We start from the raw sequence: 57,671 nt of genomic DNA, 5'->3' as shown, positions 1-57,671 counted from the left end.
CCGTGTTCACGGTATTTTGGGAAGAGGAGATCATGCAGAAATTTCTACTTATATAGAAAAAGCAATTGATAACGATTTCTCTGGAAATGTAATTGATGTTTGCCCTGTAGGTGCTTTAACAGATAAAACTTTCCGTTTTAAAAACAGAGTTTGGTTTACAAAGCCTGTAGAAGCGCATAGAGATTGCCCAACTTGTTCTGGTAAAACCACTTTATGGTACAAAGGAGAAGAGGTTTTACGTGTAACAGCCAGAAAAGATGAGTTTGGTGAAGTGGAAGAATTTATTTGTAATACCTGCCGCTTTGATAAAAAAGAAACTAAAGATTGGGTAATTGAAGGTCCAAAAAAGGTTTCTCGTCAATCTGTTATCAATTCTAATCATTATGATCAATTGCAACCAGCCCAAGTGGTGAAGAAAAATTTGGAGTTAATGGAAGCAAATAAAGAACAATTCGAAAGAGCAACTAAATTTTAATGGAAGTAGCATTTTTAATAGAAAAGCTTGTTTTAGTTACGGTACTGTTTACATTAACGCTAACTATAGCCGCTTACTCCACCTGGGCAGAACGTAAAGTTGCGGCTTGGTTACAAGATAGAGTAGGACCAAACAGAGCTGGAATTTTTGGTTTATTGCAACCGTTGGCAGATGGTGGAAAGATGTTCTTTAAAGAAGAAATTATTCCTAGTGGTGCCAATAAATGGTTATTTATAGCAGGGCCTTCTTTGGCTTTATTAACTTCTTTTTTAGGAGTAGCGGTCATTCCGTTTGGCCAAGATGTGGAGTTATTTGGAAGAATAGTTCCCATGCAAATTGCCGATATTAACGTAGGGATTCTTTACATTTTTGGAGTAGTTTCTTTAGGTGTATATGGCATTATGATTGGTGGTTGGGCATCTAATAATAAGTATTCTTTAATGGGAGCCATTCGTGGAGCTTCTCAAAACATTAGCTATGAAATAGCAATGGGACTTTCTATTATCGCTTTGCTTTTAGTAACCAATTCATTAAGTTTTAAAGTTATTGCAGAGCAACAACATGGTTTAAACTGGAATATTATTTATCAGCCTTTGGGCTTTTTAATATTTTTGGTTTGTGCTTTTGCCGAAACTAATCGTGTTCCTTTTGATTTACCGGAATGTGAAACCGAATTAATTGGTGGTTATAATACCGAGTATTCTGCTTTTAAAATGGGAGCTTACATGTTTGCAGAATATATCAACATGTTTGTTTCATCAGCAGTAATGGCAACGTTATATTTTGGAGGATACAATTATCCGGGAATGGATTTTGTGAACGAAACATTAGGCGCTACTTGGGGCCCTTTGGTTGGAGTAGCAGTTTTGTTCTTCAAAATTATTGCATTCATATTCTTTTTTATGTGGGTGAGATGGACTGTTCCCCGTTTCCGTTATGATCAGTTGATGGATTTAGGTTGGAAAGTATTAATTCCTTTGGCAATTGCCAACATCGTAATTACGGCAATTGTAATTACCGTAGTTGATAAATTATAAATATTAGATTTTACCTTCCCCTCCTTTTGGAGGGGAGTGAGGGGAGGCATTATGGAATCATTAAGTGGTAGAAAAAAAGTACTAGAACAAAAACCAATGAATTTTATGGAGCGGATTTATCTGCCCGCAATTTTCAAAGGAATGGCTATTACTTTTATGCACATGTTTAAAAAGAAAGAGACTATTCATTATCCAGAGCAAGAAAGAGAATTTTCTGAAAATTGGAGAGGAATGCATTCTTTAAAAAGAGATGAGCAAGGAAAAGAGCGTTGTACCGCTTGTGGACTTTGTGCTTTGTCTTGCCCTGCCGAAGCTATTACCATGATTTCTGCAGAAAGAGAAAAAGGAGAAGAGCATTTATACAGAGAAGAGAAATACGCCGCAGTATATGAAATTAATATGCTGAGATGTATTTTTTGCGGTTTGTGTGAAGAAGCTTGCCCAAAAGAAGCAATTTATTTAGACGGTCCAATTGTACCGGCTGATTTTTTACGTAAAGATTTTATTTACGGGAAAGATAAACTAGTGGAAATGCCAATTAATGAGTTGGAAGCTTTAAAAGCAGTTACTCATTAGATATTAGTTAATAAATAGCATAAGTTAAATCAAAAATTTTACCTTTGCCGTTCAAAAAAACGGTAATAGTTTTTCAAATAGATGAGTTTATTTTACTTAGTCGCATTTTTATCCATACTATTTTCACTCTTGGTAATTTTTGTCAAGAATCCGGTTTATAGTGTTTTAGCTTTAATTGCTACCTTTTTTACTTTCACTATTCATTATATTTTACTGAATGCTCAGTTTTTAGCAGTCGTAAACTTTATTGTTTATATGGGAGCAATTATGGTGCTTTTCCTTTTTGTTTTGATGTTAATGAATCTGAACAAAGATACAGAGCCTGTAAAATCTAACCTCCTTAAAATTATAGGAGTTGTTGCTGGAGGAAGTTTATTGGTAACCTTAATAGGCGCCATTAATGCAATCCAAACTTCAGAAGTGAGTAAACTGCCTAATTCTGATATTGGTTTAGTAGAAAACTTAGGGAAAGTACTTTTTAGTGAATTCCTTTTACCATTCGAATTAACATCCATCTTATTGTTTACCGCATTAGTTGGAGCCGTATTATTAGCTAAAAAAGACAAAAGAACTCAAAATGGATAACATTACTTCAACCATTCAAGTAGTTCCACTTAATCATTACATTTTATTAAGTGCAATCATATTTAGTATTGGTGTAATTGGTGTTTTAATTAGAAGAAACGCCATCATTATTTTTATGTGTGTAGAGTTAATGCTAAATGCAGTAAACTTGTTATTGGTTGCTTTTTCTGCCTACAGCGGAGATGCTTCAGGTCAGGTTTTTGTGTTTTTCGTTATGGCCCTTGCTGCTGCGGAGGTTGCCGTAGGTTTGGCCATTATTGTAATGGTTTATAGAAATACAAGTTCTATAGATATCAATGTTTTGAACAGGTTAAAGTGGTAATTTTTTATACAGCTAGATGATAGACTTAGTTTGGTTAATTCCTTTATTTCCTTTTATAGGTTTCTTAATTAATGGTTTGGGGAGAAATTTTCTTCCTAAAGTTGTGATTGGGTCTATAGCAAGTTTAGCCGTTTTGGCTTCATTTGGGGTGAGTTTGGGAATATTTTTTGAATTTAATGCCACAGAACCAGTAATCATTAATTTATTTGATTGGATTAAAGTTGGAGGAATTGATATTCCATTTTCATTCCAGATAGATCAGTTGAGTATTTTAATGCTACTTATTATTACAGGAATAGGATCTTTAATTCATATTTATTCTGTGGGTTACATGAGCCACGATGCAGGTTTTGGAAAGTTTTTCGCTTACCTTAATCTCTTTGTATTCTTTATGTTGCTATTGGTTTTAGGATCCAATTATGTCATCATGTTTATTGGTTGGGAAGGCGTAGGATTATGCTCTTATCTATTAATAGGATTTTGGTACACCAATGCTAATTACGCCGATGCTGCTAAAAAAGCCTTCATCATGAATAGAATTGGTGATTTAGGCTTTCTCTTAGGTGTGTTTTTAATTATAAGCACTTTTGGAAGCGTTTCTTTTGCAGAGATCTTTCCAAAAGCAGCAGGAATGATTTCTGGAGATGCTACCCTTACTTTAATTACCATATTATTATTTATAGGTGCTATTGGTAAATCTGCACAATTGCCTTTGTTTACTTGGTTGCCAGATGCAATGGCTGGTCCAACACCAGTTTCAGCTTTAATACATGCTGCAACTATGGTAACAGCAGGTATTTATATGATAGCAAGATCTAATATCCTGTTTACGTTATCTCCAGTAACCATGAGCATTATTGCTGTAATTGGTTTAGCTACAGCTATTATTGCCGCTATTATTGCGTTAACCCAAACAGATATTAAAAAAGTATTGGCTTATTCAACAGTTTCTCAATTAGGATACATGTTTTTAGGCTTGGGAGTTGGCGCATATACAGGTGCATTTTTTCATGTATTAACACATGCTTTCTTTAAAGCTTTATTGTTTTTAGGAGCAGGTTCTGTAATTCATGCTATGAGTGATGAGCAGGATATGAGAAAAATGGGTGGATTGAAAAGCAAATTACCAATTACCTTCTTTACTATGTTAATGGGAACTTTAGCCATCTCAGGTTTACCTCCATTCGCAGGTTTCTTTTCTAAAGATGAAATATTGGCTCATGTTTATGAACATAACAAACTTCTTTGGATTATAGGGTTATTGGGCGCATTATTAACTGCTTTTTATATGTTTAGAATGATGTTTTTAACTTTCTGGGGATCTTTTAGAGGGACTGAAGAACAAAAGCATCATTTACATGAATCTCCAATATCTATGACTTTACCCTTAATTATACTAGCAGTACTTTCTGTAGTAGGTGGTTTTATTGGAGTTCCAGAGGTTTTAGGCGGTGGGCATTGGTTAAGTCATTACTTAGCGCCAGTTTTTGAAAGTTCAACCTCAAAAATGGGAGAGTTAGCTTTAGATCATACCACCGAATATATGTTAATGGGTATTTCAGTTGGTGGAGTAGTTTTAGCTATACTATATGCTTACATTAAATACATTAAAAATAATCACGTTCCTGTTTTAGATTCCGAGCCACGTTCGGCTTTAGCTAAAATATCTTATAGCAAATTTTACTTTGATGAGTTTTACAATGCCATTATTCAAAAGCCTTTAGATGCCCTTTCTGGATTTTTCTATAAAGTGATAGATAAATCTGGAATTGATGCTTTAGTAAATGGTTTAGGTAAAGGATCAATAGAAGCAAGTAAAACATTAAGGTTATTACAAACCGGAAATGTTGGCTTTTATATTTTTGCCATGGTGATAGGCGTGATAGCGCTATTGTTATATAGTTTTTTTAAATTTTAGGATTCCGAATTAAAGAAATAGATGAATTTATTAATCTTATTGTTTTTTCCTTTAGTTGGTTCATTAGCTTGTCTTCTGAATAAAAATTACGCTAAGCAAACTGCTTTAATTAGCGCTTTAATTACGCTAGGTTTAGCAATTGTGCTACTTTCTGATTTCAATGCAGATGCCAGCAGACAGTTTGTGGTAGATTTTGCTTGGATTCCTCAACTCGGCATTAATTTTAAAGCAGGTATAGATGGAATAAGCATGATCATGGTTTTATTAACCACAGGCTTAGTTCCCTTAATTATCCTTTCTGGCTTTAATAGAACATTCAAAAATCCTTCTGCCTTATTTGCTTTGATATTATTTATGCAATCGGGTTTATTGATTGTATTTACTGCTTTAGATGCTTTCTTGTTTTATGTAGGATGGGAAGCCGCTTTAATTCCAATTTATTTTATTTGTGCCATTTGGGGCGGTGCAGATCGTATCCGTGTAAATATGAAATTCTTTATTTACACTTTTTCAGGATCACTTTTTATGCTTTTAGGGATCATTTTCCTGCATTTACAAACTCCAGCAAATAACTACGATATTGATGCTTTTTATGCACTAAACCTAGATGCTAATACGCAAGGTTGGCTATTTTGGTGTTTCTTTATTGCTTTCGCGATAAAAATGCCAATTTTTCCTTTCCATACCTGGCAGCCAGATACTTATACGGAAGCACCTACTATGGGTACAATGCTTTTAGCAGGTATCATGTTAAAAATGGGTATTTACGGAGTGATTAGATGGTTAATTCCTGTTGTTCCATTAGGTTTTATAGAGTGGAAACAAGTCGCAATTATTTTATCAATTATCGGAATTGTATACGCTTCAATTATTGCGTTCACCCAAAAAGACATCAAAAAATTGATAGCTTATTCTTCCATTGCTCACGTAGGATTAATATCTGCTGGTATTTTTGCTTGGAATGTAGAAGGTGTACAAGGCGCCATGATTCAGATGTTAAATCATGGAATTAACGTAATTGGTTTGTTTTTTATCATTGATATCATCATCAACAGATTAAATACCAGAGAAATTTCTGCAATGGGTGGGATAGCCAAAGTGGCTCCTCAATTTGCAATCGCCTTTTTAATTATTTTATTAGGAACAGTAGCTTTACCATTAACCAATGGTTTTATTGGCGAGTTTTTATTGCTAAATGCAGTATATCAATATCAAATATGGGCCGCTGCAATTGCAGGTTTAACCATCATTTTTGGGGCGGTTTACATGTTAAGAATGTATAAAAATGTAATGCAAGGTCAATTAAATGAATTGACTGCTTCATTTAAAGATATAAAGGGAACAGAGATATTGGTGTTGAGCATCATTTGTGCCTTAGTCATTGTCATCGGAGTTTACCCAAAACCAATTCTTCATATTTCAGAAGCGGCAGTAAATGGGTTAATCAATCAGGTAAATAATAAATTAGCATTTTAATTAAAAGAATGAATTCTTTAATAGTTATATCAATTTTAGCCATTGTAGTTCTTTATTTAGGATTATATAAAGCAAAAAATGCATTGTTGCCAGTTACCATTATTGGTTTAATTGGAGCGCTTGTTTTAGCTATTATGGAATGGAATAGTGGTGCAACGGCTATTTTTAGCGGCATGATGCTGTTTGATAACTTTGCAGTTGCCTTCTCAGGTTTAACCATAGTTTCTACCATTCTTATTTTATTATTATCTAAGACTTATTTTGATAAAATCAGCTCTAACGTGGCTGAGTATTATACCATTATCCTTTTTGCTTTAACAGGAATTATTGTAATGGTTTCTTACCATAATCTAACCATGCTTTTTGTAGGGTTAGAGATCATGTCAGTAAGTTTATATATTTTAGCAGGGATAAAGAAAAGAGATTTTGCATCTAATGAAGCAGCCTTAAAGTACTTTTTAATGGGTGCTTTTTCTACCGGCTTTTTACTTTTTGGTATTGCATTAATTTATGGCTCATCTCATTCATTTGATCTTTCAGTGATCGCACAATATGTAATTGACAGACCAACCGGAATTGACCCTATGTTTTATGTAGGTATCGCCTTAATGATGGTTGGAATGTGTTTTAAGATTGGTGCCGCCCCATTCCATTTTTGGACTCCAGATGTTTATGAAGGTTCTCCAACATTAATTACCGCTTTTATGTCTACTGTGGTTAAAACTGCTGGCTTTGCAGCTTTCTTACGTTTGTTTGCTATTTGTTTTGCTCCTTTAGCAGAGTTTTGGATGCCAGCTTTATTAATCATTACAGTAATCACTTTGTTTGTTGGAAACATTACCGCCTTATATCAAACAAACTTTAAAAGGATGTTGGCTTTCTCTAGCATATCTCATGCTGGGTATATGCTTTTTGCTATTGTGGCCTTAGGCACTACTTCAGTAAATGCAGTTTTTGTTTACGCTTCAGCTTATTCTTTAGCCTCTATTATTGCGTTTGCAGTACTTATTATGGTGAAAGAGCAAACAGGAGGAGAGAATTTTGATAATTTTAATGGCTTAGGGAAAAGAAATCCATTTTTAGCTTTTGTTTTAACCGTAGCCATGCTTTCTTTAGCTGGTATCCCTTTAACTGCTGGTTTTGTAGGGAAGTTTTTTATGTTTTCTACAGCTTTGCAGCAATACCATATTTGGTTAATTATATTAGCTATTGTTAATGCAATAATTGGAATTTTCTATTACTTTAAGGTTATTGTTGCTATGTATTTTAAAGATGCAGAAAGAAAAGAATTAAGCACTTCAGGCTATTATACTTTTGTACTTGGAGTTTCAGCTGTTTTTAGCATTCTACTTGGAGTTTATCCATCTATTATTACTGATTTATTTTAACAACCCTCTGATTATGAAATTGCAATAATATTTGTAGTTTTATAATGAAACTATGCATGAATTCTGGGAGTACATCACCAAGCTGACCGATGCGCAGCAAATTATTCACAAAGGTGGGTTTTATCTCATTCTTTTTGTTGTATTTGCAGAGACTGGATTGTTTTTTGGGTTTTTCTTACCTGGAGATTATTTGCTGTTTTTGGCCGGAATGTTTGTAGCAACCGGAAAGTTAGATGTTGGCATCTTAGGCATGATTGTTGGCTTGATTCTGGTCGCAGTAGCGGGAAATTTTGTTGGATATTGGTTTGGTTATAAAACAGGACCAATGTTGTACAACAGAAAGGATTCTTTCTTTTTTAAGAAAAAATACTTAAAAGCAGCCGAACATTACTATAATAAACAAGGTGCTTTTGCTTTAATTATGGGCAGATTTGTGCCAATTGTACGCACATTTGCACCTATTTTTGCTGGGGTTGTAAAATTAGACATAAAACGATTTGCTTTTTATAACTTTGTAGGAGCAATTTTATGGATAACATCACTCACATTACTGGGTTATTTTTTAGGTAAAAGATTTGAAACAGAAATTAATGAATACCTTTTATACATTATTTTAGGTTTCATTTTAATTACTACCATCCCATTAATTACTGCATTTTTTAAAAGGAATTCGAATAACAAAGTTGATATAGAAAAAGTAGAAGATACAGAAAATGAATAACTTCCACCCATGGCACTCCATCTCACCAGGAGAAAACTCACCAGAGAGCGTTACTGCAATTATTGAAATCCCAAAAGGATCCAAAGCTAAATATGAAATAGATAAAGAAACTGGCTTATTAAGGCTAGATAGAATGCTTTTCTCCTCAGTAATGTACCCAGCTAATTACGGTTTTATTCCGCAAACTTATTGTGATGATCATGATCCTTTAGATATTTTAGTGTTATGTTCTGCAGATGTTTATCCAATGTCTATGATAGAGGCTAAAGTAATTGGTGTAATGCACATGGTTGATAATGGAGAGCAAGATGATAAGATTATAGCGGTAGCAAAAAACGATATGTCTGTAAATTATATTGAAGATTTAGCCGAATTGCCACCACATACCATGAAAGAAATTGTACGTTTCTTTCAAGATTATAAAGCTTTAGAAGAAAAAAATGTGACTATCGAGCATCTTTTAGGTAAACGATATGCATACAAAGTAATAGAAGAAAGTATAGAATTGTATAATTCTACTTTTCCAAAGTAATAATATAAAAAATGGACCCCCTTCCCCCAGTCAGTAGTTTTAATATTTTTTTAACCATATTCCTTGTTTTTCTAAACGGATTTTTTGTTGCAGCTGAGTTTGCAATAGTAAAAGTTAGAGGCTCTCAAATAGAAATAAAAGCAAAAACAGGGAGTAAAGTTGCTGGTGTTGCAAAGCACATGATAGCCCATTTAGATGGATATTTAGCCGCCACGCAGCTAGGGATTACCTTAGCATCACTTGGTTTGGGTTGGGTTGGTGAAGAGGTAATGTCTAATTTGGTTTTAAATATATTTAGTTTACTTTCTCTGCCAATTTCAGCAAGTTTAGCGGTAAGCTTAGGTCATATTTTAGCCTTCACTATTATTACTGTTTTACATATAGTTTTTGGTGAATTAGCTCCTAAAACATTAGCTATTCAAAAGCCAGTAGCTACCACCATGGCTATTGCTTTTCCCTTACAGTTTTTCTATATCGTATTTCGTCCGTTTATTTATGTGTTAAATGGTTTTGCAAATGTGATTTTAAAGTTATTAGGGGTAAATGCCGCCAACGCACACGAATCTATACACTCATCTGAAGAGCTGCAATACCTATTAGATCAAGGAAAAGAATCAGGTGCTTTAGACAAAGCGGAACATGAACTCATTAAAAATGTATTTGATTTTAATGAACGAGTGGTTAAAAATATTATGGTTCCCCGCACTAAAATTTCTGCCGTAGAACTGGGCTGTAAACAAGAAGAGTTATTAGATACCATAATTTCCGAAGGCTATTCAAGAGTTCCGGTTTATGATGAAACTATTGATAGAATAGTTGGAATTGTACATGCAAAAGATATTCTTTCACTTATTGTACGACATGAGAAATTTAATCTTAAAGACATCATTAGGAAACCCATGTTTGTTCCCGAATCTAAAAAGATTAATGATTTAATGGCCGAACTTAAGCTAAAGCGAATCCAAATTGCTATTGTTTTAGATGAATTTGGTGGAACTGCCGGTATGGTTACTTTAGAAGATATTGTAGAAGAATTGGTTGGTGAAATTCAGGATGAGTACGATGAAGAAAAAGCCATTGTAGAGAAAATTTCTGATAACGAATTTATAGTAACCGCATCAGCAACGGTTTATGATGTAAATGAATTTTTACCACATGATTTACCCGAAGATGAAGACTATGATACCGTTGTAGGGTTGTTGAGTGAAATTTTTGGTAAAATTCCTGAAGTTGGCGAAACTAAAGAATTTAATGGCTATACTTTTACCATCCTTAAAAAGATTGATCAAAATATAGAATCTGTTAAATTACAGTTACTATTACCAGATGAAGATATGGTAGATATCCACTAAAAATTGATATGCATTTATTCTACACTCCACATATTATAGGAGAAGCTTATCAGCTTGATGAAGAAGAAAGCAAACATTGCACTCGTGTTTTAAGACTAAAAATAGGAGATCAAGTTCATTTAATTGATGGAAAAGGCGGTTTTTTTTTAGCCGAGATCATAAGTGATCACCCCAAAAAGACCACGCTTAGAGTCATTTCTGTAGAAAGAGAATATTCAAAGCGAAACCATTATTTACATATCGCGGTAGCGCCAACAAAAAACATTGATAGGTTTGAGTGGTTTTTAGAGAAAGCTACAGAAATAGGGATTGATGAAATTACCCCAATCATTTGTGAACGATCAGAGCGAAAAGAAATCAAGACAGATCGATCTAATAAAATTATCACCTCTGCAGTTAAGCAATCTTTAAAAGCATATCATCCAAAATTAAATCATCAAATTACGTTTAAAGAGTTTGTTAAACAGGCTTTCGCCGATGTAAAATATATCGCTCATTGTGATGAAATGGATAAGCAATCCATTTCATCAGGCTTTATTCCACATCAAAATTATTTAATTTTGATAGGTCCCGAAGGTGATTTTTCTCCATCAGAAATAGAATATGCTTTGCAAAATGGATTTGTTCCCATAACTTTAGGCAGCAGCAGATTAAGAACAGAAACTGCGGCACTACAAGCATGCTTCGAAATCAATTATTTAAACCGATAGAAGATTTGAAAGGTGAGCGTTTTAAGTTAAAAGTTAAAAGTAGAAATTGGAAAGTTAAAGAGACTAGCTTTTTAATTGTCTTCTTTTGTCTTTGTTCCTTATTCTTTGTTCTGTCCTTCAAATCAGTTGAGACTTATAAAATTGCTAAATTAAAATATAATGGAGGTGGAGATTGGTACGCTAACAGAACAGCTTTGCCAAATCTCATCGATTTTTGTAATCAAAATTTAGGGACTCGTATAGCTAAAGAAGAAACTGTAGTTGAAGTAGGAAGTGCTGATTTGTTCAACTATCCCTTTGTTTATTTAACCGGCCACGGAAATGTGGTTTTCTCAGATCAAGAAGCTAAAAACTTGCGCCAATATTTAATAGGAGGAGGTTTTTTGCATATAGATGATAATTATGGTTTAGATAAATTTATCAGACCGCAAATGAAAAAAGTTTTTCCTGAGTTAGATTTTATTGAATTATCCCCACAGCATGCCATATTTAATCAGAAATTTAAATTCCCGGCGGGCTTACCAAAAATTCATGAACATGACGGAAAAAGACCACAAGCTTTTGCGTTAACCTATAAAGGTAAAGTAGTGTGCTTTTATACTTTCGAATGTGATTTAGGTAACGGATGGGAAGATTTTGGGACCTATCCAGAAGATACGCCTCAATCAAGAGAGAAAGCTTTGAAAATGGGCGCCAACTTATTGCAATTTGCATTAACTCAATAAAAAGATGTATAAAGTAAACATTAATGACTCTATAAATTTAGAAACCGAATATAAAGACGGCTTAGTCTTAATAAATGGAGATGCTGTAGAAATTGATATGGCAAGTATAACTCCAAGTAGGTTTCATATTATACATCAGCAAAAATCTTATTTGGCAGAATTAGTAGAAGTAGATTTTTCTCAAAAGAAAATGACCATTAAGGTGAATTCTAATAGATATGAGTTAGCCATTAAAGATCAATATGATGAATTATTAAAGAATTTGGGCTTAGATAATTTAAATACTACTAAAATTAAAGAGATTAAAGCTCCAATGCCTGGTTTGGTCCTTAAATTATTAGTAAAGGAGGGAGATGATATAAAAAAAGGAGACAATCTTTTTGTTTTAGAGGCCATGAAGATGGAAAACATGATAAAATCTCCTTCAGATGCAATTATTAAGAAGATTTTTATCAATCCTGGAGATAAAGTAGAAAAAAATCAGGTGATGATAGGTCTAGGTTAAATATTTTCACTATTTGGTCTGTTTTTATGAAAAAAGGACAAAAATATTGTTGTTTTTTTGCATCTATATAAATTATTATTACCTTCATTTTTTAAACAAAACAATTTTTTATGAAAAAATTATTACTAAGCTATGTAATTATGTGCTTTTTGATGGTTTCGGTGGCGTTTGCACAAAACGTTAACGTAACAGGAAAAGTTACATCAGCGGCAGACGGTTTGCCGCTACCAGGAGTTAGTGTTTCTGTAAAAGGTAACACCTCAGTTGGAACACAAACAGATGCTAATGGAAATTACAAATTATCAGTACCAGCTACTGCTAAAACTTTGGTTTTCCGTTACATTGGGTTTCTTCCTAAAGAAGCTTCTGTTGGAACAACAGTTAATATGCAATTATCAGAAGATCAAAAACTTTTATCTGAGGTAGTCGTAACTGGTTACGGTACTCAAAACAAAAGATCTATTGCAGGGTCTGTCTCAACCATTAAAGCAGAGGAATTTGCTCAGGTGCCAATTGCATCTTTTGACCAAGCTTTGCAAGGTAAAGCTCCTGGAATTTTAGTTCAATCTAATTCAGGTCAGCCAGGTGCAGCAGCTTCTATTCTTATCAGAGGTTCTGGTTCTATACAAGGAGGCAACACTCCATTGTATATTGTAGATGGTATTGAAATTACTGCAAATGATTTTTCAACATTAAACTCAGGTGATTTTGAAAGTATTGCAGTTTTAAAAGATGCAATTTCTACTTCTCAGTATGGTTCTAGAGGTTCTAATGGAGTAATTGTAATTACAACAAAAAAAGGTAAATCAGGAGCTACAAAATTAACATATGACGTTCAATACGGAGAATCAAATCTTCCGGCTAGTAAGTTGATTTTAATGAACACTCAGCAAAAATTAGATTACGAAATTGCAAATGGAAATCCTTACGGATGGTCAGCTGCAGATTTAGCTGCTCTAAGATTAATTGATACTGATTGGGAAGATGTTTTATACAGAACAGGTAAAACAGCTAATCATACAGTGAGTGCGTCAGGTGGAAATGAAAAAACTACTTTTTTCCTGTCAGGATCTTACTTTGATCAAACAGGTACTTTAGAAGCTACAGCTTTAGAACGTACTACAGGAAGAGCAAATATTGATAGCAAATCTGGTGATTTTAATTTCGGATTAACCTCTTCTTTTGGTTATTCTTTATTCACAAATACAGATGAGAACAACACAGGTATTGCCTCTCCATTAAATGCAGCTCGTTGGGCTAATCCTTACGAATCTCCTTTTGATGCTAACGGTAACTATACTGAAATTTATTCTGGTCAACCAAATGGCTTACAAGAATTGTTAGAAAACAGTCGTAATAGAAAACAATTTAAAGGTATTGGTAGTGTTTATTTATCTTACAATGCACCATTTTTAAAAGGATTAACTTTAAAAACTAACCTAGGAGGTGACTTTAGAAATAACGAAAATTCTCAGTTTACAGATCCAACAACAGCTACAGGTAGAGCACAAACGGGTGGCAAAGGAAGCTACAGCAGAAGTGGCGATCGTTACTTCAGATATACTGCTACTTCTTCAGTAAACTACAGTACAACCTTCAAAAAAGATCATACTTTTTCTGTTGGACTTTTTAATGAGATTGTAAAAAATAAAATTGCCAATTTTGGCTTCACTGGTTATGGTTTGGGTGGTGCATTTGAAAATGAAGCCGGTATAACCCCAGGTAATGCAACCAATGGATTTATTCCTGCAGTTACAGGAAATGGAAGTATAAATGCCCTATTATCTTATTTTGTAGATGCTAAATATTCTTTTAAAGACAGATATTTTTTACAAGGATCATTCCGTAGAGACGGTTCTTCAAGATTTGGAGCCAACAAGAAATTTGCAAACTTTGGATCTATCGGTGCAAGTTGGATAGTTTCAGACGAGGATTTTATGTCATCTCTTAAAAACAGTTTCCTTGATGAATTAAAATTCAAAGTAAGTTATGGTTCTGCAGGTAATCAATCTGGATTACTTAACTTTCAATCAAGAGAATTATATGGCAGATCTGTTTATAACGGAATAAGCGGGTTATTACAAACTCAATTAGCTAATCCAGAATTACAATGGGAAAGAAAAGCAACTTTCAATGCTGGCTTTGAGTTTTCTACCTTTAAAGGTCGTTTTAGTGGAGCTTTAGAATACTACAGCTCATTAACTAGTGATTTATTTCTTGATAGACAATTATCTAGAACAACAGGTTATCCTTCTTTAACTTCAAATATTGGAGAGTTACAAAATAATGGAGTTGAAGCTTCATTAAATGTAGATGTTCTTAGATCACAAAATTTTAACTGGTCTGTAAATGCTAGTTTAACTTACAACCAAAATAAGATTAAAAAATTAGTTGGTGATCAAACTGAAATTATTGGTGGGGGAGTTACTATTAATAGAATTGGTGAATCTATCAATTCATTGTTTCTTGTGCCAACAGCAGGTGTAAATCCCGCAAATGGAGCTCAACAATACCGTAAGATAGATGGAAGTATTACTGAAGAGTATGATGCAGATGACAGAGTAATTGTTGGAAGCACTCAAGTTCCTTACTTTGGTGGCTTTGGAACAACTTTATCCTATAAAGGATTATCATTGAATACATTTTTCAGTTTTGTAAGAGGTAATAAAATCTTCAATAATGATAAAAGTAACGTTCTTAATCCAGGATACTATTATGATAATTTAGCGGTAGAAAATTTAAGAGAGTGGCGTAACCCAGGAGATATTACAGATGTACCCGCATTTGATGATGTTTATGAAGATGGAACAACTCGTTTTGTAGAATCTGGAAATTTCTTAAGATTAAGAAATGCAACCCTTTCATATTCACTTCCTAAATCATTTTTACAAAAAGCTAAAATTGATAATGTGAAATTATTTATTCAAGGACAAAATATTTATACATGGCATAAGTTTCAAGGATATGATCCTGAAATATCTACCGGTATAAATAACGGAGCTCAATATCCTGCATTGAGAACCTTTACCCTAGGTTTAAACTTTGGACTATAATTTAAATTATTGAATTATTAATATTAATATAAACAAAATGAGATTTAATAAGATAATTACAGTTAGCGCACTCACCTTATCGATGATGTTCGCGGCATGTAGCGATGTCATAGACGTTGAGCCAGAGTTTCAGAAAGATGGCTCCCAAATTTTTACAAATTTAAATGATTACGATTTTGCCTTAACAGGTGCCTACGCATTGTTTAGACAAGTTGGTTACTTTGGTAGTGGAGGCCAAACAACAAGTACTTGGGCTAACCTTCCTGATATGATGGGAGATAATTTAGTACAAACAGGTGAAGATTTAGCCAATTGGCAACCACAAACTAATTGGGTTTTTAGTACAGCTGAATCTGATGTTATCATAGCTTGGACCGCTGCCTATTCAGTTATTGCCCAAGCTAACCTAACTTTAAGAGGTTTAGATGCCTTTTCTTCTGAAGATGCTGCTAGAACTAATAGAATTAGGGGACAAGCATTAGCAATTAGAGCAATGGCTCATTTTGATTTACTTCGTTTTTGGGCTGAAGAATACGATAGAAATTCTACAAAATTAGGTATTCCTTATATTGAAACTGTAGATATAGAATTGAAACCAGCCAGATTAACTGTTAAAGGAAGTTGGGATAAAATATTTGCAGATATGCTTGCCGCAGAAACAGCTCTTGCAGCAGTTACTGGAATTAATACCGCAACTAACAAGTCAAACCTTGACGTGAATGCAATAAGAGGTTTATTGGCAAGAATGTATTTATATTCTAAAGAATATGCAACCGCAGAAAGTTATGCAACTACAGTTATTACTGCAGTTCCTTTAGCGTCTAAAGCTAATTTCCCTGGTATTTGGAAAGATGCTTCTGTAGCTGAAGTTTTATGGTCAGTTTCTTTTAACGCTGGTGAAGGATCTCCAGCAGCAGGCGTTCATTTAGCGTCCTCAAACCGTAATAGATTTCGTCCTGCAGCGGCATTAGAGGCAACTTATGATCAAACTAATGATGTAAGATTTGCTCCTTATTTTGCAACTAGAAATTCTGCTGGAGGAACTCCAAGAAGAATTATCAATAAATTTTATGGTCGTCTTACTGCTAATGATAACCTTGTAAATTGGAAAGCTTTAAGAACAGGAGAACTCTATTTAATTAGAGCAGAAGCCAGAGCAAGACAAGGCGGCGCTAAAGAAGTTTTAGGATTAGCTGATTTAAATGCTTTAAGAGATGCTAGAATTACAGGTTATACCCCAGCTTTATTAGTTGGAACAGCCTTGTTAGATGCTATTGAATTAGAAAGAAGAAAAGAGTTAGTAGGTGAAGGTCATAGATGGTTTGATTTAAAGAGAACATCTAAAACCATTGCAAGAACTGAAAGAGCTTTAACTTCTACAGCTTTAAATTTAGCTTCTACCTCAAAATACTGGACTTGGCCAATACCACAATTAGAAATTGATGCTAATCCAGCAATTAGCACTCAACAATCAACAGGTTGGTAATATTTAAGTAATTTAATTTTTAATAAGGGCTGCAAAGTAAATTTGTAGCCCTTATTTTTTGCTTTAATTGCAACAGCCCGAGTAAAATAAACTTGATGGCAGCGGCAGCTCCCCAATTTTTATTTGGGGACTATAGTGTACAGCAAGACTATCTTTTTTTAGCAACCATAACAGTACCTTTTCTAGAATTATTTATTTTTTCTTTGCAGAAAGGCTTTTTGTTTTAGCAATAAATTATACTTTGCCCTCCATTTTATTTTCTGCAATTTTGTCTTCCCGCAATGATTAAGAAAGAAACCATAGATCGTATTTTAGAAACTGCCCGAGTAGAAGAGGTGGTGGGTGATTTTGTGCATCTAAAAAAGCGGGGAACAAGCATGATTGGTTTATGTCCTTTTCATGGAGAAAAGTCGCCTTCATTTCATGTGTCTCCTTCAAAAGGGATTTTTAAATGCTTTGGTTGTGGCAAAGGCGGAGACTCGGTTAGGTTTATTATGGAACACGAAAAATACTCGTATCCAGAAGCTTTAAAGTACGTTGCCAGAAAATATAATATTGAGGTTGAAGAAACAGAAGTTACGCCAGAGTATCAGGCAGAGGTAGATAGGAGAGAGAGTTTATACATTGTTTCTAATTATGCGGCCAAATTTTTTGCCAATAAAATGTGGAATAGTGAAGCGGGCAAAACTATCGGACTAAGCTATTTTAAGGAGCGTGGTTTTAGAGAAGACATTATAAAGAAATTTGAATTAGGCTTTTCGCCCGATGATTGGAATGCTTTACTAGATGCTGCTGTTGCCGATGGATTTAAACAAGAATTTTTAGAGGAAACTGGCTTAGTCATCAAAAATGATTTAGGCCGAATATACGATAGATTTAGAGGGCGGGTGATGTTTCCCATCCATAATTTTACAGGTAGGATTATTGGTTTTGGAGGCCGGACTTTAAAAACAGATAAAGCAGTTCCTAAATATGTAAACTCTCCAGAAAGTGATATTTACCATAAATCTAGTGTGCTTTACGGGCTTTTTCAGGCAAAGAAAGCCATAAGAGATTTTGACAATTGTTACTTGGTAGAAGGTTATGCCGATGTTTTATCTGTGCAGCAAGCCGGCGTAGAAAACGTAGTGGCTTCATCTGGGACTTCTTTAACGGTTGAACAAATAAGATTAATTGGTCGTTTCACCAAAAGTGTAACCATTTTATATGATGGTGATGCTGCCGGAATTAAAGCTTCTTTAAGAGGTTTAGATATGATTTTGGAGGAAGGATTGGATGTGAAAATAGTCCTTTTCCCTGATGGCCATGATCCGGATTCATATATCCAACAATTAGGAGCTGATACTTTTAAAACCCATGTAGAAAAAAACAAGAAGGATTTTATCTTCTTTAAAACCGAGATTCTTTTAAAAGACGCAGGAAAAGATCCTATAAAAAGAGCTGGCGTGATAAGGGAAGTGGTAGAAAGTATTGCTAAAATTCCCGATGCCATTAAAGCTTCTGTTTTTTTAAGAGAGTGTAGCAACTTGCTGCAAATGGAAGAGCGAATTCTGATTTCTGAGCTCAATAAAATGAAGCTTGGAAAAGCTAAAAAGGACAGCCAAAATCAGCAAGCCAAGTTTCAACCGCAACCCCAACAGCAAAGTCATGATGATTATCCAATTGAAGCTTTTGTTGATGCATTTGTGGAGGAGCAGGTTATACCAGCTGATGAATTTCAAGAGCGAGACATGATTAGGGTTTTATTAACCTACGGAGATAAAATGGTGAATTGGGATGAAATGACCGATACTTATATTGGGCCATATATTATTACCAATTTAAGTGATGTAAGCTTTAGCAATGTTCTTTATGCTAAAGTCATTCAACATTATCATGATGAGTTAGAGAACGGAAAATTACCGACTGAAAAAGATTTTATTCAACATCCCGATGCGGAGATTGCAAATATGGCGGTTTCTATGATTTCATCTCCTTATCATTTAAGTGAGAATTGGTATCTGATGCACAACATTACCGTACCAGATGAAACCGAAAGATTAAAAGGAACCGTAATGGGCGCTATTTTTCATTTGAAAAAGAAAAAAATTGCCAGCATGATTACCACCAAACAAAAAGCCATTCAGGAAGAAGCAGATGTGGATAATGTTACCATTTTGATGAAAGAATATTTGCAGCTAAAAGAGGTAGAAAAATATATTTCTAACTATTTAGGCTCAGTAATTATCAAATAAATGGCAACGCATAACGATGATGGTAAAAAAGGAGAAGCCATTGCAAAAGCTTTTTTAGAGGCCAAAGGCTTTGAGATTTTAGATGAAAACTGGACGTTTGGCAAAGCCGAAGTTGATATTATTGCCTACCACAATAAAACCATCATTTTTGTAGAAGTTAAAGCCCGTTCGGGAAATTATTTTGGTGACCCAGAAGAATTTGTAGATCAAAAAAAGCAGCAACTATTAACAGATGCCGCCGAAGAATATGTTTATTTAGTAGATCATAAAGGCGAAATGAGGTTCGATATCATATCCATTTTATTTAAAAAAGGATTTGAAACCTATCAAATTAACCACATTGAAGACGCCTTTTGGAATTATTAATTTCTTTAAACCACTGTTGCCGTAATGGTGTTCCCCGAAATTGTTGTGGTATAAATTTTTAACGTTCTAGTACTCCCTTGTGAATTTTGTGGACCTTGAGTAACTGTTCCACTACTGGTATATTCAGCTTGGTGAAGTTGGCATTGAATCTTACTTTGGTTGTTTAACCAACGTAATTGCCCACTTTGATGAGGGCACAAAGCTTCTGTAGCTACAAAAGAAGCACTAGTGTTTCCTGCTGATAATCTAAAGAAAAGCACTCCATTCATGGTAGTTTGGTCGCCTATATTAGCCAGCTTACTTGGGATATCTATACTTACCGTATTACCAGTGCCTGGATTTGGAGATGGTGTTGGCGTAGTATTATTTGGTGTAGAAGTATCATCGCCACCACAAGCACTTAAACAAGCGCCACCGCAAACCATTGCAACTCCCAAACCTAAAGATTTTAAAAATTCATGACGTTCCATTTTTATTGATTTTATGGTAAAAAGAAATAGTATTAATTAGGTTAATTCATATTAAATAACGCAAATACAACAGGTATGGTTTTTTTTAAATCTTTTAAAAATTAAGTTCTTAAGTATTTTAAAATTAGGGGCCTGTTTTTTCTGCAAAACGTTTTAATCATCTGTTTCACAATCTTATTTACTAATTTAATGAATAGGAATGGTTTTTAAAATTCGTATTAATACTGTCTTTCTTTTACTTTAGCCAATAAGCTTTTAAATTAGAAGATTATTATCTATAAGATCAAAAAATGACAACTAAAAACACATATAGAATTGTAGCCATTTGCTTTCTCTCTTTATTTATTGCTTGCAAGCAAAAGAGTAACTCCAATTCTACAAGTTCTTTTATCAGCCCAGAAAGTGGAGAAATAGTAAAATCAGGGCAACCTATTTCACTTCGACTTTCCTTTACAGACGGATTGGTAGATTCTATCCAATATTTTGTAGATACTTCAAAAGTTGAAACCATTTTAGATACTACTGCTTTTCAACTGAAAACAGAAAACTATTCGTTGGGTAGCAGGTTAATTACTGCAAAAATATTTAGAAAAGGAATATCAGAAGAAGTCACAGCCAACATTATAATAGTGAGTTCTAAAAAGCCAGATCAATATGGTTATCAAATCATCAAAACTTTTCCTCATTCCGTTACATCATATACCCAAGGATTAGAATATCACGATGGTGTTTTTTACGAAAGCGACGGCGAAGCTAATTACTCAAGTTTAAGAAAAGTAGCTTTAGATGGTACAGTATTAAAGCAGCAAGACATTGATCAATATTTTGCGGAGGGAATGACTGTTATTGCTAATAAAATTATTCAGTTAACCTATACAGAAAAAGTGATTTTTGAATATGATAGAGCTACTTTTAAATTATTAAAAACTATTCCTTATAACCATGCCGAAGAAGGCTGGGGATTAGCTTTTGACGGAGAAACCGTTTACAATACAGATGGAACTAATCGTATTTTTTTATTAGATAAAAACACGTATTTACCTACCGGGATGATAGAGGTTTATGATGATAAAGGACCGGTTAGTCAGCTTAATGAATTAGAGTGGGTAGAGGGTAAATTATATGCTAATATTTATCAATCAGAGTTGGTGGCTATCATCAATCCTAAAACAGGCGAAGTAGAAGCCTATATTAATTTGATAGGCTTGCCAAAAGGCCCGGTTGATGATGAAGGCAATAATGTTTTAAACGGCATTGCCTATGATAAAGCGGGTAAAAGATTATTTGTAACGGGTAAAAAGTGGGATAAACTTTTCCAAATAGAATTGGTAAAGCAATAAGTTCAATTACCACTTTCTAAAAATTCCAAAATTATAATTGAGCGCACTCAATACATTTTTGCCAAATAGGGCAGAAGCAACGGCTCCGCTTAAGCCAATTTTCTTATTTAATAAATAGTTCAACTCTAAAGCTGGGGATAAAAATTCGACATTGTTTGCAAACAGATTGCCTTGATTGCTTAAAGTAGAACCATTTTTTAATGATTTTATTCCGCTTAGTTTAAAAACAGGAGTAAAACTTTTAAATGGAAAGCCAATTTCAAAACCATACCTCAACTCGTCTGAAAAATCTTTTGTTCTATTATTAAAGCCAGAATATGCAGAAACGTAAATAGGTTTAGGATAAAAAGAATGACTAGCGTCTACTCTTATCATTTGGTTAAACTCGCCATCTCCAGTTTGCAAAATGCCTGTTTCTCCGCCATTGGTTTTGCCAAAAGGTAATCCTAAAATCAGGCTGGTACTCCATACAATTGATTTTTTTTGAGCAAAACCAAATTTTAAGCCAATATCTGTGTCTCCAATGGCATTCAGCTCATCACCCGGAATTGTTTTGCCACTTTGTTTGTATTGAATGGCATTTAAGCTCTGATTTACAAAAACAGGAAAATTAATTAAGCCAGTAAGGTTTTTGTTGATACCAAATTCACCATAAAAACCGGTTGCATATTGGTTAATAGTAGTAATACTTACTTTGCTTCCATTTGGCGCATAATATTTAGAAGAACTCACTATGTTTTGGTTGATTTTTAAATAGCCATTACCTTTGCCTTGTGACCAACCTTGAGCAAATAAATTAAAAGGAAGTAAAAGTAGCGCTCCAAATTTTAAAGTAGTTTTCATCTTATTTCAATTCAGCAAATCCAAAACTCACACTTGCAGGTTTGCAAAGTATCACCACATATTTGTAATCTGTTAAAGTCACATTAGCTTTTGCCATGCTAACATTAAAGCTTTTAGCGCCGTTAGCTCTAATTTCTCCTAAATCTAAACCTGTTGATCTTACCACAGAGCCATTAGTAGAGTTGGCTAAATAAACAAAAGTTCCTAAGGCAAAACTGGTTTCAAAATCGCTTCCTAATTCTAAAATAACCTCGTTGTTTATATTTTTAAGTATTACAGTACCAACCGCTTTATACCCACCTGCTGATACAAAAGTTCCATTTAGAGAATTACTTCCAACTGTAAAATCTATGCTGTTACTTTTTACACCGTCAATTTTAGCATGTATACCAGCAATCCCATTTGCTAAAGCGGTTACTTCTCCGTTGGCATTTACTTTTAAAATAGATGCGTTTTCAGAAAACCACTCTGTCTTTATCCCGGTAACAGTTTGTCCATTAATGTTTTGAGCGGTTATGGTAAGATTAATTTGCTCATTTAGGTTTAGGTTAGATTTAGATGAACTGATAATGACTTTGGCAATTGCGTTGTCTGTGGCTACAACATTTACATCTACAGCAGGACCAATAAAGTTTTGATATTGTGGGAAAACCTGAGCGCTACCCGCTTTTAAGGCAGTTATTTTTCCATCCTGATTTACAGTTACATTTTGTGGTTGAGTAGATGCCCAGATGAAAGGAACAGTTTTTTCTACACCATATTCGTCAAAATATTTTGCTTTAACGGTTGTTTCTTCGTTTACTCTTAAAATAGCTTGGTTTTTATCGAGCTGTATTTTTGGCGCTACAATCGGATCATCCAAAACATCTGTTCCTTGGCAAGCGGTTAAAGCCAAAGTGATAAATATTAAAACGATTTGAAGTAGTTGAATTTTTCGCATAACATTCGGTTTTTGAATGCTTTGTCGTAGCGAAAAAAAAAGCCTTACAAATTTTGCAAGGCTTTTTGCTTCAAAGAGTGAAGCTGCATTTTTCATCGGGACTAAAATGCCCACTCCACTTTCAACTCATCCCTATCTCCACTCTTTATACAAATTAATTAATCCGTTGGTAGAGCTGTCATGAGCGGTAATTTGATCATCAGCGGTTAGTTCTGGTAAAATTTTTCCGGCCAATTGCTTGCCTAATTCAACACCCCATTGGTCAAAACTGTAAATATTCCAAATTACGCCTTGTACAAAAATCTTGTGCTCATACATGGCAATTAAAGAACCTAAAACTTTTGGAGTGATTTTTTTAACCATAATAGAATTGGTTGGTCTGTTTCCTTCAAAAACCTTAAACGGAGCAATTTTACTGATCTCTTCTGGTGTTTTTCCTTTTAATTCGGCAACCACTTCCTCTTCTGTTTTGCCATTCATTAAGGCTTCTGTTTGGGCGAAAAAGTTAGACAATAACATTTTATGATGTTCGCCTAGCGGGTTGTGAGATTGAGCAGGAGCAATAAAATCACAAGGAATTAATTTTGTTCCTTGGTGAATTAATTGGTAAAAAGCATGTTGCCCATTGGTTCCAGGTTCGCCCCAAATTACAGGTCCGGTTTGGTAAAGTACAGTTTCTCCGTTTCTATCCACATGTTTACCGTTACTTTCCATATCTCCTTGTTGAAAATAGGCTGCAAAACGATGCATGTATTGGTCGTATGGTAAAATAGCTTCTGTTTCAGCTTCAAAAAAATTGTTGTACCAAATGCCTAAAAGGGCAAGAATTACAGGTATGTTATGTTCAAACTCGGTATCCTTAAAATGATTGTCCATTTCATGTGCACCGGTCAATAATTCTTCAAAATTTTCAAACCCTATAGAAAGAGCAATAGGCAATCCTATGGCACTCCATAAAGAGTATCTTCCGCCAACCCAATCCCAAAAGCCAAACATATTGTTGGTGTCAATTCCAAACTTGCTCACCCCTTCTGCATTGGTAGATAAGGCAGCAAAATGCTTAGCTACATCTGCATCTTTTGCGCCACTTTTCAAAAACCAATCTCTCGCAGAAAGCGCATTAGTCATGGTTTCTTGAGTTGTAAAAGTTTTAGAGGCAATTAAAAATAAAGTAGTTTCGGGATCAACCTTTTTTAAAGTTTCGGCAATGTGAGTGCCATCAACGTTAGAAACAAAATGTAAGGTCAAATGATTTTTGTAGGCTTTTAAAGCTTCGGTTACCATTACCGGGCCCAAATCCGAACCACCAATTCCCACATTTACCACTGTGGTGATACTTTTGCCGGTGTATCCTTTCCATGAACCAGAAATAATAGCTTCAGAAAATTTCTTCATCTTATCTAAAACTTCATTCACATCAGGCATTACATCTTTTCCTTCAAAAAGAACAGGAGCATTGCTTCTATTTCTTAATGCGGTGTGTAAAACGGCTCGGTCTTCGGTTTCGTTAATTTTTTCGCCATTAAACATGGCATTAATCGCGTTTCCTAAATCACATTCTTTAGCTAATTGCATCAACAAAGCCATGGTTTGATCGTCAATTCTGTTTTTAGAATAATCAAGAAAAATATCGTTAAACAAAACAGAGAATTTTTTAAAACGATCTTCATCTTTTTTGAAAAGCTCTTTTAAATCTATCTCGGTCATCTCTACAAAATGATCAATTAGATATTCGTAAGCCTGTGTTTGCGTAAAGTTTATTTTAGATAACATAATAGCCTGTTTTTTTGGTAAAGATAAAATTTTACCTCTTTAGCAGGCAGTTGATTGCAAAAATGTTGACATAATTTATTTCTTATTAGTTATTATGAGCATCAAGCTTTAAATTGCATTTGCAAAAATCAAAATTATGATCAAAAGAATAGCAGTAGCTTTATTATTAGTGGCAGGCACTCAGCTTTATGCCCAAAATAAGGTGGATGATGTAAAAACTTTTACCCTAAAAAATGGGATGAAGTTTTTGGTTTTAGAGGATAATTCTATCCCTAATGCAAATATGTATTTGTTTTACAGCGTAGGTTCTAGAAATGAACATCCCGGTATTACCGGTTTGTCTCACTTTTTTGAGCACATGATGTTTAACGGAGCAAAAAAATACGGCCCCAAGCAATTTGATAGAACCATGGAATTTAACGGAGGTGCAAATAATGCCTACACCACAGAAAATGTGACCGTTTATACTGATTGGTTTCCAGCAAATGCGATGGAAACCATGTTTGATTTAGAATCTGATAGGATTGCTAATTTAGCCATTGATCCAAAATATGTTGATTCTGAAAGAGAAGTGGTGCTTTCTGAAAGAAGCACTGGTTTAGAAAACTCTCCATGGAGAACATTAGGCGAAATGGTTAGCGCCACAGCTTATGTAGAACATCCTTACGGTTGGAGCGTAATTGGATATGAAGAAGATATTAAAAACTGGACTAAACAAGATTTAGAATATTATTTTAAAACTTATTATGCGCCAAATAACTGTACCGTTGTAGTTTCTGGCAATGTTAAATTAGCTGAAGTAAAGCGCTTAGCCGAAAAATATATGGAGCCAATTCCGGCACAAGCTCCTGCTCCTAAAGTGCATTTAGTAGAGCCTCCACAAACTGGCGAAAGAAGAATAACCGTACAAAAGCAAGTGAATGCACCTTACATGATGATTGCTTATCATGTGCCCGAATCAAAATCTAAAGATTATTATGCTTTAGATATTTTAAGCTCGGTTTTAACCAGTGGAAATTCTTCTAGATTATACACTTCTTTGGTAGATGAAAAGCAACTGGCAACGTCTATTTTTTCTCGTTATGGAGAAAGTTTTGATCCTACTTTATTTCAGTTTTATATTTCCTCAAACAAAGGGAAATCTTTAGATGAGGTTGAAAAAACCGTTTATGCAGAATTAGAAAAGATTGCTAAAGAAGGAATTACGCAAAATGAATTGCAAAAAATTAAGAACCAGAAGTTAATGGAGTTTTACAGTTCTATAGAAACTATTGATGGTAAATCTAATAGTTTAGGTACTTACGAGTTGTTTTTTGGCGATTATAAAAAAATGTTTAGCGCCCCAGATGAATATGCTAAAGTAAGTTTGGATGATGTGAAAAGAGTAGCCAATACTTATTTCAAAAAATCTAATAGAACGGTAGGGGTTTTAAAAGCAAACGTAGAAGAGTAAGGTTTAAGGTAAAAGGATTAGGGTTTAAGCCCAATTAATTATAAAAAGATGAAAAAAATAGTATCAATCATGATGTTGCCTTTCTTACTTCTGGCAGTATCCATTAATATAACAAATGCTCAGGAGGCTTTTAAAGTGCCGGCCTATCAAAAATTTATTTTAAAGAATGGATTAACCATTTATTTAATGGAGCAGCATGAAGTGCCCACCATAAGTTTAGCGGCAGTTATCCCAGCTGGAGCCATTTACGATGGGCAAAAAAATGGTCTAGCAGCTTTAACTGCTGATGGTTTGCAGTACGGAACTAAAAGCTACACCAAATCAGAAATTGAAAAGCAACTTGATTTTTTAGGGGCATCATTAAATACATCAGCAAGTAAAGAGTCGGCCAATTTAAGTGCTAAGTTTGCCAAAGTAGATCAAGACAAGGTTTTACCTATTATTAAAGAAGTGTTGCTTCATCCGGTTTTTAACCAACAAGAATTTGATAAAGAAAAAGCCAGAGGTTTACAGGAATTAGAAAGAGCTAAAGAAAGCCCGCGTAATGTAATGGGCAATTATTGGGATAAATTTATTTACGGAGAGCACCCTTATGCGAACCCAACTTCTGGAAAACCAAGTACCATCACTAATATTAATACTTCAGATCTAAAAGCTTTTTACCAAAGTAATTATCATCCAAATGGTTCAGCAATTACCCTCGTTGGAGATTTTAACGCTAAGTTGATGAAAGAGAAAATCACTAAATTATTTGGCGAATGGAAAAAAGGAAGTGAAAACAGCATGAAAATTACTATGCCAGAAGCTTTGCCAACAAAATCAAGAGTTTTATTGGTAAATAAGGAAGATGCCAGAGAAACCACCATGTATATAGGAGGGAAAGGCATTAGTAGAAACAATCCAGATTATGTGGCTATTGAAGTAGTGAATACCGTTTTGGGTGGAAGATTTACCTCTTGGTTAAATGACGAGTTACGGGTAAACTCGGGCTTAACTTATGGTGCCAACAGTCGCTTTGCGGCTTTAAAAAATGCTGGAACTTTTTATGTTTCTACTTTTACCGCTACTAAAACCACGGAACCAACTGTAGATAAAGCCTTAGAGGTTTTGAAAAAATTGAGAGAAAAAGGGATGGATGAAGAGACTTTAACATCAGCAAAAAATTATGTGAAAGGGCAATTTCCCCCAGATTATGAAACATCTAGTCAGTTAGCTTCTTTGCTTACGCAGATGTTTTGGTACGGATTTGATGAATCTTATATTAATAATTTTCAGGTTAATGTAGATGGTTTAACATCGGCGAAAGCCAAAGAAATTGTGGCTAAATATTTCCCTGCAGATAATTTGCAGTTCTTATTTATTGGGAAATCTGCAGATATTAAAAGTATTGTAGAGAAATACGGACCCGTAACCGAGAAACAAATTAAAACTGACGGGTATTAAGAACCAAAATAATTTAATAAAATTGAGGCCTCAAGTAAAAATTGAGGCTTTTGTTTTTTAAACTTTTTAATGATAAAACAGTCAATTGGTGATGAGGTATACAATATTTATTTTGTTGCAATTGCTAGTTGCACCAACTTTTTCACAAAGTTTGGATAAAAAGCAGTTAGATCAATTTTTAAGAAACAACCAAGAAGAGTTGGTGGGCTTTAAAAAGGGTTTAAATGTGAAAGTAGTGTCTAAAAATGAAGTGTTGTACCAGTATCAATTTGGGGTAATTAATGATGATACCGCAATCCCAATTGCATCGGCCAGTAAATGGTTAAGTGGGGCATTAATCATGAAATTGGTTGACGAAAAATTGATTACATTAAATGATCCACTAAAGAAATTTTTCCCGACTGTTCCTCAAGATAAAGCCAATATTACCATTCAGCAATTGTTCTCGCATACATCTGGAATGTCTGGAAAAGGAACTTTAAAGCTTATAAGAATGAATAAAAATGAAATGGCCGAGCAATGCGAAACCATTTTTAAAGAGAAACTGATTGGAAAACCAGGGGAATATTTTAGCTATGGAGGCCATTCTATGCAAGTTGCTGGAAGAATAGCTGAATTGGTAGGTAAAAAAGATTTTGAAACGCTTTTTCAAGAAAAAATTGCCAAGCCCTTGGAAATGAAAAACACCACGTTTACTAAAAATGAGAAAACACCACAAGTTGGTGGAGGAGCGCATTCTTCAGTTAATGATTATCTCAATTTATTAAGCATGATGATGAATAAAGGAATTTTTAAAGGGAAAAGAATTCTTTCTGAAACAGCTATTAATCAACTTTTAGCAAATCAAATTGGCGAAGCAAAAGTAGAATACAGTCCGTTTACTAAGTATGAAAAATTATTTACGCCACCAATAGTTATGAAGTATGGAATTGGAAATTGGCGAGAGCAAGATCCAAAAACTGGGAGGCTTAAAATTTCATCATCACCGGGTGCATTTGGTTTTACACCTTGGATAGATTTTGAGCATCAGTATTACGGTGTTTTAGCAACAGTAAAAAGCATGAAAGAAGTTTTTCCTATTTATATTGATTTTAGGAATCAGCTAAATGCACAATTAAAATAGCAATTATTAAGAGTTTAGGTAGGTGAAAAATTCTTCTCTGCTAATCATCTCGGCACCTAATTTTTCTAAATGTTCTGAATGGATTTGGCAGTCTATGATTTCGAAATTGCCATTTTGGCAAAGCCATATTAAAGCACATTTTGAAGCATTACTTTTTTTAGAAAACATAGATTCGCCACAAAACACTTTACCTACAGCTACACCATATAAACCGCCAACTAATTCGTTGTTTTCCCAAACTTCTATAGAATGAACCATGCCTTCATGGTGAAGTTTGCCATAAGCTTCCTGCATTTCATTGGTAATCCAAGTGCCGTCCTGATCTGCTCTTTTTGCATCGGCGCAAGCCTTAATCACTTTTTCAAATGCGGTATTAAAAGTAATTTCAAATTTTTTAGACCTTAACACCTGCTGCATACTTTTACTGATTTTTACTTGATCAGGAAATAGCACAAAACGTTCATGTGGGCTATACCATAAAATGGGGCTATCATCACCAAACCAAGGAAATATGCCGTTTTGATAAGCTAAAAGCAGTCGCTGTGTAGACAGGTCTCCTTCTATGGCTAGTAATCCATCTTCGTCTGCTAAAGCAGGATTTGGGAAAATAAGCTCATCGGTTAACCTAAAAATCATTGTTTTTTTGAGTTGCTTTAAACCTTTAGTAGTGAGTTTAGTCTCAGGTTTTTATCTATTTGCATAAAAGGTAGAAAATAGAAAGGTTTATATTTTAGTTTTTGGTTTTAAAACCGTTCTGTGGTGGGAACGGTTTTTTTGTTTATCATCAATTTAACCTCCGCATCAATTGTGCTTCTACTTTATTAAAAAGCTCTACAGGCTTTAACTGACGCCAATTCATTTCGTCTAAAGCGCCGCCAAAATTGATGTAATAATCTATATTATTGGTTTTAAACTCATCAATTACATGTTCTCTAAAGTTGATTCCTGCTATCCAACCATCTTCAACATCTTGAAACCATTCTTCGTAATAACAATCATCAGAAGAATGAAAGTTAAGCACATTCTCCCCTATTAAAATAAATTTATTAATACCTTCACTAATAATAGACTCTAAAATTTCTCTCTTCAGCAGCATAATGTCGTTATCTATGGCGTCATTCCACTCGCCAATAAATTCTATAATGGCATAAGACAAGTCATAATCAACAAAAATTACTTTTAAATAAAGAGTGTTAGAGCCAAAGAAATCCCATTGAGGGTGAATAAGGTAATTGTAAATCTGTTTATCGTAATGAAACTCATTGTATTGGGTTTCAAAAAATGGGGAGCGGTTATCTTCTGAGGCGATATAATCATCTCTCCATTTGTAATAAGGTTCTATTTCATGCATGTTACTGTAATGTGGCAAGATAAGCTTCTACCGCTTTTCTTACACTTCCGTTTTCTTCTAATAATTTTGAAGCCGTTTGTACATCTAAATCGGTTTCATTCATAATCATTTGAATACCGCGATTAACCAGCTTATTATTGGTTAACTGCATATCTACCATTTTATTTCCTTTAACCCTACCTAATTTTATCATTACGGTAGTACTAATCATATTAAGGACTAGTTTTTGGGCAGTGCCGGCTTTCATTCTGGTAGAACCTGTTACAAACTCAGGGCCTGCAACAACTTCTACTGGGTATTTGGCAATTTCAGCAATAGGGCTTTCGCTGTTATTTACAATGCAGCCAGTAATGATTCCTAATTCGTTAGCTTTATTTAGTCCGCCAATAACGTACGGTGTAGAGCCAGATGCTGCAATTCCTACTAAAACATCATTAGTGTTGATGTTAAAAGCTTGCAAATCAATCCAAGCTTGTTCGGTGTCGTCTTCTGCAAATTCTACCGCTTTTCTAATGGCGTGGTCGCCACCTGCAATAATTCCAACTACCCAATCAAATGGGACTCCAAATGTTGGAGGACACTCAGAAGCATCAACAACCCCTAAACGCCCGCTGGTGCCAGCTCCAATATAAAATAACCGGCCACCTTTACTCATTTTTTGAGCTATGGCAGTAGTTAATTTTTCTATTTGCGGAATGGCTTTTTCTACAGCAAAAGCTACCGTCTTATCCTCTTTATTAATATTTTGGAGGATATCTAAAACACTCATGTGTTCTAAATTTTGATGATTTGAATCTTGCTCTGTTATTCTTTGCATAGCTTATAGCCGTAAAATTCGGAAATTAAAAGCTTTAATAAAAGTTTAAAATGCAAAGTATGTTTTAATATAGCTTTACGGGTTAGCCAAGGGCTTAATTAAAATTATTTTTGGTGTAAGAGCTATTAATTTTCAAGTTTAGAAAGTATAATCGAAACCTAAAGTAATTAACCTAGGTAAACCTACCCTAATTCCTTCAGGCCTTCTAGAGCTAATGTATCTTTGATCTGTTAAATTTTTAGCAGCGATATTGATGTTTGCATTTATTTTAGGCAGTTTATACGAAAGATTTCCATCTATAATAAATCTACTATCAATTTGCCCTGTTCTGCCGTTTGCACTAGGTGTTATGCTATTTATTTCATCGGTAAATTGGTTATCGATGAAGTTTCCGCTTACTCTAGCCCCAAAACCGTTATTAAGATTGGTTCCTAGAGCGGTCCAAATCATTTTATTAGGGGCGTAGGGTAAGCTTAAGTTTTTTAAATTAGCGTTACCCACAAAGCGATCTCCACTGTAAACCGATTTTTGGAATGTGCTGCTGTTTTCTATGTAGAAACTGTTCTTACTATTTAGTAGTTTGCCAAAATCAAATTTAAAACCCAACTCTAAACCTTGATGTAAAGTTTGGCCTCCGTTTACTAAACCTGTAGCGTTCAAATTTCCTGATGATTGTGAAACCGGAATAATTTGATTTTGAAAATCCATTACAAAAGCAGTTATTTCTGCTGTTAAAACCTCGTTAAAATTAAATCTTGAGCCTAATTCGTAATTGGTACTTAACTCGGCATCTAAATTTAGGGCTATACCTTCGCTGGTAATGGCATCCTTTACTCTAGGCGGAGCAAAACCTTTATGTGCCCCTGCAAATAGGTTTATTTTATCAGATAAATTATAGTTTAAGCCAGCGCCAGGTATAAAAGCTAAAGTATTACTACTTGCCAAAACACTGGTGTCTCTTACCACATTGTTAACTCCGTTTACCCTAAACCTGCCTCTTAAAATTTCACGGTTGTAATCGTAGTTTTCTAATCTTGCACCTATATTAATGTTTAGCTTAGAAGTTATATCAATTTTATTTTGAGCATATAAACTAAAAGCTCTTCCTGTTCTAATTTCATTATCTCTAATATTACCAGAAGAAGCATCTGGTTTAGCGCCAATAATAAATTGCTCATTCGCTCTTTCGTAAATAAAACGTACACCAGTTTCTAATACGTTCTCTTTATTAAAAAGAAGATGTTTGATATTCAATTTAGGTTCAATACCAACAACCTCAAACTGTCTGTTTCTGTTGCCTGTAGTGTTTCTTAAATATAATGCTCCGTTTGGGATATTGGTATCACCATAAACAACACCAGAAAAATCATTGGGGCGTGTGAATGAAAACTCTTGACGTTGCCAATTTCTAGTAATGGTGTAAGCAAATGCAGTAGTTTGAAGTTTGATATTGTTATTTAGAAATAATTGATGCGTTAAAGAAGCATTATACCTTCTAATTGGAAGCCTATCTTCAGGTGCGATTCTTAAAAAATCCTGACCGCCGTTATCATATAAGTTTTGTGTTAAGCCAACATAAGTGGAGTTAGATATTTCATCATAAAAACCAATTTTTAACCCCAAATTTGATTTTTCACTGGTTTGGAGCTTTATTTTTGCTGATAAGTCATGAATGCTAAAAGCAGCAGTTCCTAAATTATCTGCTCTTTTATGTAAATAAGAAATAATAAATCCTGTTTTTCCGAAGGTATTACCGTGGCTAATAAAACTAGAGAATAGACCGTTATCACCTCCATTTAATTTAATTCTAGTTTGAGATTCACTTGGAGGATCAGCGGTGAAAAAATTGACTACACCACCAATCGTTTGCGGACCAAACAAAATTTGACCAGAGCCTTTTAATATCTCTAACCCAGCCATTTTATCAATAGCAGGAGTGAAGTACATTTCAGGTTCACCGTAAGGGTTTAAGGCTATAGGAACACCATCTTCAAGCATCAAAACACTTCTACTTCTATCAGGATCTAAGCCTCTTATACCAATATTAACTCTTAAACCCGCACCTTCTTCATCCACAACATTAAGTCCGGTTATTTTTCTTAAAACCTCATTTACTGTTAAAGGGTTTAACTGTAAAAGATCTTTTTTGGTGACTATACTTACAGATCCTGGTACACGACTAAACAGCTTATCTTTTGTGCCAACAACGGTAACCTGAGGCATTTCATAGCTTAAACTGTCATTATTTATTTTCTTTAGTAAAACTTCATTTTCTGCTTTTTGAGCAACGGCAAAAAGAGGTAAAAAAGCAAGATATAAAACGGATAATTTGCGCATATGCATTTTATTTAGACTGATTTTAAATAACGATGGCAAATATAGAAACTGTGAATTGCTTTCGCAATATTTAATTAGATTTATTCTAAATAATACAAATAGGTTTATTTTCGTCCTAAATCATGTTGCTAAAGCAATTATCTGATTAATTTTAGGCTTCTGTTTTTAAATGAGTACTACTAAAAAGAATATTCAACTCGCCGTATTTACCTGTCTTATTTTGGCATTAGGTATTTATATTGGTTCCCAATCATCAGATCTTAAGATTAGCAGTGGTTTAGGTTTAACTCCGTCTAGAAAAGTCAATAAAATTCTTCATATCATTCAAAAAAAATATGTAGACAAAGTAGCTGTTGATAGTTTAGAAGATTTAGCAATTAATGAGATTTTAGCTCATTTAGACCCGCATTCTGTTTATTTACCACCCATACAAGCTAAAACTCAAAATGAAAGTTTAGAAGGTAATTTTGATGGGATTGGAGTAGAGTATTATATGATTAATGATACGCTTTTTGTAACTCATGTGAGAGATGATGGTCCGTCTTTTAAAGCAGGTTTACTAAAAGGAGATAAAATTATTGCCGTAAACGGGCAAAAATTGGGAGGAACAGCATTGTTATCAGAAAACATGGTGAACAAGCTGAGGGGTAAAAAGGGTAGCGAAGTAAATGTTTCGGTTTTAAGAAAAGGTTTGGCAAAACCAAAGCAGTTTACCATTATAAGAGACCGAATTTTTGTGAGCAGCATAGATGCCTCATTTTTAATGAAAGCAGGCATTGGCTTTATTAAGATTACCAATTTTGGGTCTAATACCGATGAAGATTTTGTTAATGAATTGGGTAAGCTACAAGATAAGGGAATGCAAAGTCTTATTCTTGATTTAAGAGGAAATGGCGGCGGCTATTTAAGCTCGGCAACAGCCTTAGCAGATCAGTTTTTACCCGACGGAAAATTGATAGTTTATACCAAAGGATTACACGAACCACGTACCGACTATTTTGCTACAGAAGATGGCGTTTTTGAAAAAGGTAAGCTCATTATTTTAATTGATGAAGGCACCGCATCTGCTAGTGAAATAGTTGCCGGAGCGTTGCAAGATTTAGATAGAGGAACAATTATAGGTCGACGTTCTTTTGGGAAAGGATTGGTGCAAGAGCAATTTGGTTTTGGAGATGGTTCTGCCATGAATTTAACTATAGCCAGGTATTATACGCCATCTGGAAGGTCTATTCAAAAATCTTATCGTAATGGCACAGTAGCTTATAAAAATGAAATTAACCAAAGATTTGAGCGTGGCGAGTACACTTCTTTAGATAGTGCTTTAAAAGATTCTATGTTTTACAGCACAACCCAAACTTATAAAACAAGTAAAGGAAAAGTGGTGTATGGCGGCGGCGGCATTATGCCCGATGTTTTTATTTCTTTAGATACCACAAACATTACCTCTTTTTATAGAGCAATTAGTAGGAAAAACCTTATCCCCGAGTATGTTTATGGTACATTGGTGAATAATTTTAATCCCAAAAAATATTTAACTGCAGATGAGTTTGTGAATAAATATATTTTTAATGAAACAGATTTTAAGCAATTTTTGGCTTTCTGTAAAACCAAAAAAATCATTTTAAATAATAAAGAAATGCTGCTTTCAAAACCATTAATTACCAAGCAAATTAAGGCTTTGTTGGCAAGGTTTTACTTTAATGAAGAAGGCTTTTATAAAGTATATAATTTGGATGACGACTTTGTGATTAAAGCCATTGAGAAAATAAAAAACCCAGCTTAAACCGGGTTTTTTATTTGATAATTTTCTTAAAGCTAAAACATATTCAGCATTACATTTTTATTTGTTTACCGTACTATCAACAACCAGGCTATCTGTAGCAAGGCTATCAGAAACACTAGTAGTGTCAGCTAATGCTGCATTTAATAAAGAATCTGCAGAAGCTTGGTTTAAAGAATCTATTTCTTCATTTGTTTTTTTGTCATTACTACAAGCTGCTAAACCTAATACAGCAACTACGAATGTAAGGGTTAAGAATTTTTTCATTTTTAAATTTTATAATGTTGATTAATTATTACTAATAAAATATGCTTCAATTTTGTTTGCGTTAACGATTGAAGCGGCATCTTTTTTGGCCCTTCGACTCCGCTCAGGGTGACAAACGGATACAGCGGAAAGCGGTTATCCCGATAGCTATCGGGACGCCCAAATAAAAATATTATTTCTGTCTGAAGAATATTTGAATTGGCGCACCAGTAAAGTCAAAATGTTCTCTCAATTTGTTTTCAATAAACCTTTTATAAGGTTCTTTAATGTATTGAGGTAAATTACAGAAAAACGCAAACATGGGTGATGTAGCGTTAATTTGAGTAATGTACTTTATCTTAATATGCTTTCCTTTAATTGCTGGTGGCGGCGTATTTTCTATAATTGGTAATAAAATATCGTTCAATTTAGAAGTCGGTATTTTTTTGGTTTTGTTAATGTAAACCTTTGCTGCGGCTTCAATTGTTTTTAATATTCTTTGTTTTTCTGTAACTGATGTAAATACAATAGGCACATCTACAAAAGGTTGAAGTTTTTCTTTAATTTTTTCTTCAAACTCTAAAGTGCTTTTATGCGTTTTCTCAATTAAATCCCATTTGTTAACCACTATAACAATACCTTTTTTGTTTTTCTCGGCTAAATGAAAAATATTAATGTCCTGAGATTCAATTCCGTCAACGGCATCAATCATCAAAACAATTACATCAGCTTCTTCTAAAGCTTTAATGGTACGCATTACCGAGTAAAACTCAATGTTTTCTCTAACCTTGGTTTTCTTTCTTAATCCGGCAGTATCAATCAGCATAAACTCATGCCCAAACTGGTTGTAGTGGATATGGATAGAATCTCTGGTGGTACCCGCTATTTCAGTTACAATGTTTCTGTCTTTACCAACTAAAGCATTAATCATAGAAGATTTTCCCACATTTGGGCGGCCAACAATTGCATAAACAGGCAATTTGTTCTCTTCTTCTTTTTCCTCATCAAAATTAACAATCACCTCGTCTAATAATTCTCCGGTACCAGAACCAGACATAGAAGAAATGCAATAAATTTCTCCTAAACCAAGGCTGTAAAACACAGTGGCATCAGACTGAAGCTGAAAATTATCTACCTTATTTACAGCTACATAAACAGGTTTTTTACTTCTTCTTAAAATTTGGGCAATGTCATCATCCAAATCTGTAATTCCGGTAGTTACATCTACCATAAAAACAATTACATTGGCCTCTTCAATGGCAATTAAAACTTGCTCTCTAATGGCAGCTTCAAACACATCTTCAGAATTGGCTACATAACCGCCCGTATCTATTACAGTAAAATTTTTGTGGGTCCATTCTCCAATGCCGTAATGCCTGTCTCGGGTTACGCCACTTTCATCATCAACAATGGCTTTTCTGGATTCCGTTAAACGGTTGTATAACGTTGATTTTCCTACGTTCGGTCTCCCGACGATCGCTAGTATATTACTCATAAATTTAATTTTTTCCCGGTCTTATCCTACCGGCATAATTTTTTTGCAAAGCTAGTTAAAAAACTCGGCTTAAGGAGATTATTATATATTATTGATTTTCAGGACTAAATGAAATAATTTGGGCGTTTCCCATTCCCTAAACACAAGGCCATTACACGGGGCAGGCTGTACATTCATACTGCACAAGCCTTAGCCACTAGCCGGTATCCATTTCCATCCTTAACGCGGTAGCAAAGTCGGCAGTCGGATGTCGGCAGTAATTTTTGTTTTAATTACAAAATATCAAGTAAACCAAAGTTGTCTTCCGACTGCGGTCTTCGAACTCCTAACTCCTAACAAGAATTCCGTTTTAATCATAAAGTTTAAAATGAACCTCAAAATTATCTGCGGACAGCGGACTTCTAACCTTGGACTTTACTCAGAATAACCAAAACTCTTTAAGTAATTCTCTCTGTTTCTCCAATCAGGAATCACTTTCACAAACATTTCTAAGAAAACTTTCTTGTGTAAAAACTCCTCCATATCCTGACGGGCATAAGTACCTACTTTTTTTAACATCACCCCGCCAGCGCCAATAATAATGTTCTTTTGAGAATCACGTTCCACCACAATCTCGGCACTAATTTTTATAATGTCCTTACTATCTTTAAAAGAGGTAATTATAACTTCGGTACTGTAAGGGATTTCTTTTTTATAGAATTTAAAGATTTTTTCTCTAATCATCTCCGAAACAAAAAAGCGTTCAGAGCGATCAGTTAATTCGTCTTTTTCGTAATATGGTGGGTGAACAGGTAAATTCTCTATAATAAAACTCATTACCGGTTCTACATTGTAAGCATGTAAGGCAGAGCAGCCCACAATTCCTTCTGGGTTTAGCTTTTCTTTCCAGTAATTAATTTTTTCTTCAATCAACTCGTTTTGTGATTCATCAATTTTATTGATCACTACCAAAACTTTTGCGCTGGTTTTTTTTAGCTTCTCTAAAACGTCTTCTTCATCCTGTCTTTCGTTAATGTCAGTCACAAAAACTAAAATGTCGGCATCCACCAAAGCATCATCCACAAAATGCATCATATTTTCCTGCAATTTGTAGTTGGGTTTGATGATTCCTGGCGTATCTGAGAAAACAATTTGATAATTTTCATCATTTACAATCCCTAAAATACGATGTCTTGTAGTTTGAGCTTTTGGCGTGATAATGGCCATTTTTTCTCCAACTAATTGATTCATAAGGGTTGACTTGCCTGCGTTTGGCTTTCCGATGATACTTACAAAACCTGCTTTATGTGTCATTAAAATTTATTTTAAAAAAGATTTGGAGTACAAAGAAACGAATTATATCTTTGCAGACCAATTCAGAGAAACTATTTGTTTCTGAAAAGGCTTAAAAAAGAAAACAGCAAGTGTTTTCAATTAAGTTTGAAAGATTACAAGTCACAAAAATATAGTGCGGGGTGGAGCAGTTGGTAGCTCGTCGGGCTCATAACCCGAAGGTCATAGGTTCGAGTCCTGTCCCCGCTACCTAAAAAGAATTTGAAAGACAATTCTTTTTTTATGGCCCGTTCGTCTAGGGGTTAGGACGTTAGATTTTCATTCTAGAAACAGGGGTTCGATTCCCCTACGGGCTACAAAATAAGCAGTAATCACACACGATTGCTGCTTTTTTTATGTCTTAGGGCGAGCAATAGGGCGAATTAAATATAAAAAAAAAATCGCCTCGTGCCACTTACTTTACGGGTAATTATATATAATAACTGTTGGCTTTTTTTCGATAGGGAGAGAAAGGGTCAGGTAAATTTGGAGAAGATCGGCCTTTTATAACACCTTGAAACAAAAAATGCCAGCGCTTGCTTATTTACAAACGCTGGCAAAAGTAGAATTAAGGAACGCTGGTTTTATGTAGTTAATTGAACTAACGGTCTATATATTACCATATTTTCCACCAAGTTTTTTTATAATAAGGTTTTGATGGAGAATTTTTTGAATAATTGATTTAAATCGTGTGGCATATAACTTTTTAAAAAAGACAAAGAATCTTCCATCCTTCGCATTTTTTTTTGCTTTTATATCTTTGTAGTATGTTTTTTTGCGATTGAAATCTTTTTCCCTTTTTATTTTGACCTCTTTGTCGCTCCACTCTTCTGCCCAAATAACTGCGCTATTGATAATCCAATAATGTGACCGGCAACTGAACCCCCAATTTCCAATGGAAGGTTTTAATGTGACTCCAGCGCCATTGTATTTCAGCCACCAATCATTAGGTGTTATTGGAGTGATGACTATGTTACCGCACCCGCAAACACATTTGTGTCTAACAGTTTTATATTTCATAGAAATATACAGGGTATCATCACCAATTACATCGGGAATAAACTCTACAAAATTTGGCTTAAGTGTCTTCATTTATCAATTTTCCAGTATTAATGAAATAAAGTGAGTTGTGCGTTTTTTTCAAATCCTGATAAAACCCGACGTATCGTTTCCAGGCGACAACAGCGTGTGCAGCATTTAGGCAATTCAAATCTGCAATCTGTATATTAGTTTTATACTCATTTTCTGCTGCTTCGTCAGGTCCAATTCTATTGGGTAGATGGTCACTTTTTTCTTCCGTTACTAATGTTACCCGTAGCGTACCTATTAATTCATTTTCCAGGGCATTTACTCCAAGACCCACATCAATGAATGGAATGCACATAGCCAATAGGGCATTTGTGATTTCATAACGCACTGAATTCCTATCTACGCTTAGAAATACAAAATCCAAGCCATCTAACTCACCGATGTTTTTCAATGTGATATACTGTTGATGTGGAAATATTCCGCTATGCATTTCATTGTAAACTTGATAGTAATAGTCAACTTTAGTAAGGTCGCCTTCAATGTCAAATTTTGCGGCTGGAGTGGCACCCGGTGCTCGAAAGGCATTGTGTAGCTGAAAAATATCACCATCATAGAGGTGGATTTCTGCTACAGGTGTCTTTGAAATCAGGTCTAATATATATGCACCAGTACCACCCACCCCAATGATACCTATTTTAAGGCTATCAAATTTTTCATTAAGCATCTCAATTTTTGCCCTTGAAGAATTGGTGTCGGGATATCTAAAAACATTGTTTGTCATGGCTGTTTTTTTAAAGGTGTCCAAGTAACTGAAGGATCTATTGCTTGTGCCTGCGATCCTAAAATCTTTGCATAAGTAGAGACCTTCTCATAAAAATTAGGGTAATTACCCGAAGGTGGTTTGCTTGAAAAATAATGATCCACAGCAATTTCCGGGGTCAGTTGTTGCCACCTGCTCTCATTAATTACAGAGTGCAAAGCGATCCCTTGTGCATCGCAAGGTACTTCTCCACAAAAGTAGATTGTATGATCTTGCGGACTACCAGCCCGTGTGGGTGTTGCCAAGGTCAACAGACAGACAAGCGTACCATATTTTACTGTGAGATTAGCGTCCAGGTATGGGACATGGCGGGTAATAAGATACCCGCCGTCCGCTAAAATGTCATACCCTTGATCCTGAAGCTTCTTCAGGTCTGGACTATGATTTATCAGTTGCTGTTGCATGGAAAATCATCATGTTTTTAGTAACCACTTCTGAACCTTTAATCATAGAGCCTTCCGGATTCTGCTTAGGACCATCTTCATATGCAACAGTATAAACCATTGTAGGACGATCTTCATATTGTCCGTATGCCAATATAACAACCTCCTTGAATGAGATTTTTTTCTTATCCCATTGCTTTTGCACACCGCTAACAATAATAGTAATTTGCTTGCCCTTCTGTATTGAATAAAACTGCTCAATACCTGGTTCTTGAAGATCCACTTTGTCATCATTTGCGATAAGTTGATCTATGCTGCTGTGACTTGTCTTTAGAAATAATTGATCTTCTTTATCAAGTCCAACTAGCTCCCTAACTTGCTCGCCGGTAATATACCTTTGATGCCATGAATAAATCTTACCGTTCACATTAATCTCGAACCTTTTTTCTGTGAAAAAATATTCGATCCCAGGACGGGCTAGATCAACTTCCTCATCATTTTCGATAAGGTTGTCGATCCACGGTCTGCTATTCTGAAGGTAAAGTTTTGTATCGAGTGGAATACCTGATACTACCTTAATTTCACTGCCGTTAACATTCTGCTTACGGCTTACATATGTGCGCTCATCAACAATAAATGTCAGAGTCTTTGCGCTTTCGTTTTTTTCTTCTTCTTCTAAATTTTTCATTCCAATAGAATTTTCTTATTAGTAAATAACTTCAGAGGTAGCTTACTTCTATTGCAGATTTCTTTAGAAAATATGTAACTTGCAGAAGCTTTTGAGGTGCGGCCGGGAACTATTCCCGGAGAGTCGCCAAACTTTGCCCTCTTTGTTAGCCCAATTTCCCTCTGTCGGCGATTGGGCTTTATTTTTTTATGTCTCGTATCTCATGATTAGAATGTTATATTTAAATAGTTAATTTTTATCGTTCAATCTTAAGTAGCTGCGAACGATACAAATATAATTAGTAAATCTAATTATACCAAATAAAATAATAAGATTAGTTAAATTTATAACGATTATAAATTAGATCAGTTTGGTGAAATGAGAATTTATTCTTACATTTGAACTCTAAATAAAAAGCCATGAAATCACTAGGACGAACTTTAAAGGATGCAAGGGAGCAGGCATCTTTTACGCTGAAACAAGTGGAAGAAGCGACAGGAATTTCGAATGCTTACCTTAGCCAGGTAGAAAATGAGAAAATTAAAAAGCCATCCGCCAATGTTCTACACAAATTGGCAACGGCATATAATATAGAATTGGAAGTGCTATTAGGGGCTGCGGGGATCATTGAAGAATCGAATACTCCTAAAACTAAAATGCTAAATTCAATTGCACTATCCTCTCAGCAACTTTCTTCAGAAGAGGAAGATGCATTGATGAAATATTTAAAATTTCTAAGACACGAAAAGCGTAATGGTTGATCCACATGCAAAAAAGGATATAGAAACAATTGCGTATGATATTTTAAAATCGAGCAATAGCTGGGGTAAATTCCCAACTCCTGTTGACAGTATTGTTAACTATTCGGATCTAATCGTTAATAAAACCGTGGATGTTTCAAAAATACACCATGGCTATTTATCAAAGGCTACAGATGCTTTATTCAGCGCTTTGGCTAAAGTAAGGGGATTGTTTGATAGAAGCGAAAAGACAATATACTTAGACTTATCACAAAACGACCAGAAGAAAAATTTCGTTAAACTTCATGAGGTAGGACACGGAGTACTTCCTTGGCAAAACCAGACTAGTTCCTTTTTGGATGACGACAACACACTAAGTCTGGATTATAGAGAACAGTTCGAAGCAGAAGCAAATCTATTTGCATCTGCTACTTTGTTTCAACTTGATAGGTTCGAAGATGAGATGGCTAAACTTGAATTTGGGATTAAAAGCGCCATGGCGCTCGCTAAATTATTTGGAGGTTCCAATCATGCAGCGATTCGCAGATTCGTTGAGTATTCGCCGAACAGATGCGCATTACTTGTCTTAAAAGATATAAGTCCAAAAAATGAAGTTGCAAACTGTACAGTTCGTGACTACTTCCAGTCCCCTAAGTTCACCAAAAATTTTGGCACCATTTCTTGGGAGAAACAACTCGGATTTACTTGGCCTTTTGTCCAGGACTATTATTTCAGAAAACGAATGAAATTTGAACAAGAGATTAACATTAATACCTATGATGGCATTTTGAGTTTCAATTATGATTTCTTCGATACCTCATATAATGCTTTCGTTCTAATATATCCGAAAGGCGAAAAAAGTGGTGGAAAGACTAAAGTTATCATTAATAGTTATTAATAATGTTAATAACTATTTCTATAAACACTTGTAAATAAATATTTTATATCATTTTTTTAAAAAAATGTTGATAATTACTGTTAACAAGATTTTTTTTTCTAGCCCATCTTGGTATTTTATTCGATAGGTATATATATATTTATACAATCAAATTCTCAGCTATGTTAATGTCGCATAACTCTTCAGATCAGGAAATTGAATTTTTTCTTTCGTTTCTATACAACGCAATAAAGGGTGACGAGAGGTATAATTCTTTTGTAATCAATTTGCTTGAAGATGCCAAATCACTTGCTTCCGGCAAGTCGGTGTATGAACTTGATAAAACTTCGCTTAATCTTAAAATCTTAATTGACAGATTCGCTCATGACTGGTTATTAAAGGTCGATGTAAGTAAACCTTCCAGAGAGGAACTCAAACAATTACAGGAGATTATTAGTGACAACAAAAATTATGCTTTTGCATAAGGGGTTTAGTCTAGATGCTTCCGATTAAACGTCTTTTATATCTACAGCTATACCAGGCAGAAACACTAATATCAAGCTCAAAGAAATATAATTTTTCCGACAAGTATAAGGATCAGTACCTTAAAAACTTAGTTGAATTATTCAATGGAATCAAGTCTAGTATAAATGATGGGCTCGATGACGCTAAGATATTTGAGAAAAAAAATCATTTGGATTTTATTTTTAAAAGCCTGGAGTTTTTAAAAGATAGTACATTAAATACTATTCCGTTTGAAGTCGTAGGTTGCTTAGACCGAGCAATGAGCGACTGGATCGATCCCGAAAAATTCATAATCGTTACAAGTCTACAGAATAGTCTATACTCATTTAGCTATGACCTCTCATATGCGAAAAATGACATTTTCTATCAATCACTACAAACAGAATATGGAATAAACTTTGAAAGAAAACTTATTCAGATAAATTTACCATTGAATTTATCTAAAGACTATCTATCATCGGTCGCGCTGTATCATGAGCTAGGTCACTTTGTCGATCTACAGCACTCTATCACTGGTGTAGCAGCATACCTTATATTATCGGGAGAATTCAAAGAAAAAGCGAGTCTCGAAATGTTTCTACCGCTATTGAAAGAAGCCGAAATGGATCGTCCGAAGTTGATTTATCATTTAGGCGAGTATTTTTGCGATTTATTTGCAGCACAATACATAGGTGAAACAATAGGCCTTTTTTTAGAATATATTACGAGTAAAAGTGAAATTGACTCGCCTACCCATCCATCAACAGTAAATAGAATACAGGTTATCTCTGACTTTGTAAATGGAAATGATAACCCTATTATCAATTACCTGCAGAGTGTTGTTAATGTGTTAACCGGGAAATCCCTTGAGATTCGTTTTGACAGAGTTACGTCTAATGATTTTCATACTTTAGTGCCTTATGACATTCAAAATGATAGGGAATTACATGGGACAATTGTTTATGGATGGGACGTATGGATGGAAGACTTTAAAAAGTTCAATGACGAGATGAAATACGATGTAAATTTATCAGAAGATACGATTTATAGAGTGATCAACAATTTGGTTGAAAAGTCTATTGGAAATTATTTTACAGTTCAAAATTGGCAAAAAAGTAAAGGATGAGCAGTATAATCACGTCGGATGCTATCAAGGCGTTAATCGCAGAACAAAAGCTGATCATAAAGCCCTTATTAGAAGAAGATCAAATCACCTCGGTAGGAATAGATTTTAGATTGGGCGGGAATTTCCTAGTATCTGTACAGGGTAGGGAGCCACTTATAAATGCTTCTCTTAACCAAGAGTTTGGCAGGAGCACATCGAAGCACTTTTTTCAAGAAACCAGAAGACAGTTAGGCGAGACATTTATATTGCATCCGAATCAAACTGTTTTAGCAACGAGCTTGGAATATGTTAAGCTACCAGAAAATTACCTACTGGCCCTATGTATGAGAAGTTCCTATTCAAGACTGGGACTTACGATGTCCACAATAGCACAACCGGGCTACTGTGGGTGCTTATCGATTGAGTTGACTAACTATAATAACAATCCAATCAACTTATCTATCGGATCGAGAGTATTTCAAGGCTTATTTTATGAAACAGATAAGGAAAGTAGATATTTTGAAAAACCTAGAAAATACGTATGTAACGTCCGTCCAGAAGCGTCAGCTGTTATAAATGATCAAGATCTAAACATACTCAGCAATTTATGGAAAAGCAACAATCACATATAACTTTAACCTGCAAGTGATCTTAGCGAATCACCCTGTATTTCTTTCAGTCAAAACAATCTGGAGAATCGAGGACCTATATTAATAGACTCTATAATACAAAGCAAATACAACTAAGTCAATTTCAAAACTAATTTGTCTTGCAATCTTTATACAATATTTTTTCATACTGCCTATTATAGAGTCATATTAAGAATTGAACATCATTTTCAAGCGTTATTTTAAATTTCCTAAATATTGGGTTTGAATCCTGATTAGGGCTATATAAAAAGTTCGTTTGCCCATCAGAAACAAAGATTTTAGGTATAAAAAAGCCCCATAGGTAAAGCTATAGGGCGAATTTCCTGAAAAATACTGCTATTTAATGATTTTACAATTTCTAAATGTTAAAGTATTTTCTTGTAAAGAGCTTGAGTAATAACCTCTTATTTTAACTTTTTGATCGACTTTTAAAGTTGTTATTTCGCTTTCCCATTTATCCACAAGTTCTGGACAATTCATGCAATTTACTGATCCTATAATTGTATAATCTTCTGTTTCTATATTGAATCTAATTGCTGAGCATCCCATTAATGTAGTTGTAAATTCATCTATATAACCAACGAATTCAAAAGCTTTCCCTTCATTTTTTTTGTTAAATGAAATTTTGTTTTCTTCATATTCCCCATAAATATCTCCTACTGTTAATTCATCTTTGCTATTGTCCGCTGTTTCTGTTTTCTCTTTCAGCGACTCTTTTTTTTCTATACTTGAAATGTATTCTTTATATAATTCTTTATCCTCAATAGCTCTATTATAGTTTTGAATAAAGTAGAATATGATAATAGTAATAACAATGGTGGAGACAAGAATTATAATGTTTTTTGTTGTGTGTCCAATTTTCATCACTCAAAATTCAATTTTAATAAACTATGTATTAATTGTGTTTTACCAGTTGAAGGATCTAAGAAAGAGACTTCATATAAACCAATTCCTTTTGCATAGTACTCAATAGTTTTAATTTTAGTGTCTGGAGATGTTTTAGTAACCTTTATTGCTTTATAAGTTTTTTCTTTATAAGTAATACTGCTAAATATTGCCGAACAATATTCTAAATCTCCTGCTATTGTTTTGGATGTCCATTTCACTGGAAGGTTGTTTATTGGTAATTTTAATAAAATTACAGGGTTGGAGTAGTTTGTTACTTTATTAGTTGTAAAAGGATTTGTTAAAATTGATTTGAACATTTTAACCTCAGTACTAGAGGTGCTAACAGAAAGGGTTGATATAGCTGTTGGCTCTCCTTCATAAAGTTGAGCATCTGTTATATCAAAATAATTTCCTTTATCGATATAGTAGATTGACCTGTTATTTCTGTAAAAAGGACTTGTTTTAAAAACCCCATAGAAGGTAGCATTGTTAAAGCTGCTCTCTGGAATTAAATAATCTTTAACAGTTTCTTTTGCTCCTTGGGCAAAGCAATTGTGAATTCCTGCTATTAATAAGCAGATTAGAAATTTTCTTTTCATTGAAGGTTGTTTTTTACCTCCAGCTCCGATAGGTGGTTAAGAAAAAGCAGAGGTGGAACTGTAGCTATCTGCGGAAGCGGAACTGGTATCCCGTTGGTGCACAAATAAGACTAAAGCCCACCTCATAGGTGAGCGTTTAGTTATTATCTTGTGCACGTTTTAAAAATTACCAGTTTTCTTCCGCACGATTTAACTAACGCAATGCTGTTAAGCTATATGATATTTTCTTTTTTTATCTATAAGCAATATATTTAAGGCTAATATCTAAATTTAATCTGAATAACTAAATTGCGAACAACCGAACAATTAAAAAGATTATGACTCTTGATGAAGCAAAATATAATTTAAGCCAAAAGTTAACCTTGTTGAAGTCATATCTTCAAGAGGCAAGAATTGAACTAATAAATACAGATAATAAGTTTTTAGAATCAAGTGATTTTACCTTTCATGGTTACTCATATGTCGATGCATTTATAAACGATATAGAATTGGACTTGATGACTGAAATTAAGAATTTAATAAATCTATGTCATTTAAATGAATTGAATATAGAAAAGAGGTCATTGCTTGTTGAAATTATTATTAGGGATTTAAAATCTAATAATTGTTATCTAGGTTTTAATGATGAAGAAAACATAAAGAAATTAAGTGAAAAGCAGCATGGAGTTATAAAAAAATTCAGAAAAGCTCAAGATTCTTTGCAAAAAGGAATCATCAAAAATTTAACTGACGAATATTTAACTGATTCAAAATTTTCTCGTCAAAAACTTCAGAAAATTGTTTGGAAAGGAAATCAAAGGGAGCTTGCCGAACTTTTCGAAAGACTTATTGCTAAAAATTGGGTTGAAGGATTATTACCACGACAGAAAGAAGCTTTTTACCGAACAATTGCTACTTTATTTGAGATTTCAGGAAAAGATCCGCAAACAATAGTTAATAATTTTCAAGATTACAATAAACGGAGTTATCCATACCCTCTACCTGTAAATGGAATTTTTAATTGTATACAACCTAATCAGATGAATTAATAGCTTGTAATTCAATAGATTAACAATCCACAGGATAACGTGTGGATTTTTAGCTATGTATTTTAGTCAGACATTTGTATCAACAAAAAATATAAATGTTATGAAAGATTTAAACAAAAAAATTCAAGACCTGTATGACCAGGTGAAAAATCAAGTTCAGAAAGAGGAGCTTTGTTCTCCAGAGAATATTGAAGAATTCAACATTGACGAACTCACAAGACCTGAGTTTCACACCAAAAAAGTCTTACCAGAAAGACTACGAACATTAACCACAAGTTTCCATGAACATGGGTTCTTAGGCGCAATATTCATCAATAATAAAAATCAAGTTATCGACGGTTGGCATAGATTGGAGATATGGAAATATATGGGGAATAAAACTATTCCTTGTATAAAGCTTGATGCACCAATGGAACATTCAAAAAGACTTCATTTATTTTTAAATCAGCAAGTTTCTCTATTTACCGCATCTGACTTTGGCTTTACAGCTGCTTTTGAAGAATTTGATCTCATCAATGATTTTGGATTTAGCACTGCCGATTTGTGTTCTACTCCAGTTGAAAACAACAAAATGGAAAAAAATGATTACGAAAAAGGTGAAGACGACAACATCTGTAATCAGAAGTTAATTGCAACAATCCCATTGTCATACATGAAAAGAATAGAGGAGTTAAAGAAGAAATTGCAATTGAGGAACAAATCACAAGTGTTAATGACATTAATGGATTCATATGAAAAAGGTAATAGTACAGCAGAATAAACTTAACGAAGCGCAGATCAGAGGCTTAAAAATTCAAACGCCAAATACTGAGCACATTAGTGAAATAATAAGGGAAGAAGCGATTGTATATGTGAGTGGTGAAATTGTTGCAGTTTATAAGCGTATAGACTTTGACATAGATGGAGTTTTGGAAACATGTTTGTCTCTGAAATTTGACGAACGTGAAAGAACAAATGGATTAGTCTCAAAAACAATCAATTTCAATTTTTCACCTAGAAATGCCTTAAGACAAAATGTTTGCAGAAAATCAAGGCTTGGGGTTAAATACCCATCCAAACATGAGGTTTTTATTAAACAAGGGAAGAACGTTGCAAAATGGTATAGATCTTATTTTAAAACAGCTTATGCCCACCAAGTGAAAAGTAGTTATGTAGGTAAAAAAAGAATTCATCCAGATTACTTAATAAAAGGAACACCATTTACGGGGGGTGTCATTAATAAGAACTCCAATCTAAATTATCATTACGATAAAGCGAATACATCAAGTGGTATTTCATGTATGATTATCCTCAAGGAAAATATTCTCGGAGGAGAACTCATATTGCCAGAATTAAACATTGGATTTGCATGTCAAAATAGGTTCTTACTCTTATTTGATGGGAAAAAGCTTCTTCATGGTGTAACCAAAATTCACCAAGCACCGGGTGGTTATCGATATACTATAGTCTATTACAATAATAGTGGAATGAACTTATGCTTGTCCGAAAAAGAAGAATGGGACAAATATCAAATGTACATAGATCAACCAAAAGGAAAACTTAAAATGTTATTAGAAAATGAAAAATAATAGAACAATTCAACAGAAAAAGATAGAGGTATTAAACCATTTAACAACTTGTTGTGGTATAAAAACTGTAGGATGTAGAAGAGCCAATGTGGGAAGAACTCAGTTTTATGAATGGCAAAAGATAGATGCCGAATTTGCCTTTAAAGTGAGGGAAATTGATCTCACTTTTTTAGATTATGTAGAGAGTAATCTAATTGAAATGATACATCAAAAAGATAGGGCGGCGACTATGTTTTATCTAAAGGCAAAAGGAAGGGAAAGAGGATACAGATAATCAGGAGATAAGCACATAAAATGAATTAATGGATTGATTATAAAATATTTATACAAAAAAACTTTAGAATATAAAAAACTCGGTGGAAATTTCCATTTAAAATAAGAACACTATGAAATTGACTTTTTCTGTGCGTAGCGTGATAAGGCTAGATAAAATGAAACAAGATGGTAATTGCCCAATACACTTTTCTGTACGTGTTGGCGCAATAACCACAAGATTATCATCTGGTAAATCTATTAATCCCAAAGATTGGGATGATAAAAATAATTGTCCAAAAAAGAAGGATAAATACCTTCAACTTTTAGCAACATATCTTAATAAAAAAGAGAGTGGCTTTGAGACCTTTATGCTCACTAGAGAAAGCTTGGGTAAATCAATAACCTTAAATGTTGCTATGGATTATTTTAGAGATAATACCAAAGTGAGCCTTTTTAAATTTTGGGAGCAACAGATTGATCTTTGGCAGTTAACTAAAGAGCCTAATACTTTGAAATCTTACAAAAGTGGGCTTAATGTTATAAGAGAGTTCAATCCCAAATTAAACTTTGGCGACTTGTCCTATGACTGTATTCAGAAGTTTGATTTGTTTTTAAGGAAAGTTAGATCAAACTCTACAGGGGGATGTTTTACTAAACACAAAATTTTAAAAGCAATGATCAATCAAGCCATCATGAAAGGTTATATGAATGAGAATCCTTATCGCTACTTCAAAATAAAGTCAGCAGTTGGTAATAGGAAATTCTTGTCAATTGATGAAGTTAAACAAATAATGGTTTTGGAAATTCCGGCGAATAATGGCTTTTTAAATAGGGTAAAAGACCTTTTTTTATTCAGTTGTTTTACCGGACTGAGGTACTCTGATGTTGTAAATGTGAGATGGGAAAACATAAAATCAGAACCAGAAAGAATTGAGATTCAAGTTAAAAAAACTGATAAACCTTTAACTATACCATTATCATCAAAAGCAATAGAGATTCTAGATAAATATTCAAAGCTGACCATTAAGAGCCCTAAATCTTTGGCTTTACCAAAAATGGCGAATCAAGTAATTAACAGAGGGATTAAGGAATTAATGGAGTTAGCAGGTATTACAAAATCCATTAGTTTCCATTGTGCAAGACACACTTTTGCCTCAAACCATGTCGAAGCAGGAACGTATATGCCTCATCTAAAGGATTTGCTTGGTCATACCAACATTGTTCAAACTCAAATTTATGCTAAAACATTACCCGCAGATTTATACGATACGATGGATAAATTAAATAATATGTATAAACATGTTGGCTAGCATCATCAAGACCTTTAAAAATAAAAATATCATCCATCAGAACTATTAATTGCCAGTCCTACATCAAAATCATGGAACAAAACTTTAAATCATGAAAAAAATAAGTAAATATCAGACGTCTTGGACATCAATTGCCAAGCCAAATGAACTTGATAAATTCAAGAGAAAAATACTTTTAAAACCCATCAATCAGGATTTGATAGAGTTTATAGAGGATAAAATCAAAGGATTAATTGGGATTGATGAAAAGATGCTTTATCTCCACTTTGCTAAAAAAGAACTATTACATACGGAGAGAAGACCTGATTTTGAGCATTTTGTGGCTTTTGAGGACAATTATATGAATGACAGGCAAAATTTCAATCCAATAAAATGGATTGATGTGGAGCTGGAATTCTGGACTAACATTAAATTACTAAATTCTAATCAGCAAACATCAAGTGAAATTGCTCAAGCTAAATTAACCTTAAGTAAGAGTTGGTTAACTCAGGAAGAGGTTCAAGACATGTTTAAATTTAGTAGAACAACCCTTAACCGCAGAATTGCGGAAGGAATGCCATGTCATCAAAAAGGCAAATTTAAATTCTTTAATCTGGAAGAGGTAAGTGAATGGCTTAAAGAAGACGAAGCAGTCTGATTCCTAAAAATAAGCTTTTTTCATGCGTTTAAGTGTCCTAGGCAAAAGAACTTGGTCATAGGTAGTCAAAGCCATATTCTAATTTTAAAGTTTCATCTAACGACAGATTTAGCAGTTAAAACAAATTATACAGTAAAATGGATAACCCAAGAGAATTGCCCAAAAGACAACATTGCCCTGTCTGTAATAGATATGTTAAGCCCTCAACTCGGTATCGCATTTATCCCTGTGAAAAATGTGTTAAGAAGGCAGTTGATGACAAAGGTCATCGTGTAGGTTTTTTTAACATTACATTAGATGGACATGGTTGCCAAGGTAAGTTACTTGATTCAGGCAAATTAACAAGGTCAAGAATTTGCTTTATTAAGGATATGTCTTTCGAAGCTGAAGAGGCTCATTTTGGTGGAATAGTTCTACGTCCAATACCAAAACCGAACAAACGAACAGTTAAAAAGAAGGATTCTTATTAGGTTAAATTTTTTTTAAGTTTTTTTTAACTGATTTTCTTTTGGACTGTAAGTTTTTTCTGAATTTACTACAGCCCATGGTTAAATTTAATTCGCAAAGTTACTTACATTACTCCCTTTCGGGGAGTGATGTTATTATATTCTCTAGCAAATACTAATCTGAAGATTGTTTTAATCTTAAAAGAATTAAAAAGACAAAAGCAAAAGAGGTTCTTTGGAATAGAGAGAAATCTACAAAAAGTATTTTTAGAAATCCCAATTATAAGGAGAGAGAGGGGGTGGGGGGGTGAGTGGTTTCTGGTGTCTGGTGTTTACACCAGATTACCTCTACTCTAACCTCTAAATCTCAGAGATTAATTATATAAACCAAAGGATTCTACAAAATACAATATCTCAAAGTATAAGTCCAAAATTACTCCCAAATAACTTTAAGAAAGCAAAATGCTAATATTCTACAAGGGAAGAATTAGAAAACCAAAAACAAAAGAAAAAAGCCTTGAGATAGATGTAATCCAACATCAGATCTGAACAAACACAAGCAAATCATCATATCAGAACTAAATTGCCCAAGGTCAAAATAATCCTTACATTTTAGCTTGAAGTCTAAACGGATAAGTGAAAATAAAGAAATAGTTGAGGGCAGATTTGCGATTTAAGACAGTTTATTGCTTGGGGGCGCAACGACTGGTCATCGAGTTGAACATTACCCTGATTTTTTCGATATCAAGCAAATAAGGTGCTATTTTAATGTTTAATTTATTTTGCAGGTTAAAAATAAATAATTCAAGATAATGCATTATAAGAAATGTGAAATTTTTTATCTTGCAGTTACTTAAGACATTGAAGGCAAAATCCAATTCAAAACCAAGTTGTTGCCCATTTTGCTTTAGAAGTATTGTAAATACATCTGCTTTAATTATGAATAATATCTTATTTAATCGACGACAGCTTTATGAGTTGGTATGGTCAGAATCTCTTTTATCTATTTCTAAAAGATACAATATTTCAGATGTAGGTTTAAGAAAGGCATGTATTAGAATGGATATTCCATTGCCTGATTCAGGATATTGGAGTAAAGTTAGAGCAGGTAAGCAAGTTGAAGTTAAACCATTCCTAGATAATGAAAAGGATGAGGATTCACTCAGTTTATCGATAAGGGGAGAAGGTGGGAATATAATTGAATCTGAACTCTCTGAGCAAATGACAATACAAAAATCACTAGAACAAGATTTATCTCTTGATTTATCAGTTCCTAGTATTTTAATAGATCCCGACCCGTTAATTCTTAGTTTAGAAAAATCATTAGAAAAAAAGAAGGATTTCCACAAATTAGGTGAGTTATCATTTCCCGGCTTAAATGTACTTGATGTCCGAGTAACTCCTGAGAACTTAAATCGAACACTATGTATTCTAAATACTTTTATTAAGATTATGCGCAAAAGAGGGGTTGGATTTAAAGTCTCTGAAAGAGAGAGTTTTATTCAACTTGGTGGTGAGAATGTTAAAATGACTTTTAGAGAATCTCAAACAAAAGAAATAGTTAAAGAATACAATTGGGAGAGAACCAATCTTCGACCCAATGGGAATTTAATTTTAAAATTCGAACACTTTGGAGCTTCAGTATCTTGTAAGGATGGAAAAATACCAATTGAATTACAAGTATCTAAATTAGTCGCAAAACTTGAACTATTTGGTAGAAAATTGGAGATAGAACGTATTAAAAATGAAGAATGGCATCGTAAATATGATGAAGAAAGGAAGTTAGCTCAAGAATTTGAGCATCGGAAAAAACTTGAGCTTAGTTCTTTTAGAAAAGTCTTAAATGATTCTAGACGATGGAATGAGGTTGTTTTGCTTCGGGATTATATTACTCAAGTTGAAAAAAATGCTGTTGCGAATAACGTTTTAACAGAGGATTTGATGGCTTGGATTGAATGGGCTAGAAAAAAGGCTAATTGGTTTGATCCTATTTTAGAAGGTTCGGATGAATGGCTCCTTGATGTAGACCCAAATAGTTTGCTAATTGAAAACGTAAAAACTGAGAATAATTTTTTAAGGTACGATCAAGATTTAACAAATCATGACAAATCCAATTGGGCACTTATTTCATTCTATAATAAGAATAAGTAAAATAGGGTAAATTTTTTGGGTAAAAGGATTTGAACATTTGTGAACAGAAAACAGGTGTTTTTGGTTAGTAAAGGCACTTTAAATAGACGAAAATTGGGTTCGTTTTTCCATGCTGTCTACTTAAAGATCTGATAATCAACATTTTAATATTGTCGGCGTTTTTTTTATACCTCAGAATTTATCAGTTTTCGTTGATCTTGAGTTGAGTAAAACTATTATATGAAACAGTTTCTCTAATAATCTACTGCACTCGAATCAGAATAACAAGTCAATCAACTTGATTCATCAAACCCAAAGAACCTTTCCGAACAAACGAACAGTTAAAAAGACTTTAAAGCTAAATTTTTGCTCTTTGAGCATTGAAGAAATTATGTTTTATACTCACTTTAAATTCCCAAAGTTAATTACGCTTGTCCCCAAAGGGGATAAGTGTAATTATACTACTATGATTTATGTAGAATAAATGATTATTTGAATGTAGGAACTTCAAAGGAAGTGATGAAAGATTCATGGAAATACCATGTTTCCAATAAAAGAGAACTGTTTTAACACATAACCAAGCATTGGTTGTTTGAAAGCTTGAGCTTTGATGACTAAAATTGTTTGATGAGAATATCATATCTATCCCAGATTCAAACAAACCTTTAGAACTTTAAAATTGAGAGATGAGATGAACCGGAACTCTCAATTTAAGTCAATTAATAGCTTGAGAGCGCAACGATTGGGGGCTAAACTGATAATCTTATTGGTTTTTAAGTAAAGTTGGGAAATTCATGCTAATTTAGTGAAACGAAGTAATTTATACTTAGAGTTATTGAATGTCAGCAAAAATCACAATAGGACTTCATACCAGTACTCAAAAGGCTTTACATATTAGAGATTCCGGCAATGGACTTGCTTGTGGTTGCACTTGCTTTGGCTGTAAAGAGCCTTTAATTGCAAATCAAGGAAAAAAGAAAGATTGGCATTTCAGTCACCATAGTGATTCTGATTGTTCTGGGGGCTTAGAAACAGCTTTACACAAATTGGCAAAAGAAATTATTGTGGAAAGTGAATCTATGGTGTTCCCAAAATATGAAAAACTAAATTATCGAAACTCAACTTCAGAAAAACCATTGAAATCATTTAGACCGGATGTTTCAGCAGAGCTTGAAGATGGCGTTCAAATCTATTTTGAAATCTTTCATCGTCATAAGAACACAGAGAGAAAAAACACTTTTTACAAAACTTCAAAGCTTAAAAGTGTCGAGATTGATATGTCTGGATGTCCATTAAATTCAAGAGACTCCATCAAGAATTTTGTGTTGAATGTGCCTAAAAACAAAAGTATTATTTATTGGGAAGATGAGTTAAATACGATTTCAAAAACATCGTATAAAATCGACTTCAAGTTAATATCTGTTTTAGTCTTGGGGCTTATTGCTTTAGTTTCGGTCATTGTCAACTTCACAAAATCAAAAAAGAATAAGTTTATTAATTGAGGATTCAATTGATAGTGTTTCTTTAAAAGTAAAAAATTGTTAAATTGCTCAAAACAACCTATGAGCAAATCAAAACCCCAAAGATTCGAAACATTTTTTGAACTATACCAAACTTTAGTTGCTCCATTAAAGAAATCTAAACCAGAATATATTAGACTTGATGGTCAAATAAAAGGTAGCAATAGAGGCGTTTTTGGTTATTTTAAATTCAATAATTCTTTTTGGAAAATTGATGCTGATACACAAATTGATAAATTGGATTTAGCTAAAAAATTATTGTTGAAGGACAATGATGCATTAATTGTAAGACCAACAAAAAACAATAAAAACGAGTGTTTAGTTATCAAAGGTCAATCAGTCTGGAATAAAAAATTTTATGTTTATAAAGTTAGTTAATTATGAGTTTTTCAAGAGAAGAGCTACTATATAAGGATTTTTTGCTCCAACAAAGAATAACTCAAGAACTTATAGATAAGTTAGACGCCAATCAGAAATTGACCATTGCTGAAGCAAGACATATTTGTGGAAAATTGAAATTATTTCGCAATGAAAGAGATGAAAATATAGATGCCCTAAAATACTCTCAGTGTAACGATTGTATATTTCAAGATAAATATCTTCTTTATATAAATAATCATGAAGGTTGGGGAGATGCTTATGACTTTGATGGAAAAATAAATCAATCTCAAAAAAGAAAAGATGCTGAGTTTTTAAATCAGCATTTCTTATCTTGGGAAGAAACTGTCATTAAAAACCTTCGTCTAACTGATGAAATTAAAAGGCATATCGCAATAGAAACCAATAGGCAGATAAAATCTTTAAAAAGTTATTGCACCCAAATGCACTTTGGAAGTAATCATTTCAATTTTTTGAGAAAGGGTTTAATTTTGCATAGTAAATTTCTCTATTTAACGGTTCTTGAATACTATGATGAGGGAAATAGTAAAGAAGATATTGTTAACATATGTAATCATAAGTTTGTAATTGATAGCTATGTTTATATTCATGTTCTTTTTAGACACTTTGCTGAGACAGTCATGGAACATCAACAAAAATCTTATCACACTATTAAACATTTTGAACATAAAAACCTACCAAAGCAAATATTAGAAATGTTAAAAAATTACTCTTTAGTAGTAGATTGTAATAGCTTTGACAAAGAGAAGCTTTTTTTTAAATTGGATGATACTCATTTTGCATTGTGGTTTAAAGAAATTGAATTTAACAAGAAGGGGAAGTCAAAAGAACGGGTCATTCAACTTCAAACCTTATATCCAGTCGAATTAAGGCATGATTTTGAAAAAATAAAAAACCTAACCCCGATAAAATTCGATAGCACTCTTTGGTTTTATTTTTAAAACATATCGACATGTCGAGCCCTAACTTTACCTATCTTCAATTTCACCCTTCAAGCCAAATGACAACTGATATATTTAGAGAACACCAAATAAGGTTTTTAAATTATTTCGATAATAGAAGAATAAATGAAATAGAAAGCCTATTAGCAAGCTTTTATGTCGAATTTCCAATTAAGAGTTTAAAAGACCTCACAAAGGAAGAATATGTCCTTGGAAGGAGGTATGTTGATGACATAGAAAGCTTTTGTTATTGGATGGAAAAAAAACTAGAAAACTTTGGTAAAATCTCAGGTAGTAACGCAAGCCAATATGGAGCATATTATGGTAAATATGGAAAAAATTCTAAAAAACAGTATAGAATCACAAATAAGTATGGAAATGATTTCAATACAGCATTTGAAAATTTAAAGCATAAAATTTCCGACCTATTAATTTTAGGCTTAAATCACGACTACAGAAGTATTTCTCTTTCAATCATACCAGATAAGTTTAAAGGTAAATTGTTAGCGACATACTTCCCAAACCAATATTTAAGCATATATTCAAAAGAGTATCTAAATGAAATACTGATGTATTTTAATTTGGATGACGAAGCTAGTCTTATTGAAGAACCAATTTACAATCAATTACGCCTAATAAAATGGAAAAATGAAGACGATGTAATGAAACCATGGTCTTTAATGAAATTTGCAATGTTCATAAATGATGAACTCTATACGTATTTATATAATACTAGCTTAAATAATGAAGAGGATAAAGCTCCTAAATTTCCAGAAATAGGTAAACTTAATCCTAGTTTTATCACAGGCTTAGAAATAGACAAAGACTTTATCATTCCAGATAAAAAAAGAAGAAGCTCGCTATTATTAAAAAAGAAAAATTATGAGAAATTAAACCTTAGGAATAAAGCTATTGGTGACCGTGGAGAGCATGTCGTCGAAATATGGGAAAAAGAATATTTAATAGAAAATGGGAGACCTGATTTAGCAAAG

At 33.9% G+C, this 57,671-nt stretch carries 56 protein-coding genes and 2 tRNA genes (2 of these 58 cut by a window edge); 41 read left to right on the top strand and 17 right to left on the bottom strand.

From position 1 onward, the window contains the following. From FA046_RS15985 to FA046_RS15900, 18 genes are all read left to right on the top strand, one after another. Positions 1-475, top strand: partial view of a 2Fe-2S iron-sulfur cluster-binding protein gene (locus FA046_RS15985; protein WP_136827544.1) — the 3' portion only. It extends 554 nt beyond the left edge of the window; the window shows 475 of its 1,029 coding nt (coding positions 555-1,029); the start codon falls outside the window, past its left edge; it ends in the stop codon at positions 473-475. Further along, on the top strand, positions 475-1,512 hold the full coding sequence (nuoH, locus tag FA046_RS15980; protein WP_136827543.1) for an NADH-quinone oxidoreductase subunit NuoH: 1,038 nt from the start codon (positions 475-477) through the stop codon (positions 1,510-1,512). The genes FA046_RS15985 and nuoH overlap by 1 nt, the downstream gene beginning before the upstream one ends. 51 nt (positions 1,513-1,563) lie before the next feature. Further along, on the top strand, positions 1,564-2,088 hold the full coding sequence (locus FA046_RS15975) for a NuoI/complex I 23 kDa subunit family protein (RefSeq protein ID WP_136827542.1): 525 nt from the start codon (positions 1,564-1,566) through the stop codon (positions 2,086-2,088). Positions 2,089-2,169: 81 nt separating this feature from the next. Beyond that, a complete protein-coding gene (locus tag FA046_RS15970) occupies positions 2,170-2,673 on the top strand; it encodes an NADH-quinone oxidoreductase subunit J family protein (RefSeq protein WP_136827541.1) in 504 nt (167 codons plus the stop codon). Next, complete coding sequence (gene nuoK / locus FA046_RS15965) at positions 2,666-2,995, top strand: NADH-quinone oxidoreductase subunit NuoK (protein ID WP_136827540.1); 330 nt, start codon at positions 2,666-2,668, stop codon at positions 2,993-2,995. The genes FA046_RS15970 and nuoK overlap by 8 nt, the downstream gene beginning before the upstream one ends. Before the next feature lie 16 nt (positions 2,996-3,011). Next, positions 3,012-4,913, top strand: a complete 1,902-nt coding sequence (gene nuoL / locus FA046_RS15960) for an NADH-quinone oxidoreductase subunit L (RefSeq protein WP_136827539.1) — start codon at positions 3,012-3,014, stop codon at positions 4,911-4,913. A 21-nt stretch (positions 4,914-4,934) separates the two neighbouring features. After that, positions 4,935-6,389, top strand: coding sequence for a complex I subunit 4 family protein (locus tag FA046_RS15955; RefSeq protein ID WP_136827538.1), 1,455 nt, complete (start codon positions 4,935-4,937; stop codon positions 6,387-6,389). Positions 6,390-6,397: 8 nt separating this feature from the next. Next, the gene (locus FA046_RS15950; protein WP_136827537.1) at positions 6,398-7,777 is read left to right on the top strand and encodes an NADH-quinone oxidoreductase subunit N; all 1,380 of its coding nucleotides are present in this window, start codon (positions 6,398-6,400) and stop codon (positions 7,775-7,777) included. 52 nt (positions 7,778-7,829) lie between these two features. Then, positions 7,830-8,498 (top strand): DedA family protein, encoded by a 669-nt coding sequence (locus tag FA046_RS15945; protein WP_136827536.1) that lies wholly within the window; start codon positions 7,830-7,832, stop codon positions 8,496-8,498. Further along, a complete protein-coding gene (locus tag FA046_RS15940; RefSeq protein ID WP_136827535.1) occupies positions 8,491-9,030 on the top strand; it encodes an inorganic diphosphatase in 540 nt (179 codons plus the stop codon). Before FA046_RS15945 ends, FA046_RS15940 begins: the two co-directional genes overlap by 8 nt. 11 nt (positions 9,031-9,041) lie before the next feature. Next, a complete protein-coding gene (locus tag FA046_RS15935; protein ID WP_136827534.1) occupies positions 9,042-10,382 on the top strand; it encodes a hemolysin family protein in 1,341 nt (446 codons plus the stop codon). 8 nt (positions 10,383-10,390) lie between these two features. Continuing rightward, positions 10,391-11,092, top strand: coding sequence for a 16S rRNA (uracil(1498)-N(3))-methyltransferase (locus FA046_RS15930; RefSeq protein ID WP_136827533.1), 702 nt, complete (start codon positions 10,391-10,393; stop codon positions 11,090-11,092). Next, positions 11,062-11,817: a DUF4159 domain-containing protein gene (locus FA046_RS15925; protein WP_136827532.1), complete on the top strand. Its 756-nt coding sequence runs from the start codon at positions 11,062-11,064 to the stop codon at positions 11,815-11,817. Before FA046_RS15930 ends, FA046_RS15925 begins: the two co-directional genes overlap by 31 nt. Positions 11,818-11,821: 4 nt before the next feature. Beyond that, on the top strand, positions 11,822-12,322 hold the full coding sequence (locus tag FA046_RS15920; protein WP_136827531.1) for a biotin/lipoyl-containing protein: 501 nt from the start codon (positions 11,822-11,824) through the stop codon (positions 12,320-12,322). A gap of 110 nt (positions 12,323-12,432) precedes the next feature. Then, positions 12,433-15,375 (top strand): SusC/RagA family TonB-linked outer membrane protein, encoded by a 2,943-nt coding sequence (locus FA046_RS15915; RefSeq protein WP_136827530.1) that lies wholly within the window; start codon positions 12,433-12,435, stop codon positions 15,373-15,375. A gap of 37 nt (positions 15,376-15,412) precedes the next feature. Then, positions 15,413-16,861: a RagB/SusD family nutrient uptake outer membrane protein gene (locus FA046_RS15910; RefSeq protein WP_136827529.1), complete on the top strand. Its 1,449-nt coding sequence runs from the start codon at positions 15,413-15,415 to the stop codon at positions 16,859-16,861. A 281-nt stretch (positions 16,862-17,142) separates the two neighbouring features. Next, complete coding sequence (gene dnaG, locus FA046_RS15905) at positions 17,143-19,095, top strand: DNA primase (RefSeq protein WP_136827528.1); 1,953 nt, start codon at positions 17,143-17,145, stop codon at positions 19,093-19,095. Continuing rightward, positions 19,096-19,461: a YraN family protein gene (locus FA046_RS15900; RefSeq protein WP_136827527.1), complete on the top strand. Its 366-nt coding sequence runs from the start codon at positions 19,096-19,098 to the stop codon at positions 19,459-19,461. A gap of 5 nt (positions 19,462-19,466) precedes the next feature. Here the strand turns inward: FA046_RS15900 and FA046_RS15895 are convergent, their stop codons facing one another. Beyond that, positions 19,467-19,931 (bottom strand): QcrA and Rieske domain-containing protein, encoded by a 465-nt coding sequence (locus FA046_RS15895; protein WP_136827526.1) that lies wholly within the window; start codon positions 19,929-19,931, stop codon positions 19,467-19,469. A gap of 290 nt (positions 19,932-20,221) precedes the next feature. Here FA046_RS15895 and FA046_RS15890 point away from each other — a divergent pair, with 290 nt between their 5' ends. Beyond that, positions 20,222-21,271 carry a glutaminyl-peptide cyclotransferase gene (locus FA046_RS15890; RefSeq protein ID WP_136827525.1) on the top strand — a complete coding sequence of 350 codons (1,050 nt, stop codon included), beginning with the start codon at positions 20,222-20,224 and terminating at the stop codon, positions 21,269-21,271. A gap of 6 nt (positions 21,272-21,277) precedes the next feature. Here the strand turns inward: FA046_RS15890 and FA046_RS15885 are convergent, their stop codons facing one another. The 3 genes from FA046_RS15885 to pgi form a co-directional block, all read right to left on the bottom strand. Next, the gene (locus FA046_RS15885) at positions 21,278-22,114 is read right to left on the bottom strand and encodes a hypothetical protein (RefSeq protein WP_136827524.1); all 837 of its coding nucleotides are present in this window, start codon (positions 22,112-22,114) and stop codon (positions 21,278-21,280) included. A gap of 1 nt (position 22,115) precedes the next feature. Beyond that, the gene (locus FA046_RS15880) at positions 22,116-23,054 is read right to left on the bottom strand and encodes a DM13 domain-containing protein (RefSeq protein ID WP_169303396.1); all 939 of its coding nucleotides are present in this window, start codon (positions 23,052-23,054) and stop codon (positions 22,116-22,118) included. A 132-nt stretch (positions 23,055-23,186) separates the two neighbouring features. After that, positions 23,187-24,827, bottom strand: coding sequence for a glucose-6-phosphate isomerase (pgi, locus tag FA046_RS15875; RefSeq protein ID WP_136827522.1), 1,641 nt, complete (start codon positions 24,825-24,827; stop codon positions 23,187-23,189). A gap of 136 nt (positions 24,828-24,963) precedes the next feature. Here pgi and FA046_RS15870 point away from each other — a divergent pair, with 136 nt between their 5' ends. The 3 genes from FA046_RS15870 (at position 24,964) to FA046_RS15860 (ending at position 28,846) form a co-directional block, all read left to right on the top strand. Next, entirely contained in the window at positions 24,964-26,280 is a 1,317-nt protein-coding gene (locus FA046_RS15870) for a M16 family metallopeptidase (RefSeq protein WP_136827521.1), read from the top strand. 48 nt (positions 26,281-26,328) lie between these two features. Next, the gene (locus FA046_RS15865) at positions 26,329-27,723 is read left to right on the top strand and encodes a M16 family metallopeptidase (protein WP_136827520.1); all 1,395 of its coding nucleotides are present in this window, start codon (positions 26,329-26,331) and stop codon (positions 27,721-27,723) included. A 91-nt stretch (positions 27,724-27,814) separates the two neighbouring features. Continuing rightward, positions 27,815-28,846 carry a serine hydrolase domain-containing protein gene (locus tag FA046_RS15860; RefSeq protein WP_136827519.1) on the top strand — a complete coding sequence of 344 codons (1,032 nt, stop codon included), beginning with the start codon at positions 27,815-27,817 and terminating at the stop codon, positions 28,844-28,846. Positions 28,847-28,852: 6 nt separating this feature from the next. Here the strand turns inward: FA046_RS15860 and aat are convergent, their stop codons facing one another. From aat to FA046_RS15840, 4 genes are all read right to left on the bottom strand, one after another. After that, a complete protein-coding gene (gene aat, locus FA046_RS15855; protein ID WP_136827518.1) occupies positions 28,853-29,482 on the bottom strand; it encodes a leucyl/phenylalanyl-tRNA--protein transferase in 630 nt (209 codons plus the stop codon). 148 nt (positions 29,483-29,630) lie between these two features. Continuing rightward, positions 29,631-30,197 (bottom strand): hypothetical protein, encoded by a 567-nt coding sequence (locus FA046_RS15850; RefSeq protein WP_136827517.1) that lies wholly within the window; start codon positions 30,195-30,197, stop codon positions 29,631-29,633. A gap of 1 nt (position 30,198) precedes the next feature. Beyond that, complete coding sequence (gene murQ / locus FA046_RS15845; protein ID WP_136827516.1) at positions 30,199-31,014, bottom strand: N-acetylmuramic acid 6-phosphate etherase; 816 nt, start codon at positions 31,012-31,014, stop codon at positions 30,199-30,201. Between the two features lie 138 nt (positions 31,015-31,152). After that, a complete protein-coding gene (locus FA046_RS15840) occupies positions 31,153-33,351 on the bottom strand; it encodes a TonB-dependent receptor family protein (protein WP_169303395.1) in 2,199 nt (732 codons plus the stop codon). Positions 33,352-33,520: 169 nt separating this feature from the next. On the opposite strand from FA046_RS15840, the gene FA046_RS15835 reads away from it, so the two are divergent. After that, positions 33,521-35,134: a S41 family peptidase gene (locus FA046_RS15835; RefSeq protein ID WP_136827514.1), complete on the top strand. Its 1,614-nt coding sequence runs from the start codon at positions 33,521-33,523 to the stop codon at positions 35,132-35,134. A 57-nt stretch (positions 35,135-35,191) separates the two neighbouring features. Here the strand turns inward: FA046_RS15835 and FA046_RS15830 are convergent, their stop codons facing one another. The 3 genes from FA046_RS15830 to era all read right to left on the bottom strand — a co-directional run bounded on the left by FA046_RS15830 (position 35,192) and on the right by era (position 38,165). After that, positions 35,192-35,398 carry a hypothetical protein gene (locus FA046_RS15830; RefSeq protein WP_136827513.1) on the bottom strand — a complete coding sequence of 69 codons (207 nt, stop codon included), beginning with the start codon at positions 35,396-35,398 and terminating at the stop codon, positions 35,192-35,194. A 172-nt stretch (positions 35,399-35,570) separates the two neighbouring features. Further along, positions 35,571-36,872, bottom strand: coding sequence for a ribosome biogenesis GTPase Der (gene der, locus FA046_RS15825; protein WP_136827512.1), 1,302 nt, complete (start codon positions 36,870-36,872; stop codon positions 35,571-35,573). 414 nt (positions 36,873-37,286) lie between these two features. Next, positions 37,287-38,165 (bottom strand): GTPase Era, encoded by an 879-nt coding sequence (gene era, locus FA046_RS15820; protein ID WP_136827511.1) that lies wholly within the window; start codon positions 38,163-38,165, stop codon positions 37,287-37,289. 155 nt (positions 38,166-38,320) lie between these two features. On the opposite strand from era, the gene FA046_RS15815 reads away from it, so the two are divergent. Both FA046_RS15815 and FA046_RS15810 read left to right on the top strand, forming a co-directional pair. Then, a tRNA-Met gene (locus FA046_RS15815) sits at positions 38,321-38,393 on the top strand. A gap of 35 nt (positions 38,394-38,428) precedes the next feature. After that, positions 38,429-38,500 (top strand) — tRNA-Glu (locus FA046_RS15810). 292 nt (positions 38,501-38,792) lie between these two features. On the opposite strand, the gene FA046_RS15805 is transcribed toward FA046_RS15810, so the two are convergent. Genes FA046_RS15805 through FA046_RS15795 form a run of 4 tightly spaced genes read right to left on the bottom strand, consistent with a single transcriptional unit; the run spans position 38,793 to position 41,103 of the window. Next, positions 38,793-39,275, bottom strand: coding sequence for a DUF6527 family protein (locus FA046_RS15805; protein ID WP_205943686.1), 483 nt, complete (start codon positions 39,273-39,275; stop codon positions 38,793-38,795). Beyond that, a complete protein-coding gene (locus FA046_RS17415) occupies positions 39,262-39,993 on the bottom strand; it encodes a ThiF family adenylyltransferase (protein WP_205943685.1) in 732 nt (243 codons plus the stop codon). Before FA046_RS17415 ends, FA046_RS15805 begins: the two co-directional genes overlap by 14 nt. Further along, positions 39,990-40,436: a DUF6791 domain-containing protein gene (locus FA046_RS17410; protein WP_205943684.1), complete on the bottom strand. Its 447-nt coding sequence runs from the start codon at positions 40,434-40,436 to the stop codon at positions 39,990-39,992. Before FA046_RS17410 ends, FA046_RS17415 begins: the two co-directional genes overlap by 4 nt. Beyond that, positions 40,411-41,103: a multiubiquitin domain-containing protein gene (locus FA046_RS15795; RefSeq protein ID WP_136827510.1), complete on the bottom strand. Its 693-nt coding sequence runs from the start codon at positions 41,101-41,103 to the stop codon at positions 40,411-40,413. The genes FA046_RS17410 and FA046_RS15795 overlap by 26 nt, the downstream gene beginning before the upstream one ends. 398 nt (positions 41,104-41,501) lie before the next feature. Between FA046_RS15795 and FA046_RS15790 the strand changes: the two genes are divergently transcribed. The 5 genes from FA046_RS15790 to dcd all read left to right on the top strand — a co-directional run bounded on the left by FA046_RS15790 (position 41,502) and on the right by dcd (position 44,940). Beyond that, positions 41,502-41,843: a helix-turn-helix domain-containing protein gene (locus FA046_RS15790; RefSeq protein WP_136827509.1), complete on the top strand. Its 342-nt coding sequence runs from the start codon at positions 41,502-41,504 to the stop codon at positions 41,841-41,843. Further along, positions 41,836-42,720 (top strand): ImmA/IrrE family metallo-endopeptidase, encoded by an 885-nt coding sequence (locus FA046_RS15785; RefSeq protein ID WP_136827508.1) that lies wholly within the window; start codon positions 41,836-41,838, stop codon positions 42,718-42,720. Before FA046_RS15790 ends, FA046_RS15785 begins: the two co-directional genes overlap by 8 nt. 167 nt (positions 42,721-42,887) lie before the next feature. Continuing rightward, complete coding sequence (locus tag FA046_RS15780; protein ID WP_136827507.1) at positions 42,888-43,184, top strand: hypothetical protein; 297 nt, start codon at positions 42,888-42,890, stop codon at positions 43,182-43,184. Between the two features lie 14 nt (positions 43,185-43,198). Further along, entirely contained in the window at positions 43,199-44,329 is a 1,131-nt protein-coding gene (locus FA046_RS15775) for a hypothetical protein (RefSeq protein WP_136827506.1), read from the top strand. Continuing rightward, positions 44,326-44,940: a dCTP deaminase gene (dcd, locus tag FA046_RS15770; RefSeq protein WP_136827505.1), complete on the top strand. Its 615-nt coding sequence runs from the start codon at positions 44,326-44,328 to the stop codon at positions 44,938-44,940. Before FA046_RS15775 ends, dcd begins: the two co-directional genes overlap by 4 nt. A gap of 354 nt (positions 44,941-45,294) precedes the next feature. On the opposite strand, the gene FA046_RS15765 is transcribed toward dcd, so the two are convergent. After that, positions 45,295-45,822 (bottom strand): OB-fold protein, encoded by a 528-nt coding sequence (locus tag FA046_RS15765; protein ID WP_136827504.1) that lies wholly within the window; start codon positions 45,820-45,822, stop codon positions 45,295-45,297. Beyond that, positions 45,822-46,445: a hypothetical protein gene (locus tag FA046_RS15760; protein ID WP_136827503.1), complete on the bottom strand. Its 624-nt coding sequence runs from the start codon at positions 46,443-46,445 to the stop codon at positions 45,822-45,824. The genes FA046_RS15765 and FA046_RS15760 overlap by 1 nt, the downstream gene beginning before the upstream one ends. A gap of 317 nt (positions 46,446-46,762) precedes the next feature. Here FA046_RS15760 and FA046_RS15755 point away from each other — a divergent pair, with 317 nt between their 5' ends. The 11 genes from FA046_RS15755 to FA046_RS15705 all read left to right on the top strand — a co-directional run. Continuing rightward, entirely contained in the window at positions 46,763-47,473 is a 711-nt protein-coding gene (locus tag FA046_RS15755) for a hypothetical protein (RefSeq protein WP_136827502.1), read from the top strand. A gap of 100 nt (positions 47,474-47,573) precedes the next feature. Beyond that, positions 47,574-48,233, top strand: a complete 660-nt coding sequence (locus tag FA046_RS15750; RefSeq protein WP_169303394.1) for a ParB/RepB/Spo0J family partition protein — start codon at positions 47,574-47,576, stop codon at positions 48,231-48,233. Beyond that, on the top strand, positions 48,205-49,041 hold the full coding sequence (locus FA046_RS15745; protein ID WP_136827500.1) for a hypothetical protein: 837 nt from the start codon (positions 48,205-48,207) through the stop codon (positions 49,039-49,041). The genes FA046_RS15750 and FA046_RS15745 overlap by 29 nt, the downstream gene beginning before the upstream one ends. Then, positions 49,031-49,315: a hypothetical protein gene (locus FA046_RS15740; protein WP_136827499.1), complete on the top strand. Its 285-nt coding sequence runs from the start codon at positions 49,031-49,033 to the stop codon at positions 49,313-49,315. Before FA046_RS15745 ends, FA046_RS15740 begins: the two co-directional genes overlap by 11 nt. Before the next feature lie 112 nt (positions 49,316-49,427). Then, a complete protein-coding gene (locus FA046_RS15735; RefSeq protein ID WP_136827498.1) occupies positions 49,428-50,606 on the top strand; it encodes a site-specific integrase in 1,179 nt (392 codons plus the stop codon). A 91-nt stretch (positions 50,607-50,697) separates the two neighbouring features. Then, complete coding sequence (locus FA046_RS15730) at positions 50,698-51,243, top strand: helix-turn-helix domain-containing protein (RefSeq protein WP_136827497.1); 546 nt, start codon at positions 50,698-50,700, stop codon at positions 51,241-51,243. A 1,385-nt stretch (positions 51,244-52,628) separates the two neighbouring features. After that, positions 52,629-53,840, top strand: a complete 1,212-nt coding sequence (locus tag FA046_RS15725) for a hypothetical protein (RefSeq protein WP_136827496.1) — start codon at positions 52,629-52,631, stop codon at positions 53,838-53,840. Positions 53,841-54,658: 818 nt separating this feature from the next. Beyond that, positions 54,659-55,321, top strand: coding sequence for a competence protein CoiA family protein (locus tag FA046_RS15720; protein WP_136827495.1), 663 nt, complete (start codon positions 54,659-54,661; stop codon positions 55,319-55,321). A 60-nt stretch (positions 55,322-55,381) separates the two neighbouring features. After that, positions 55,382-55,717, top strand: a complete 336-nt coding sequence (locus tag FA046_RS15715; protein ID WP_136827494.1) for a hypothetical protein — start codon at positions 55,382-55,384, stop codon at positions 55,715-55,717. A gap of 2 nt (positions 55,718-55,719) precedes the next feature. Then, positions 55,720-56,679: a hypothetical protein gene (locus FA046_RS15710; RefSeq protein ID WP_136827493.1), complete on the top strand. Its 960-nt coding sequence runs from the start codon at positions 55,720-55,722 to the stop codon at positions 56,677-56,679. 59 nt (positions 56,680-56,738) lie between these two features. Continuing rightward, a protein-coding gene (locus FA046_RS15705) for a protein NO VEIN domain-containing protein (protein WP_169303392.1) crosses the window boundary here: on the top strand, positions 56,739-57,671 show its 5' portion. 315 nt of this gene lie beyond the right edge of the window; the window shows 933 of its 1,248 coding nt (coding positions 1-933); its start codon is at positions 56,739-56,741; the stop codon falls past the right edge of the window.

This window comes from Pedobacter cryophilus, from assembly GCF_005116455.1.
Classification (GTDB): Bacteria; Bacteroidota; Bacteroidia; order Sphingobacteriales; family Sphingobacteriaceae; genus Pseudopedobacter; species Pseudopedobacter cryophilum.
This window is presented reverse-complemented; position numbering and strand designations above follow the sequence as displayed.

What these genes read in the sequence shown, in the direction of transcription:
- nuoH (WP_136827543.1), top strand. Translation starts at nt 475, where the DNA reads ATGGAAGTAGCATTTTTAATAGAAAAGCTTGTTTTAGTTACGGTACTG.
- FA046_RS15975 (WP_136827542.1), top strand. Translation starts at nt 1,564, where the DNA reads ATGGAATCATTAAGTGGTAGAAAAAAAGTACTAGAACAAAAACCAATG.
- FA046_RS15970 (WP_136827541.1), top strand. Translation starts at nt 2,170, where the DNA reads ATGAGTTTATTTTACTTAGTCGCATTTTTATCCATACTATTTTCACTC.
- nuoK (WP_136827540.1), top strand. Translation starts at nt 2,666, where the DNA reads ATGGATAACATTACTTCAACCATTCAAGTAGTTCCACTTAATCATTAC.
- nuoL (WP_136827539.1), top strand. Translation starts at nt 3,012, where the DNA reads ATGATAGACTTAGTTTGGTTAATTCCTTTATTTCCTTTTATAGGTTTC.
- FA046_RS15955 (WP_136827538.1), top strand. Translation starts at nt 4,935, where the DNA reads ATGAATTTATTAATCTTATTGTTTTTTCCTTTAGTTGGTTCATTAGCT.
- FA046_RS15950 (WP_136827537.1), top strand. Translation starts at nt 6,398, where the DNA reads ATGAATTCTTTAATAGTTATATCAATTTTAGCCATTGTAGTTCTTTAT.
- FA046_RS15945 (WP_136827536.1), top strand. Translation starts at nt 7,830, where the DNA reads ATGCATGAATTCTGGGAGTACATCACCAAGCTGACCGATGCGCAGCAA.
- FA046_RS15940 (WP_136827535.1), top strand. Translation starts at nt 8,491, where the DNA reads ATGAATAACTTCCACCCATGGCACTCCATCTCACCAGGAGAAAACTCA.
- FA046_RS15935 (WP_136827534.1), top strand. Translation starts at nt 9,042, where the DNA reads ATGGACCCCCTTCCCCCAGTCAGTAGTTTTAATATTTTTTTAACCATA.
- FA046_RS15930 (WP_136827533.1), top strand. Translation starts at nt 10,391, where the DNA reads ATGCATTTATTCTACACTCCACATATTATAGGAGAAGCTTATCAGCTT.
- FA046_RS15925 (WP_136827532.1), top strand. Translation starts at nt 11,062, where the DNA reads ATGCTTCGAAATCAATTATTTAAACCGATAGAAGATTTGAAAGGTGAG.
- FA046_RS15920 (WP_136827531.1), top strand. Translation starts at nt 11,822, where the DNA reads ATGTATAAAGTAAACATTAATGACTCTATAAATTTAGAAACCGAATAT.
- FA046_RS15915 (WP_136827530.1), top strand. Translation starts at nt 12,433, where the DNA reads ATGAAAAAATTATTACTAAGCTATGTAATTATGTGCTTTTTGATGGTT.
- FA046_RS15910 (WP_136827529.1), top strand. Translation starts at nt 15,413, where the DNA reads ATGAGATTTAATAAGATAATTACAGTTAGCGCACTCACCTTATCGATG.
- dnaG (WP_136827528.1), top strand. Translation starts at nt 17,143, where the DNA reads ATGATTAAGAAAGAAACCATAGATCGTATTTTAGAAACTGCCCGAGTA.
- FA046_RS15900 (WP_136827527.1), top strand. Translation starts at nt 19,096, where the DNA reads ATGGCAACGCATAACGATGATGGTAAAAAAGGAGAAGCCATTGCAAAA.
- FA046_RS15895 (WP_136827526.1), bottom strand. Translation starts at nt 19,931, where the DNA reads ATGGAACGTCATGAATTTTTAAAATCTTTAGGTTTGGGAGTTGCAATG.
- FA046_RS15890 (WP_136827525.1), top strand. Translation starts at nt 20,222, where the DNA reads ATGACAACTAAAAACACATATAGAATTGTAGCCATTTGCTTTCTCTCT.
- FA046_RS15885 (WP_136827524.1), bottom strand. Translation starts at nt 22,114, where the DNA reads ATGAAAACTACTTTAAAATTTGGAGCGCTACTTTTACTTCCTTTTAAT.
- FA046_RS15880 (WP_169303396.1), bottom strand. Translation starts at nt 23,054, where the DNA reads ATGCGAAAAATTCAACTACTTCAAATCGTTTTAATATTTATCACTTTG.
- pgi (WP_136827522.1), bottom strand. Translation starts at nt 24,827, where the DNA reads ATGTTATCTAAAATAAACTTTACGCAAACACAGGCTTACGAATATCTA.
- FA046_RS15870 (WP_136827521.1), top strand. Translation starts at nt 24,964, where the DNA reads ATGATCAAAAGAATAGCAGTAGCTTTATTATTAGTGGCAGGCACTCAG.
- FA046_RS15865 (WP_136827520.1), top strand. Translation starts at nt 26,329, where the DNA reads ATGAAAAAAATAGTATCAATCATGATGTTGCCTTTCTTACTTCTGGCA.
- FA046_RS15860 (WP_136827519.1), top strand. Translation starts at nt 27,815, where the DNA reads ATGAGGTATACAATATTTATTTTGTTGCAATTGCTAGTTGCACCAACT.
- aat (WP_136827518.1), bottom strand. Translation starts at nt 29,482, where the DNA reads ATGATTTTTAGGTTAACCGATGAGCTTATTTTCCCAAATCCTGCTTTA.
- FA046_RS15850 (WP_136827517.1), bottom strand. Translation starts at nt 30,197, where the DNA reads ATGCATGAAATAGAACCTTATTACAAATGGAGAGATGATTATATCGCC.
- murQ (WP_136827516.1), bottom strand. Translation starts at nt 31,014, where the DNA reads ATGCAAAGAATAACAGAGCAAGATTCAAATCATCAAAATTTAGAACAC.
- FA046_RS15840 (WP_169303395.1), bottom strand. Translation starts at nt 33,351, where the DNA reads ATGCGCAAATTATCCGTTTTATATCTTGCTTTTTTACCTCTTTTTGCC.
- FA046_RS15835 (WP_136827514.1), top strand. Translation starts at nt 33,521, where the DNA reads ATGAGTACTACTAAAAAGAATATTCAACTCGCCGTATTTACCTGTCTT.
- FA046_RS15830 (WP_136827513.1), bottom strand. Translation starts at nt 35,398, where the DNA reads ATGAAAAAATTCTTAACCCTTACATTCGTAGTTGCTGTATTAGGTTTA.
- der (WP_136827512.1), bottom strand. Translation starts at nt 36,872, where the DNA reads ATGAGTAATATACTAGCGATCGTCGGGAGACCGAACGTAGGAAAATCA.
- era (WP_136827511.1), bottom strand. Translation starts at nt 38,165, where the DNA reads ATGACACATAAAGCAGGTTTTGTAAGTATCATCGGAAAGCCAAACGCA.
- FA046_RS15805 (WP_205943686.1), bottom strand. Translation starts at nt 39,275, where the DNA reads ATGAAGACACTTAAGCCAAATTTTGTAGAGTTTATTCCCGATGTAATT.
- FA046_RS17415 (WP_205943685.1), bottom strand. Translation starts at nt 39,993, where the DNA reads ATGACAAACAATGTTTTTAGATATCCCGACACCAATTCTTCAAGGGCA.
- FA046_RS17410 (WP_205943684.1), bottom strand. Translation starts at nt 40,436, where the DNA reads ATGCAACAGCAACTGATAAATCATAGTCCAGACCTGAAGAAGCTTCAG.
- FA046_RS15795 (WP_136827510.1), bottom strand. Translation starts at nt 41,103, where the DNA reads ATGAAAAATTTAGAAGAAGAAGAAAAAAACGAAAGCGCAAAGACTCTG.
- FA046_RS15790 (WP_136827509.1), top strand. Translation starts at nt 41,502, where the DNA reads ATGAAATCACTAGGACGAACTTTAAAGGATGCAAGGGAGCAGGCATCT.
- FA046_RS15785 (WP_136827508.1), top strand. Translation starts at nt 41,836, where the DNA reads ATGGTTGATCCACATGCAAAAAAGGATATAGAAACAATTGCGTATGAT.
- FA046_RS15780 (WP_136827507.1), top strand. Translation starts at nt 42,888, where the DNA reads ATGTCGCATAACTCTTCAGATCAGGAAATTGAATTTTTTCTTTCGTTT.
- FA046_RS15775 (WP_136827506.1), top strand. Translation starts at nt 43,199, where the DNA reads ATGCTTCCGATTAAACGTCTTTTATATCTACAGCTATACCAGGCAGAA.
- dcd (WP_136827505.1), top strand. Translation starts at nt 44,326, where the DNA reads ATGAGCAGTATAATCACGTCGGATGCTATCAAGGCGTTAATCGCAGAA.
- FA046_RS15765 (WP_136827504.1), bottom strand. Translation starts at nt 45,822, where the DNA reads ATGAAAATTGGACACACAACAAAAAACATTATAATTCTTGTCTCCACC.
- FA046_RS15760 (WP_136827503.1), bottom strand. Translation starts at nt 46,445, where the DNA reads ATGAAAAGAAAATTTCTAATCTGCTTATTAATAGCAGGAATTCACAAT.
- FA046_RS15755 (WP_136827502.1), top strand. Translation starts at nt 46,763, where the DNA reads ATGACTCTTGATGAAGCAAAATATAATTTAAGCCAAAAGTTAACCTTG.
- FA046_RS15750 (WP_169303394.1), top strand. Translation starts at nt 47,574, where the DNA reads ATGAAAGATTTAAACAAAAAAATTCAAGACCTGTATGACCAGGTGAAA.
- FA046_RS15745 (WP_136827500.1), top strand. Translation starts at nt 48,205, where the DNA reads ATGAAAAAGGTAATAGTACAGCAGAATAAACTTAACGAAGCGCAGATC.
- FA046_RS15740 (WP_136827499.1), top strand. Translation starts at nt 49,031, where the DNA reads ATGAAAAATAATAGAACAATTCAACAGAAAAAGATAGAGGTATTAAAC.
- FA046_RS15735 (WP_136827498.1), top strand. Translation starts at nt 49,428, where the DNA reads ATGAAATTGACTTTTTCTGTGCGTAGCGTGATAAGGCTAGATAAAATG.
- FA046_RS15730 (WP_136827497.1), top strand. Translation starts at nt 50,698, where the DNA reads ATGAAAAAAATAAGTAAATATCAGACGTCTTGGACATCAATTGCCAAG.
- FA046_RS15725 (WP_136827496.1), top strand. Translation starts at nt 52,629, where the DNA reads ATGAATAATATCTTATTTAATCGACGACAGCTTTATGAGTTGGTATGG.
- FA046_RS15720 (WP_136827495.1), top strand. Translation starts at nt 54,659, where the DNA reads ATGTCAGCAAAAATCACAATAGGACTTCATACCAGTACTCAAAAGGCT.
- FA046_RS15715 (WP_136827494.1), top strand. Translation starts at nt 55,382, where the DNA reads ATGAGCAAATCAAAACCCCAAAGATTCGAAACATTTTTTGAACTATAC.
- FA046_RS15710 (WP_136827493.1), top strand. Translation starts at nt 55,720, where the DNA reads ATGAGTTTTTCAAGAGAAGAGCTACTATATAAGGATTTTTTGCTCCAA.